The sequence below is a fragment of the Nocardia sp. bgisy134 genome (assembly GCF_965341865.1).
Classification (GTDB): domain Bacteria; phylum Actinomycetota; class Actinomycetes; order Mycobacteriales; family Mycobacteriaceae; genus Nocardia.
On sequence record NZ_CBDQZP010000002.1, the window covers coordinates 170,496 to 228,166 of the forward strand.

Annotated in this window: 38 protein-coding genes, 1 tRNA gene and 1 pseudogene (2 of these 40 cut by a window edge); 22 read left to right on the forward strand and 18 right to left on the reverse strand. The window is 69.8% G+C overall.

Annotated elements, in window-relative coordinates; genetic code table 11:
- Positions 1-1,009, forward strand: partial view of a lipase family protein gene (locus tag ACRWNM_RS04780; protein WP_431963876.1) — the 3' portion only. It extends 215 nt beyond the left edge of the window; the window shows 1,009 of its 1,224 coding nt (coding positions 216-1,224); its start codon lies beyond the left edge, outside the window; the stop codon is at positions 1,007-1,009.
- A 133-nt stretch (positions 1,010-1,142) separates the two neighbouring features.
- Here ACRWNM_RS04780 and ACRWNM_RS04785 read toward each other — a convergent pair whose 3' ends face one another.
- The 6 genes from ACRWNM_RS04785 to ACRWNM_RS04810 form a co-directional block, all read right to left on the reverse strand.
- Entirely contained in the window at positions 1,143-1,799 is a 657-nt protein-coding gene (locus tag ACRWNM_RS04785; protein WP_431963878.1) for an ammonium transporter, read from the reverse strand.
- A gap of 314 nt (positions 1,800-2,113) precedes the next feature.
- A complete protein-coding gene (locus tag ACRWNM_RS04790; RefSeq protein ID WP_431963880.1) occupies positions 2,114-2,437 on the reverse strand; it encodes a hypothetical protein in 324 nt (107 codons plus the stop codon).
- Positions 2,434-2,946 carry a YbaB/EbfC family nucleoid-associated protein gene (locus ACRWNM_RS04795; RefSeq protein ID WP_431963882.1) on the reverse strand — a complete coding sequence of 171 codons (513 nt, stop codon included), beginning with the start codon at positions 2,944-2,946 and terminating at the stop codon, positions 2,434-2,436. The genes ACRWNM_RS04790 and ACRWNM_RS04795 overlap by 4 nt, the downstream gene beginning before the upstream one ends.
- A 124-nt stretch (positions 2,947-3,070) precedes the next feature.
- Positions 3,071-3,808: a CbiQ family ECF transporter T component gene (locus tag ACRWNM_RS04800; RefSeq protein WP_431963884.1), complete on the reverse strand. Its 738-nt coding sequence runs from the start codon at positions 3,806-3,808 to the stop codon at positions 3,071-3,073.
- A complete protein-coding gene (locus ACRWNM_RS04805) occupies positions 3,805-5,931 on the reverse strand; it encodes an ATP-binding cassette domain-containing protein (protein ID WP_431964523.1) in 2,127 nt (708 codons plus the stop codon). Before ACRWNM_RS04805 ends, ACRWNM_RS04800 begins: the two co-directional genes overlap by 4 nt.
- A 60-nt stretch (positions 5,932-5,991) precedes the next feature.
- Positions 5,992-7,458 (reverse strand): flavin-containing monooxygenase, encoded by a 1,467-nt coding sequence (locus tag ACRWNM_RS04810; protein WP_431963886.1) that lies wholly within the window; start codon positions 7,456-7,458, stop codon positions 5,992-5,994.
- 75 nt (positions 7,459-7,533) lie between these two features.
- Here ACRWNM_RS04810 and ACRWNM_RS04815 point away from each other — a divergent pair, with 75 nt between their 5' ends.
- Positions 7,534-8,598, forward strand: coding sequence for an AraC family transcriptional regulator (locus ACRWNM_RS04815; protein WP_431963888.1), 1,065 nt, complete (start codon positions 7,534-7,536; stop codon positions 8,596-8,598).
- On the opposite strand, the gene ACRWNM_RS04820 is transcribed toward ACRWNM_RS04815, so the two are convergent.
- Both ACRWNM_RS04820 and ACRWNM_RS04825 read right to left on the reverse strand, forming a co-directional pair.
- Positions 8,599-9,375: a metallophosphoesterase gene (locus tag ACRWNM_RS04820; protein WP_431963890.1), complete on the reverse strand. Its 777-nt coding sequence runs from the start codon at positions 9,373-9,375 to the stop codon at positions 8,599-8,601.
- A gap of 182 nt (positions 9,376-9,557) precedes the next feature.
- Complete coding sequence (locus ACRWNM_RS04825) at positions 9,558-9,998, reverse strand: MarR family winged helix-turn-helix transcriptional regulator (RefSeq protein WP_431963892.1); 441 nt, start codon at positions 9,996-9,998, stop codon at positions 9,558-9,560.
- A 51-nt stretch (positions 9,999-10,049) separates the two neighbouring features.
- Between ACRWNM_RS04825 and ACRWNM_RS04830 the strand changes: the two genes are divergently transcribed.
- Positions 10,050-10,688, forward strand: coding sequence for a TIGR03086 family metal-binding protein (locus tag ACRWNM_RS04830; RefSeq protein WP_431963894.1), 639 nt, complete (start codon positions 10,050-10,052; stop codon positions 10,686-10,688).
- Positions 10,689-10,741: 53 nt separating this feature from the next.
- Here the strand turns inward: ACRWNM_RS04830 and ACRWNM_RS04835 are convergent, their stop codons facing one another.
- From ACRWNM_RS04835 to ACRWNM_RS04845, 3 genes are all read right to left on the reverse strand, one after another.
- Positions 10,742-11,509, reverse strand: coding sequence for an RluA family pseudouridine synthase (locus tag ACRWNM_RS04835; protein ID WP_431963896.1), 768 nt, complete (start codon positions 11,507-11,509; stop codon positions 10,742-10,744).
- A 104-nt stretch (positions 11,510-11,613) separates the two neighbouring features.
- Positions 11,614-12,615, reverse strand: a complete 1,002-nt coding sequence (locus ACRWNM_RS04840; protein ID WP_431964525.1) for an adenylate/guanylate cyclase domain-containing protein — start codon at positions 12,613-12,615, stop codon at positions 11,614-11,616.
- 193 nt (positions 12,616-12,808) lie between these two features.
- Positions 12,809-14,269 carry an aminotransferase class I/II-fold pyridoxal phosphate-dependent enzyme gene (locus ACRWNM_RS04845; protein ID WP_431963898.1) on the reverse strand — a complete coding sequence of 487 codons (1,461 nt, stop codon included), beginning with the start codon at positions 14,267-14,269 and terminating at the stop codon, positions 12,809-12,811.
- 499 nt (positions 14,270-14,768) lie between these two features.
- Between ACRWNM_RS04845 and ACRWNM_RS04850 the strand changes: the two genes are divergently transcribed.
- The 8 genes from ACRWNM_RS04850 to ACRWNM_RS04885 all read left to right on the forward strand — a co-directional run bounded on the left by ACRWNM_RS04850 (position 14,769) and on the right by ACRWNM_RS04885 (position 21,488).
- Positions 14,769-15,335, forward strand: coding sequence for an isochorismatase family protein (locus ACRWNM_RS04850; RefSeq protein ID WP_431963900.1), 567 nt, complete (start codon positions 14,769-14,771; stop codon positions 15,333-15,335).
- A gap of 141 nt (positions 15,336-15,476) precedes the next feature.
- The gene (locus ACRWNM_RS04855) at positions 15,477-16,202 is read left to right on the forward strand and encodes a ParA family protein (protein WP_431963902.1); all 726 of its coding nucleotides are present in this window, start codon (positions 15,477-15,479) and stop codon (positions 16,200-16,202) included.
- A gap of 344 nt (positions 16,203-16,546) precedes the next feature.
- The gene (locus tag ACRWNM_RS04860; protein WP_431963904.1) at positions 16,547-17,278 is read left to right on the forward strand and encodes a hypothetical protein; all 732 of its coding nucleotides are present in this window, start codon (positions 16,547-16,549) and stop codon (positions 17,276-17,278) included.
- 293 nt (positions 17,279-17,571) lie between these two features.
- On the forward strand, positions 17,572-18,714 hold the full coding sequence (locus ACRWNM_RS04865; protein ID WP_431963906.1) for an NlpC/P60 family protein: 1,143 nt from the start codon (positions 17,572-17,574) through the stop codon (positions 18,712-18,714).
- A 117-nt stretch (positions 18,715-18,831) separates the two neighbouring features.
- Entirely contained in the window at positions 18,832-19,665 is an 834-nt protein-coding gene (locus ACRWNM_RS04870; protein ID WP_431963908.1) for a DUF1542 domain-containing protein, read from the forward strand.
- Positions 19,666-19,776: 111 nt separating this feature from the next.
- Positions 19,777-19,849: transfer RNA gene (locus tag ACRWNM_RS04875), tRNA-Arg, on the forward strand.
- Between the two features lie 434 nt (positions 19,850-20,283).
- Entirely contained in the window at positions 20,284-20,919 is a 636-nt protein-coding gene (locus ACRWNM_RS04880) for a family 20 glycosylhydrolase (RefSeq protein ID WP_431963910.1), read from the forward strand.
- Positions 20,811-21,488 (forward strand): hypothetical protein, encoded by a 678-nt coding sequence (locus ACRWNM_RS04885; protein WP_431963912.1) that lies wholly within the window; start codon positions 20,811-20,813, stop codon positions 21,486-21,488. Before ACRWNM_RS04880 ends, ACRWNM_RS04885 begins: the two co-directional genes overlap by 109 nt.
- A 148-nt stretch (positions 21,489-21,636) precedes the next feature.
- Here the strand turns inward: ACRWNM_RS04885 and ACRWNM_RS04890 are convergent, their stop codons facing one another.
- Positions 21,637-22,236, reverse strand: a complete 600-nt coding sequence (locus ACRWNM_RS04890) for a TetR/AcrR family transcriptional regulator (RefSeq protein ID WP_431963914.1) — start codon at positions 22,234-22,236, stop codon at positions 21,637-21,639.
- Between the two features lie 65 nt (positions 22,237-22,301).
- Here ACRWNM_RS04890 and ACRWNM_RS04895 point away from each other — a divergent pair, with 65 nt between their 5' ends.
- Both ACRWNM_RS04895 and ACRWNM_RS04900 read left to right on the forward strand, forming a co-directional pair.
- The gene (locus ACRWNM_RS04895; RefSeq protein ID WP_431963916.1) at positions 22,302-23,147 is read left to right on the forward strand and encodes an alpha/beta fold hydrolase; all 846 of its coding nucleotides are present in this window, start codon (positions 22,302-22,304) and stop codon (positions 23,145-23,147) included.
- A 62-nt stretch (positions 23,148-23,209) separates the two neighbouring features.
- On the forward strand, positions 23,210-24,415 hold the full coding sequence (locus tag ACRWNM_RS04900) for an AI-2E family transporter (RefSeq protein ID WP_431963918.1): 1,206 nt from the start codon (positions 23,210-23,212) through the stop codon (positions 24,413-24,415).
- Between the two features lie 149 nt (positions 24,416-24,564).
- Here the strand turns inward: ACRWNM_RS04900 and ACRWNM_RS04905 are convergent, their stop codons facing one another.
- The 3 genes from ACRWNM_RS04905 to ACRWNM_RS04915 all read right to left on the reverse strand — a co-directional run bounded on the left by ACRWNM_RS04905 (position 24,565) and on the right by ACRWNM_RS04915 (position 27,923).
- Positions 24,565-26,202 carry a long-chain fatty acid--CoA ligase gene (locus tag ACRWNM_RS04905; RefSeq protein ID WP_431963920.1) on the reverse strand — a complete coding sequence of 546 codons (1,638 nt, stop codon included), beginning with the start codon at positions 26,200-26,202 and terminating at the stop codon, positions 24,565-24,567.
- A 159-nt stretch (positions 26,203-26,361) separates the two neighbouring features.
- Positions 26,362-27,534, reverse strand: a complete 1,173-nt coding sequence (locus ACRWNM_RS04910) for a cation diffusion facilitator family transporter (protein ID WP_431963922.1) — start codon at positions 27,532-27,534, stop codon at positions 26,362-26,364.
- On the reverse strand, positions 27,531-27,923 hold the full coding sequence (locus tag ACRWNM_RS04915; RefSeq protein WP_431963924.1) for an ArsR/SmtB family transcription factor: 393 nt from the start codon (positions 27,921-27,923) through the stop codon (positions 27,531-27,533). Before ACRWNM_RS04915 ends, ACRWNM_RS04910 begins: the two co-directional genes overlap by 4 nt.
- A gap of 116 nt (positions 27,924-28,039) precedes the next feature.
- On the opposite strand from ACRWNM_RS04915, the gene ACRWNM_RS04920 reads away from it, so the two are divergent.
- Complete coding sequence (locus ACRWNM_RS04920; protein ID WP_431963927.1) at positions 28,040-29,503, forward strand: flavin-containing monooxygenase; 1,464 nt, start codon at positions 28,040-28,042, stop codon at positions 29,501-29,503.
- A 66-nt stretch (positions 29,504-29,569) separates the two neighbouring features.
- On the opposite strand, the gene ACRWNM_RS04925 is transcribed toward ACRWNM_RS04920, so the two are convergent.
- Entirely contained in the window at positions 29,570-29,962 is a 393-nt protein-coding gene (locus tag ACRWNM_RS04925; protein ID WP_431963929.1) for an SCO5389 family protein, read from the reverse strand.
- 67 nt (positions 29,963-30,029) lie between these two features.
- The gene (locus ACRWNM_RS04930) at positions 30,030-31,076 is read right to left on the reverse strand and encodes a nitronate monooxygenase (protein WP_431963931.1); all 1,047 of its coding nucleotides are present in this window, start codon (positions 31,074-31,076) and stop codon (positions 30,030-30,032) included.
- Between the two features lie 288 nt (positions 31,077-31,364).
- Between ACRWNM_RS04930 and ACRWNM_RS04935 the strand changes: the two genes are divergently transcribed.
- The 8 genes and pseudogenes from ACRWNM_RS04935 to ACRWNM_RS04970 all read left to right on the forward strand — a co-directional run bounded on the left by ACRWNM_RS04935 (position 31,365) and on the right by ACRWNM_RS04970 (position 56,644).
- Entirely contained in the window at positions 31,365-32,177 is an 813-nt protein-coding gene (locus ACRWNM_RS04935) for a M23 family metallopeptidase (protein WP_431963933.1), read from the forward strand.
- A 280-nt stretch (positions 32,178-32,457) separates the two neighbouring features.
- Positions 32,458-33,441 carry a DNA-binding response regulator gene (locus ACRWNM_RS04940; protein WP_431963936.1) on the forward strand — a complete coding sequence of 328 codons (984 nt, stop codon included), beginning with the start codon at positions 32,458-32,460 and terminating at the stop codon, positions 33,439-33,441.
- Positions 33,442-34,029: 588 nt separating this feature from the next.
- Positions 34,030-35,678: pseudogene (locus ACRWNM_RS04945) on the forward strand (AMP-binding protein); the annotation flags it as partial.
- Between the two features lie 199 nt (positions 35,679-35,877).
- Positions 35,878-36,285, forward strand: coding sequence for an AMP-binding enzyme (locus ACRWNM_RS04950; RefSeq protein ID WP_431963938.1), 408 nt, complete (start codon positions 35,878-35,880; stop codon positions 36,283-36,285).
- Positions 36,286-37,041 carry a hypothetical protein gene (locus tag ACRWNM_RS04955; RefSeq protein WP_431963940.1) on the forward strand — a complete coding sequence of 252 codons (756 nt, stop codon included), beginning with the start codon at positions 36,286-36,288 and terminating at the stop codon, positions 37,039-37,041.
- Between the two features lie 237 nt (positions 37,042-37,278).
- The gene (locus tag ACRWNM_RS04960) at positions 37,279-54,078 is read left to right on the forward strand and encodes an amino acid adenylation domain-containing protein (RefSeq protein WP_431963942.1); all 16,800 of its coding nucleotides are present in this window, start codon (positions 37,279-37,281) and stop codon (positions 54,076-54,078) included.
- 184 nt (positions 54,079-54,262) lie between these two features.
- Positions 54,263-55,285: an alpha/beta hydrolase gene (locus ACRWNM_RS04965; RefSeq protein ID WP_431963944.1), complete on the forward strand. Its 1,023-nt coding sequence runs from the start codon at positions 54,263-54,265 to the stop codon at positions 55,283-55,285.
- A gap of 114 nt (positions 55,286-55,399) precedes the next feature.
- Positions 55,400-56,644, forward strand: a complete 1,245-nt coding sequence (locus ACRWNM_RS04970) for an Nramp family divalent metal transporter (RefSeq protein WP_431963946.1) — start codon at positions 55,400-55,402, stop codon at positions 56,642-56,644.
- A gap of 106 nt (positions 56,645-56,750) precedes the next feature.
- On the opposite strand, the gene ACRWNM_RS04975 is transcribed toward ACRWNM_RS04970, so the two are convergent.
- Positions 56,751-57,671: the 3' portion of an SDR family oxidoreductase gene (locus ACRWNM_RS04975; protein WP_431963948.1), read on the reverse strand. It continues 105 nt past the right edge of the window; only the last 921 of its 1,026 coding nucleotides appear in the window; its start codon lies off the right edge, out of view; the stop codon is at positions 56,751-56,753.

Genomic DNA, 57,671 nt, shown 5'->3' on the forward strand with positions numbered 1-57,671 from the left:
GTGGCAGGTGCAGTACCGGACGAACGACGCGGGCGGCGCGCCGACGCCGGGCATCGCCACCGTGATGGTGCCGAACCTGCCGTGGTGGGGCGCGGGGGAGCGGCCGCTGCTGTCCTACCAGGTGCCCGAGGACAGCCTCGGCACCCAGTGCGCGCCCTCCTATGCGCTGCGCGGTGGCTGGGAGTTGAGCGGCATCACGACCTACCTCGACACACCGTTCATGGCGGACGCGCTGCGTCGCGGCTGGGCGCTGGTGGTCAGCGACCACCAGGGGCCGTGGTCCCGCTTCCTGGACGGAGTGAATGCCGGGCACGCCGTGCTGGACGGCATCCGGGCCGCTCGAGCCTTCGCTCCGGGCGGCGTCGGGCCCGCGAGCCCAGTGGGCGCGTACGGGTATTCGGGCGGTGCGTTCGCGACGCTGTGGGCAGCGCAGCTGCAACCGGGCTACGCCCCCGATGTCGAGTTCGCGGGCATCACCTCGGGCGGGGTGCCTGCCGACTGGCCCGCGATCGCCCGCGGCGTGGACGGCGGCGTGCAGGCCGGGTTGGCGCTACTGATCGTGCTGTCGGTCGCCCGCGACTACCCGGAGTACGGCGTCGCCGAGCTGTTGAACGAGCGCGGGCGCGCGATGCTGGCCGAGAACGGGTCGGCCTGCGGGTCGGAACTGGTGGTGAAGTACATCGATGCGCGCGTCGACGATTTCGCGATCGAGCCGAACCTGCTGGCGCATCCGGCCTTCCTCGCGGCGACGGCTGCGCAGGAGTTGGGCGGGACCGCGCCGCGAGTCCCGGCCTACCTCTATCACAGCACCACCGACGACGTGATTCCCGTCGCGGGCTTCACCGCGCTGGTGGACCGCTACTGCGCACTCGGCGCGGACCTGACCGTCACGCATTCGACATTGCCCGGCCACAATCCGACCGCGGTGGTCGAGGCGTTCGGAGCGATGAACTATCTCGGGGACCGCTTCGCGGGCGTGCCGGTGGCGGCGGGGTGTCACCCGCGCTGAGCCGCGTGTTCGGCTAGGTGTCGCCGTGCTCGGGCATGGGCGATCGCACAACCGGGATCAGGCCGGGACGACAAGCGGCGCGCACCGACTCGAGGGGGAAGCCGGTGCGCGCCGCGTTTCGGAAAGGGGCGGTTCAGTTCACCGGAGTCCCGGTCTGATCCGTCCACTTGGTGGTACCCGGCGCCGCGGTCAAGGTGCTGAGCAGATCGATACCGGCGACCACCAGCGTCGGGCCTCCCACGATGATGGTGCCGATGATGCCCCCGATCGAGGCGCCCGTGATGACGCTGGCGATCACGCCGGGGCCGGTGATGATTCCGGTCAGGCCGATGAGGGCGCCGAGCGCGGTGCCGATGAATCCGCCGACCGCGGTCGCGATTCCGAACTGCGAGGCGAACGCATTCATCGCCTGCTGGTTCTCCATCAGTGACGCGACAGGGGTGGCCTGCACGGGTCGCGCCTGTGCGGCGTTCTTGACCGCCGTCAATTCCAGCACCCGGCCGTCGTCGCGGACCTTGTGCGGCAGCGGGTATTCCAGTCCGTCCTGCCGGACCGAGAGCGGCAGGGTGACGACCGCGTTCCCGGCCGAGTCCTCGATGGCTACCGAGTTGCCGGTCAGCTCGAAGGAACCGTTCGTCAGTGTGGTGATGATCGTGTCGCCGATCAGCTTCGCCTCGTACCCGATGTCGGGAACGGGCGCGGCAGCCGGTTGTGCGTGCACAGTGCCCGCGCCGACGGCGACGGCGGCGACGAGCGGTACGACGGCCGCGGTGATCTTGCGAAGAATCATTTTGCGGTGTTCCAATCTTCGTCAGGATTTCATGCCCTACGAACACCCCACACGCCGAAAAACCTTCCCCCTCAACGCGCGCGGAGCCTTGATGTGATTCAGAGAACAGCAACGCTGGGTGTCACATTACTGGGCGATCGCGGGTTTGGAACGCAAAATTGCGGGTAAGCCCGACTCTTGTCGGCAGCGGTCGTCGCACCGGTGCCAAAGGTCTTATGTCTCTTGGCTATATGTGCACGTCAAACCGCTTTCGGTTGACTAACCGAAGATTTGCTACAAGGCGCGATACGCGACGCGCCGAAGGGTGACACGCCCTATTCGATGGAACTCTTGATCTTGTCGATCGCCTTGGAGTTGAGCTCGTCCTGCTGCTGGAACGCCGACGCGATGGCGTCGACGCCGCCGCTGAGCGCCTCGATCGACTTGCCGAGCCCCTCGATGCCCTTCATGCCGTCCTCGGCGCCCGGCGTGTACTCCTTGGCGAAATTCTGGCCGATCTCGTCGTCGCCCCAGCATTCGCCCTCGGCCGCGACCGTGGTCTGGACGTTCTTCACCGCCTTAAGCACCTTGTCGGCGGCCGCGGCGAAGCCGGGCTTGGTGGCGCGCAGCGCATCCGGGTCGACCTGCAAGCTACTCATCGACCCTCCAGATATCCCCGGTTGCGGTAGTACTCGTCCTCGGCTTTCTCGTCCAGCTCGGCGGGCTGGGACGCGGCATCGGTCGAGGCCGGTTCGGGGAACAGGGAATTCACCAGGTTCTTGATGCTCGGCGCGCCGGGCACCAGATCGGGTAGATCCGGGATGTCGTGGCCTACTTGTTCGAACGCGCCGAAGGCCCGCTGGGCCTCTTCGCTGGCCAGGCGGGCGGCCACCTGGGTCGCCTCGGTCATGGCCGCGCCGAGCTTCTGCGGCGTCGAGCGTTTGAAGGCGTCCGGCTCGAGGTGCACCTCGACCGGCACGCCCGCGGAATTGCTGGTGACCCGGACCAGGTTGTCCGAGGACCACGCGGTGACCGTCGTCGCGGCCAGCCTGGCCTGCGTCTCGGCGAGTTCCCTTCGCTGCCGCTCGAATATCTCCAGCAGGTCGTCGACCTCGCCGCGCAGCGCCTCGTTGCGCGCCAGCTGCGCCGCGCGTTCACTGTCGGCCATCGGCCACCCCTCGCTCTTCCCGAATTCCGGCCCGTCATGGATTTCGACGCGCCGCGCCGACGATCGGTTCCCCTCAGTCTGCCGTCCACCGGACCGCGCCGTCGTCTCGGCGGGTCGGTCCGGATCAGAGCAGCACGTCGAGCAGCACCGAACCCGTGCACACGAGGCCGACGAGGCCGAGCGCGACCGCGTCGCGGCGACCCGGCGCGCTGGGCCGGGCGGTGAGCTGGCCGGTGCCGCCGCGGGCGGTGATGGCTTCGCCGAGCTCGCCGGCTCGGCGGGTGGCCACGGCCATGGCCGCGGTGAGGATGTCGATGATCGGGCTGTCGGACGCCCGGTCCAGCAGCCGGTCCTTGGGCCGGAGCCGTCGGGCCGCGCGCAGCACCCGGATCTCCTCCAGCAGCAGCGGCAGTCCGCGCAGCGTCAGCGCCACCACCACGGCCCACTCGTCCACCGGCACTTTGAGTTTGCGCAGCGGTGCGCCCAATCTGGCCAAGGCGGGGGCGATCTCGCTCATCGGCGTGGTCCACGCGATGAGGAAGGAGGCGGCCACCAGGATCAGGCCGAAGGTCACCGTCTGGGTGTAGCGCAGCAGCGCCGCGCCGCCCACCGGCACGTTGATCAGCGCGCCCGCGCCGAGCATCGCCCAGAACCACCACGGCAGCCTGGGCAGCGTGCCGAGCGGAAGCCGGGCGATCAGTCCGATCGCCAGCAGAAAGACGACCATCGCGCCGAGCACCGGCCAGGACGGCCAGAACATCAGCAGCAGGCTGATCAGGAACGCGGCGATCATCTTGGTGCCCGCCCAGAGGTTGTGCACCGGGCTGGACACCGGTACCTGGCGAAACAGGACCGTGCTCATTTCGCGCCTCCGTGTCCGAAGCGCCACGCCGCGTCGCCGGAATGCGGCGGTGGCGCGGCCGATCGCAGGTCGCGGTGCGGGTCGATGCGATGCGCCGCGGGCGCGGCGTCGGAGACCGGCTGGGTCTCCAGGATGCGGCCCGAGCTCAGGTGCACGGTGCGGTCGCACACGGCGGCCATGTCCTCGACGTCGTGTGAGATGACGATCAGCGTCAGCCCGGAATCCCGCAGCTGCGCAAGCAGTTCCACGATGTCGGCGCGGCCCTCGGGATCCAGTCCGGCCAGCGGTTCGTCGAGCACGACCACCTGCGGGCGGCTGGCCACGATGGCGGCGAGCACCACGCGCTTGGCCTGCCCGCCGCTGAGCTCCTCGATGGAGCGCGCGGCCAGTGCGCGATCCAGGCCGACGGCGTCCAGCGCCTTGCCCACCGCGCCGGATCCGGTGGCGCGTCCGCCCCAGTCGGCGATCTCCGCGCCGACCGTCTGTTTCTGCAATTGCAGCCGGGAATGCTGGAACGCCAGCTCCACCCGGCCGATCTGCCGCGTCACCGGGCGGCCACCGAGTTCGCAGCGCCCGGAGCTCGGTTCGATCAGGCCCGCGATGATCCAGGCGAGGGTCGACTTGCCGGAACCGTTGCCGCCGACCACGAGCAGCGCCTCACCGCGGCGCACCATCAGGTCGACGCCGTGCAAGGCGGGCGCCTCCCACGGCGTGCCCCGGTTGTAGGTGTGTCGGACGTCGCGCAGTTCCAGGACGCTCTGGCCCATGGGGCGGCGGCGCGCGTCGCGCACCGGCTGCGGCCAGGCGGGTAGCCGGTCGACGGTCCGGCCCGCCGCCAGATGCACCACCCGGTCCGCGGCCGCGGCGTCGGCCTCGTGGTGGGTCACCAGCACCACCGCCATCGGGTGGCGGCGCGGCAGCTCGGCGAGCAGGGCGACCAGTTCGCCGCGACCTTCGGGATCGATCATCGAGGTGGCCTCGTCGGCGATGAGCAGCGCCGGGCGGCGGGCCAGTGCCGCCGCCACCGCGAGGCGTTGCTGCTGGCCGCCGGAGAGTGTGGTGGTCTCGCGTTCGCCCATGCCCGCCAGGCCGACCTCGCCGAGCAGCGCTTCCACGTCTACTTCGGCGGCGAGCACCTGGGGAAGTCCCCAGACGACGTCGTCGGCGACCAGGACGCCAAGGGTCTGGCTTTCCGGCCGTTGCAGCACCAGCGCCGTGCCGCCGAGGTGGCCGAGGCCCGCGGAGCCCGGTCGCCGCACCTCGCCCGAGGTGGGCGGCAGCCCGGCCAGCAGCCGGGTGAGCGTGGACTTGCCCGAGCCGTTGTGGCCGACGATCGCGACGAACTCCCCGACCCGCACGCCGAGGTCGATATCGCGCAGTGCGTCGGTGCGCGCGCCCGGGTAGCGGAAGCCCGCAGCGTGCAGCGTCACCGGCAGCGGGGCGATCGGCCGCTCGTCCACCGGCGCGTCGAGGCGATCCCGGGCGGGCAGCCAGGCCAGCCGGTCCAGCACCGAACCGAGCACGAACCAGGAGAACACCGCGCTCACCACCACGCCGAGCGCGACGCCGCCGCCGATCCACACCCACCACCAGGTGAGCGCGACGTCGGTGAGATCCGACGCGGCCCGCCCGAGCGGCTCCAGGGCGGACTGTCTCTCGGCGAGTCGCTGCACGCCGTCGGCGGTGTTGCGGACGGTGTCGAACAACAGCTCCCTGGTCTGTCCGGCGACCAGCAGCGATCCGATGGTGAACGCGGCCCACAGCACGCCCGCCAGCATCGCGAGGAAGAGCACCGAGAACAGCCCACCGCCGCGGCGCTTGACCCCGCCGATGATGCCGCCGATGGTCGCCGACGCGACCACGCCGAGCGCGGGCATGACGCCTGCGGCGACGAAAGTGACCAGGGTGGCCGAGGCGGTCGCGGTCATCAGCGCGCGCGGCCGGTAGCGATGCGCCAGCATGCCCATCGGAACGGCCGCGACGATTTGCAGCGCGGCGGCCAGCGGAACCACGGACCCGACGGTGACCAGCCCGACCGTCACCCCGCCCAGCACCGCGCCGGTGGCCAGCTCGATCGGGCGCAGCGGGCCGCGCTCCGCGGAACCGGTGCGGCCGTCGGCCATCGGCAGATCACTCACGCAACAAGTCTGCCAGCAGGCGCGGCGGGCGGCCGGTTCGCCGGATCAGGCGACCCTGGTCATGGTGTAGTCGTCGCGGTTCAACTTGCGGGTGCGGCGGCGGTAACTGGACACGGTGCCCGGCCAGTTGTTGGTGATGCGGCCCGAGGCGGTGCGGTACCAGCTGGTGCAGAAGTTCCACGGGGTGCGGGTCAGCCGTCGCTGGAGCGCGTCATTGAATTCGCGCTCGAGTTCGTCGCGGACCTCGAGACAGTGGCCTGGCCGGTCGGCGAGCAGCCGCACGGCCTGCCGGATGTAGCGAGCCTGCGATTCGATCATGTAGATGATCGAGCCCGCGGCGAGGTTGGTGTTCGGCCCGTAGACCAGGAAGAGGTTCGGGAAATCGGGCACGGCGATGCCGAGGAAGGCGTGCGCGCCGTCGGCCCACGCGTCGGCGAGTTTGCGACCGCCGCGCCCGTAGATCCGCATCGGCCAGAGGAATTCGGTGCCTTTGAAGCCGGTGCCGTAGATGATCACGTCGGCCTCGTGCAGCCTGCCGTCCGCGGTGCGCACGCCCTCGGGGACGATCTCGCTGATCGCGGTGGTCTCGACCGCGACGTTGGGCTGGGTGAGCGCGGGGTAGTAATCGTTGGAGAACAGCCCGCGCTTGCAGCCGATGGGGTAGTCGGGGGTGAGTTTGGCGCGCAGTTCCGGATCGGCGACCTGTTTCTGCAGGTGCTTTTCGGCGATGCGGCCGACCATCCGTGCGATCGCGGGGAATTCGACGAGACCCAGCGAGACGAATTCTCCCGCCGACCACCAGCCGAACCGCTCCACCAGCAGCGCGCCGGGCAGCTTCGCGAACAGCTTGTGCTGAATCGGTGAGTAGTCGGTGTCGAACTTGGGGATGACCCAGGCCGCGGTGCGCTGGAACAGCGTCAGGTGCTCGACCTTCGGCTGGATTTCGGGGATGAACTGGATGGCGCTGGCCCCGGTGCCGATGCAGAGGACGCGCTTTCCCGTCAGGTCCACGTCGTGGTCCCACTCGGCGGAATGAAAGGACGCGCCCGCGAAGGTGTCGAGGCCGGGAAGGTCCGGCAGCTTGGGCCGGGAGAGCTGGCCGACCGCGGAGATCAGCACATCGGCGGTCCGCGCCGTGCCATCGGCGGTCCGGACGGTCCATCGGCCGGTCTGCTCGTCGAATTCGGCGTCGGTCACGTCCGCGCCGAAGACGATGGCCTCCAGCAGCTCGTGTCGCCGCGCGACCCCGCGCAGGTAGTCGTGGATGGCGTCGCGGCCGGAGTAGCGCTGTGGCCAGTCCGGCTTCGGTTCGTAGGAGTAGGAGTAGAGCGGTGACGGCACGTCACAGGCCGCGCCGGGGTAGGTGTTCTCCCGCCACACCCCGCCGAGGTCGGCGGCCCGCTCCAGGATCGTGATGTCGCGGATACCGCTGCGTCGCAGCTCGATCGCGGTGCCGATGCCGCCGAAACCCGCGCCGATGATCAGAACCGATGGCCGGTCGCCAGCTGTCATGTGACACTCCTCACAACATCCGATGTCTCCACTCTAGAACCGGCCCGGTCGGGCGCATCGAGACTTTCGGCCATAATGTGGGCTGTGGAGCGGGTGCTGGCTACTGGAATCCGCGACTGGAACTTTCCGCGCGGGATCGCCAGCGTGGCCCTGATGGTGGGCTACGCGGGCGAGCACGAGGTGCCAGCGGCGCGCATGCTGGCCGGGACCGGACTGACCGACGCCATGCTGCGCGACCCCGACGCCCAGATCGACGCGCACACCGAGCTCGCGGTGATCCGCAATCTGGTGCGTGAGGTCGACGAGCCCGCGCTTGGTGTCGAGCTGGGCAGGCGATACCGGATCACCACCTTCGGCATCTTCGGCTTCGCGTGCGTCAGCAGCCCGACCCTCGGCGAGGCGATCTCCTTCGCGCTGCGGTTCCTCGATCTGAGTTTCGCCTTCTGCCTGCCGGCCGCGCACTGGGAGACGGGGGAGTTCGTCGCGCAGGTGCACGACGAGTCGGTGCCCGCCGACGTGCGCCAATTCCTCGTCGAACGCGACGTGACGGCCATGTACCAGGTGATGAGCGATCTGCTCGGACGGCCGGTGCCGCTGCTGCGCGCCGAATTCCGCTTCGCGGAACCGGAATACGCCGACCGGGTGACCGAGGTGCTCGGCGTCCGCCCGGCCTACGGCCGCGCGCACAATGTGTTCACCATCGATCCCGCGATGCTGGAACAGCCGCTGCCGCAGGCCAACGAACACACCTGGGCCATGTGTCTGGCCCAGTGCCGCCAGCTGGTGGATCGCCGCAGGGCCCGCACCGGCATCGCCGCGGAGGTGCGTGAGCTGCTGGTGCCGGGCGGCGCGGACGGTTTCGCCGCGCCGCTGGGTATCGACCTGGTGGCGCGCGAGCTGAACATGAGCACCAGGACGCTGCGCAGACATCTCGACGCGGCAGGCACCAGCTACCGCGCACTGCTGGACGAGGTGCGCCGCGCCCTCGCCGAGGAAATGCTCACCGCCACACCGCTTTCGGTGAGCGATGTGGCGATCCGCCTCGGCTACGCCGAGTCCTCGACCTTCATCTACGCCTTCAAGCGCTGGACCGGCGTGACACCGGCCGCGTACCGGCGCGAGCGAGTGGCGGTGCGCTGATCAGCCCGGCTGCCCGAGATAGCCGTCCATCGGGACCGTCCGGAAATGTGTTGTCAGGCTGCGGTTGTCGTCGATGATGTGCAGCGCGACGGCGGGGTCCGGCGCGTAATCCATCACGTGGTCCGGCAATTCGAGCTCCCATTCGCCGCCGAGCACCGAGGCCGTGCTCGGCGCGACCAGCAGCGGGCGACCGCCGAAGGTCGTCGTCGCCGCGGAGTGGGCGTGTCCGGTGAGCACGCCGAGGATGCGCTCGTCTGCGGCCACCAGGGCTGCCAGGCGCTCGGGGTCGGCGAGGGTGATGCCGTCGATGATCGGGCTGTGCAGGTGCACCGGCGGGTGGTGCATGGCGAGCAGGATGGGTCCGTCGGCGGGCGCGTCGGCCAGTACACCGTGCAGCCAGTCGTAGGTCTCCTCGCCGAGCGCGCCGCCCGCCTCGCCGGGAATGCTCGAATCCAGCAGGGCCACGGTCAATTCGCCGATCCGGTGCGCGTGATTGATCGGGGTGGTCGCGGCGGGCTCGCCGAGCAGCGCGGTGCGGAAGTGGGCGCGGTCGTCGTGATTGCCGGGGATGGGATAGACCGGAATGTCGGCGGTCAGCGCGACGCGGGCCTCGGCGTACTGTTCGGCCTTGCCGGAATCGGTGATGTCGCCGGTCACCAGGATGGCGTCGGGCTTGCGGCGTAGGTCGGCGAGAAAGGCCATCACTCGTTCGACGCGTTCGGCGTTACGAGAGCCGAGATCGAAGTGTGTATCGCTGACCTGTGCCACCAGGATCATCGGCGTTCGCTTTCTCTGAGGGATCGCTCCGTTGCGTCAGAGTGTGCCCACATTGTGTGCTCGGCACTTTCCCAGGCTAGATGACCTGCGCATTGTCCGTCTGCATGAGGCTCGCCACCGCGCGGGGCATGCTCGTTCGAAAGTGACGACGGTCACATTCGCGGGTCGGCGGCGAGACGGGCCTAGGGGTGACGTTCGGTGGTGGCGTTCGACCAGAGCGTGCGCAGAGCGCGGAGAAACGCCTGGCGATCGGCGCGGGAAAGGGCGGCGAGCGTCTCGTCCTCTCGCTCGCGGATCTCCCGCTGGGCGCGGTCGCGGAGCGCCTTGCCTTCCTCGGTGAGCGAGACCAGGTTGACGCGCCGGTCGGTGGGGTCGGGTGCGCGTTCGATGAGACCGCGCCGTTGCAGGTCGTCCAGGACGCCGATGATGCGGGTCTTGTCCGCGCCGATGGCCTTGGCCAGTGCGGCCTGCGTGTACACCGGCTCCGATTCCAGGCCGAGCAGCACTCCGTAGGCCCACATGGTGAGCCCGTTGCGTTCCAGGACGGGCAGTTCGGCCGCGACGAGGGCGCGGCCGAGCGGCACGACCATCGCGGCGAGATCGGGTCGGTCGGGGTCTGGCATGTCTAGAAAATACTTCTTGGCAGATAGTATGCCTATGCTTACGATAAGCGCATGAGTATTGATTCCGAGAGAAAAGCGAACGAATCGAACGAGCGGCTGCGGGAACTGCACGCACGGGCCGTGCGGCTGAGCGCGGGGGTCGTCGCGCGCGTCGAAGCGGGCCAGCTGTCGGCCGAGACACCTTGTGCGGGATGGGATTTGCGCGCACTGCTGGCGCACATGGCCACTCAGGACCGGGGGTTCGCGGGCGCGGCGCGTGGATCCGAGGACCCCGGTGCTTGGGAGGTGCGGCCCGCGGTGGATCCGGTGGCCGATTACCTTGCCGCTGCGGACGACGTCGTCGCGGCCTTCGCCGAGCCCGACGTCTTCGAACGCACCGTGCTCCTGCCCGAGGTCTCCAGCCATCATCGGTTTCCCGCCGCGACCGTCATCGGGTTCCACCTCGTCGACAGCGTCGTGCACGCGTGGGACGTGGCGCGTTCGATCGGCGAGACCGTCGTGCCCGACCCGGAATTGGCGCTGATGGCGCTCGAGGTCGCGGCGGCGGTCCCGGACGGTCCGGAGCGTTCCGCGCCCGGCGCCGCGTTCGCCCCGGCGCTGGCGGCGGACGATGCGGCTTCGACCATGGACCGGGTGCTGCGGCAGCTCGGGCGCGCGCCCGAGTGGACGCCGGCTTCGTTGCGCGCGTAGGTCGTTCGTTCGAGCGGATCCGCGCGGTCGTTGCCGTAGTCGGCGCGTGAACGTCAGGAGACCGTGCCGAGGAGTTCGGTCGCGCGGTCGAGGAGCTCGGCGGAATCGGGCGGGGCGACCGGCGCCCAGAAATCCGCGCCCGGCGGGGCCGCCAGGTTCAGTTCGGGCGGGGTGCGCCAGGACGCGGCGAGGCCGAGCCGCCACGAATGCAGGTGGGCGCGCGGATAGGCGCCGGACTTGTCGAAGAGCGGGTCGCCGAGGATCGGGTGCCCGATCCAGGCCAGGTGCACCCGGATCTGGTGGCGACGGCCGGTCACCGGTCGCAGCGCGAGCACCGTGTGTCGCTCGGTGCGCAACACGGTCGCGAAGCGTGTCAGCGACGGATAGTTCTTGGTGTCGAGCAGATCGGCTTCGTTCACGAACCAGCGCCCGCCCTCGGTGCGGATGCTCTCGCGTGGCGCCGCGATCCGCACCCGGTTCTTGCGGCCCACGCTCAACGGCAGATCGATGACGCCGCGCTCGGGCAGCCCGGTGGAATCGACGATCGCCAGATACGCCTTGTCCGCGGTCTGCTTGTTGAACTGCCTGGTCAGCTGGCCGTGCGCGCCCAAGTCCTTGGCCAGCAGCACCAATCCGGACGTCACCTTGTCGATCCGGTGCACCGGATACAACGTCTCACCCGCCGCCGCGGCCAGCTCCACGATGTCGGTGTCGTGCCGCTCCCCGGTAACCGAAATCCCCGCGGGCTTGTTCAACGCGAGAACCGCCTCGTCCTCGGCGATCAGGCAGCTCTCCCGCAACTGCGCCCACTCGATACCCATCCGCACGACCTTACGGACGCACCGCGATCGCGCGCCGAGCCGCTCCCACAGTCGGTCCATACGCCGCACACAGGTGTCGGCCGTGTGCGAAGTACGGCTGGGAGTCAGGCGCGGCGCAGGGCGTGGGGGCGCAGCCGGTTGAAGCCACGGACTCGAACGCTGCGCAGGTGGCGCACGTCGAATTCGGGATCGCCGCCCAGTGCCGCCGCGGCGGAGTCGTCGATCAGGACCGTGCCGGGGCGGGCCACGCCGGTCAGGCGGGAGGCGATGTTGACCACCGAGCCGTACAGATCGCCGAAGCGTTGCAGCACCGGGCCGTAGGCGAGCGCGACTCGCAGGTCCGGCGTGCCGCCGACCATCATGGTCGACTCCTGGATGGCCAGCGCGATGCGCGCGGCGGCCTGGGCGGTCTCCGCCGCGAACATCACTTCGTCGCCGACGTGCTTGATCACCCAGCCGCCGTTCTCGGTGATGGCCGCGTTCGTCGTCGACTCGAACGCCTCCAGCAGCGTCGACAGCTCGTCCGGGTGCAGGTGCCTGGTCAACCGGGTGTAGCCGACCATGTCGGCGAAGCCCACCGCCAGCTCCCGCGTGGAGTCCTCGGCGGGGGCCTCGTTGTCGAAGGAGCGGGCGAGCGCGGCGGCCAGATGGCGGCGCCACGCGTAGGTCTGCAATTCCTCGAGCACCGAGACCGTCTCCTCGGTGGCGATCCTGGCGATCTCCGCCGCGTCCGCCCTGTTCTCGCGGGTGGCGGCGGCGACTTTGGTCGAGATCTCGGCGATGACGAGATCGGCTTGCCATTCCGCCAGCCGCGCCATGGACTGACCGAGCGTGCGCGCGGCCGCGGCCTGCTGGCGCAGATCTGAGGCGGCGACCACCTTCAGGCCGCGGAAGTGCTGGACCGCGTCGACGTCGGCGTCGGTGTAGTCGACGGCGTCCGCGGGATTCTCGGGGAAGCCGAGCGCGGTCCACAGCCGCCGGGAGATCGCGGGTGACACCCCCGACCGCTCGGCCACCTCGGCGCGGTTGTACCTGCGCTCGCCCGCGAGCAGATACGACTCCACGACCGACTGGACGAGCTCGGAGATCTCGGGCTTCGACATGATCGCCACATTACGGCCAGGGCGCGCGCGAGTGGAGTCCGTCGATGCCCTGTTGGGGTACGTCGATGCCCTGTTGGGGTACGTCACAGCATCGCGCGGGGCGGGTCGTGCCGGTGCTGCGAAGATCGCCGCGACGACGCTCGCCGGTGCGGCCGGACGACGTCCGACCGGGTCGGCGGCTGCGGCGACGGCGAAATTACTCGCGTACGACGCGCACCGTCCGCAGGCTGGAATCGGCGGCGTCCGGCACGTTCATGCCCTCCTCGTGACCGGACCGCAAGTACTCCGCCACCGCTTCGTTGAGCCGCTCGCCGGGCACCACCACCGGAATGCCCGGCGGGTACGGGGTGAGCTGCTCGGCCGCGATCCGTCCCGGCGCCCTGCCGATCGGGACGATCTCGACGTCACCGAAGAACGCCTCGCGCGGCAGCTCCACCGTCTCGAGCTGGAGCTCGTCGGGCGAGGGCAATCGGATCCGCGACGGCCGGGGGTCTTTCAGCTGGTCGCGCCATGCGGCGATGCCCTCGACCAGAGCGGCGACGGTGTCCTTGTCGTCGGCCATCGACACCGTCGCGAGAACGCGGCGGTGATCGACCAGCCCCATGTCGATGCCGCGATGTTCGCGCAGCCAGTCGGCCGCGTCGTAACCCGTCGATCCCGTCGCCGAGACGTCCATCAGCACCTGGAGTCGATCCAGATCGTGCGATGCCTCGACGCCGAGCAGTTCGTCCGCCATCACGTCGATGCCCGGTATCCGGGCCAGGTCGGCGCGGGCCTGGTCCGCGACGCGCAGCGCCGCGTCGAGCAACTCGCGCCCGTGCTGCACCATCTGCCTGCGCCAGCCGTCGAGCGCGGTGTAGACCAGCACGTTCGGGCTGGTGGTCATGAGCAGGTCGGCGCACGCGCTCAGCCGCGCCGGGTCGACCAGATCCCCTTGGAGGTGGAACACCGAGCCCTGCTCGAACCCCGCGCCCATCTTGTGCACGCTCACCACGCACAGGTCGGCACCCACATCCATGGCCCAGGTGGGCAGTTCGGGATGGAACGGCAGGTGGGCGCCCCACGCCTCGTCGACGATCAACGGCTTGCCGCGCTCGTGGCAGATGCCCGCGATCCCCGCGATATCGGCGCAGGTGCCGTACGGGCTCGGGCTGACGATCAACGCGCCCGCCGCGTCGGGATTGCGCTCCCATGCTTCGCGCACCTGTTGCGGTGAGGGCGGATGCGAGAAATGCCGCTCGGCGTCCCAGCGCGGGGTGATCCAGTGCGGCCTGACGCCGGCGAAGATCAGCCCGGCGACGATCGACTTGTGGCTGTCGCGGGCCACCAGCAAACCACCGCCCTGCCCGCCTGCCACCGCCATCATCGCGGCCTTCACCGACAGCGAGCTCCCGCACGTGGAGAAGAAGGCCTTCTCGGCGCCCACCGCGTCGGCCATCAGTTTCTCGGCCTCGGCCAGGTAGCCGCCTCGGGAAAGGCGGTCGTCGAGACCGGGTCCGACCAGCACATCGGAGCGGAACGCGTCCCGCCCGATCACGTCCAGCACGCGCTCGTCGACACCGCGACCCTGTCGATGACCCGGCGGAGTGAACCCGTACCGGCCCGAACGGTGATACGCGGCGAGTGCGTCCACCAGGGGAGCTCGTGAGTGGTCCATGGTCGGGAGCTACCCGCTGCCCAGTCGGCTAATCTCCGGCTGACCTGGGGGAGCGCGTGCCCCGACGGGGTATATGACCCCTCGTGCGCTGCTCGGCCTGCCGACGTTGGGCGCTGGTGGTGCCCAGCAATGGTCGCAGAGTCGGTGCGGTCGTCGGTGTCGCACACGTCCTCGCACCGCAGGCCGCGAAAAGGGGGCAGCGGACGTTGAGCGCAGGTGGCGCCCGACGACAGCGATCGGAGCTGCGACTGCCGTTCAGGCAGCGGCGCTGACTTCCTTGGTTTCTAAATATAAAGTGGCACAACATATTTCATGAGAATCTCGGCGCAGATTCGTGGTCGCCGACCTGCTCCTCGCGTTCGTCGCGGAGCGTCACGCCCGGCGTGCCGATGGCGGAAAGTCGACGTATGAGGGGACTTGACCCATGCGATAGGGTTGAAAAAATTGTGAGTTTTGCTAACTAGATGGCTTCTCGCGGAAGTCGCCGAGAGGATTCGCAGTGCCGGTCGTCAGCTTCGACAACACCGCGTTGGTTCTGATCGATCTCCAGCGCGGCGTGCTCGAGCGGCCGACGGTACGTCCCGTGCGCGACGTGCTGCGACAGAGCGTCCGCCTCGCCGAGGCATTCCGCGCCAACCGGTTGCCGGTCGTGGTGGTGCGCGTGGAGTGGTCCGAGGACAGCGGCGATCTGCCGCCCGCCGCCTGCGATCGGCCCGGCCCGGCCGCCGCCCCTCGCCCGCCCTTCGCGGAGATCCCGGCCGAGCTGGTCGACCTTGCCGACCTGTTCATCACCAAACGGCACTGGGGCGCGTTCACCGGCACCGAGCTCGATCTCCAGCTGCGCCGCCGCCGCATCGACCGGCTGGTGCTCGCGGGCATCGCCACCAGCATCGGCGTGGAGTCGACCGCGCGCTCGGCGTGGGAGCACAACTACGAGCTGGTGTTCGCCGAGGATGCGACCACCGACACCGACGAGGCCTCGCACCTGCATTCCTTCACGAAGATTTTCCCGCGCCTCGGGCGTGTCAGTTCGACCGAGCAGATTCTCACCGCACTGGGCGCCTGACCGGCCGTCCGGCCGCTGTGTCCAATTGGACACGGTCGCGGCGCCGAAAAAGACGCGTCGCAATCAACGGTAATTCGCTTGCGCTGTGCAAGACTCGTTCCGCCAGAGTTTCTTGCACTCCTCACACTCGGAGGACTGTCCATGACGAATTCTGTTGCGCCTCTCGAACTGCCCAAACCCTTGGTGATCACGTTGGGGAATCTGAAGGGCGGTGTCGGAAAAACAACTTCGGCCTTCTTCCTGGCCTCTTATTTCGCCAGAGTGCACGAGCTGCGGGTGCTGGTCATCGACGCGGACCCGCTCAGCCAGACGGGATATTCCTGGTATCGCAGGCTGCTCAAAGGGCAGGTCGCGGTGCCGTTCGAATTGATCGCCTTTCCGTCCCGGCACGTCGACGACTGCATCCACGACAATGCCCACAAATTCGACGTCGTCATCGTGGATGCCGGCGGCGAGTCGGCCGAGATATTCAAGGCGGCCATTCCGGTCAGTGACGAACTCCTGTTGCTGACCAGCGTGAGTCCCTCGGAGGTCAAGCGCGTCCCGAGTACCTATCAGGCCGCCGCGGAGGCCGCCGCCGGACACGACCGGGAAATCCGGGTGCGCGTGCTGATGACCAAGGTGCCGGTCACCATGAAGAACGGCGTGAACGTCTCCACCGAATACCGTACGCAGCGCGGCAATTTGGAAGACGCCGGATACGACGTGTTCGGCGCGTATCTGAGCGCGTGGAAGTGGTATCGCGAGGCCGCGGACGGTGAGGTCGGCGAGGGCGCCGAGAACCCGATCGCGGATCTCGGCGAATATCAGCAGGTCGGCGATGAATTGGTCGCCCCGTACCGACTAGCGGTGGAGGTGTCGGCCTGATGCCTCCGCAGCGTAGAAAAGGGTCCATCGGCGGGGCCGCGAATCCGTTGTCCGACAGCGCCGAACACACGCCGCCGGTCTCGCCGTTGCGAGACGCCGAATGGCGGTCCGAGCGGGCACGGCCGGTCACGGAGGAGTTCCCGCAGGGTACCGAGCCGTCCCGGCCGGCTGTCGCGGATCCGCAGCCACTCCGCCAGTCCGCGCCTGCACAGGTGGAGACGCAAGCGACGCGTTCGGCCGCGTCGGCCCCGGTCGAGACACAAGCGACGCGGCCGGTCGCGCCGGCCCCGGCAGAGGCGCGAGTGACGCCGCCGGTCGCGCCCGTCCCGGCGGGAGCGCAAGCGATGCCGCCGGGGACGCAGGCGGTGCGCCAGGTTGTCGCGAATCCGAGCCCGAGCGGGACGGAACAGCTGGCTGACGTGCTCACCATGCCGCTGCCCACGGCGGGCGAAGGTCCGCTGAACCGGCGCGAACAAGAGCAGCTCAGCGCGTGCGAGTCCTCGATCGACTCGCTGCGCATCGCGTTCTGGGCCGCGGGTCGCGCGTTGCAGATCGTCCGGGACGGCCGCCTCTATCGTGACAGCCACCCCACCTTCGACGACTACGTCGAGCAGCGCTGGGACATGCAGCGCTCTTACGCGCACAAGCTGATTCGCGCGTGGCCGCTTGCCGCCCGGCTGTACCCCGTCGCGCCGACGATCAACGAGGGGCAGGTGCGCGAACTGCTCCCGGTGGCCGCGGAACACGGCGAGGACGCGGCGGTGACCGTGTACACCACCGTCGCGGGCGGTCCCGGCGGCAAAGTCACGGCGGGCAAGCTGCGCGAGGCGATCGCGCTGCTGCCCGATCGCTACGACGAGGCCCTGGTGATCGCGCGGTTGCAGGCGTGGCTGCGCGGGGAACTGACCGCGGGCGGTCATCGGCCCGCCGATCTGTTCTCCACCATGGAATCGCGGCTGGTCGCGCTGAGCAGGCGGGTCGTCAAGGGTTCCAGCGGCGATCCGGCCGCGGCCCGCGAATTCGCGGCTCGATTGCGCACGCTCGCCGAACAAATCGAGGAGCAGATCACCGCCTGACTTCCTCGCGAAAACGGCGCCCCGCTACGGAGAAATTCCGGGCGGGGCGCCATCGTATTTTCGAAAAGTAGAATTCGTGGAATTTGGTTATTATTTTGTTATCATAAAATGTCGTGTTGGTGCTTGCGGCCTTTGTTCTCCGGCGCAAGATGGATTCTCGGATCCGCTGGACTGAACACCGTGATGTTTTTCGAATCGAATTCGAAGGTCTAGGTGACGTCCTGCCCGCCAGTAATTGCGGCGCCGCATGGCAGAGCCGAGAGCCTTCGATATGAGCATCGGAGGACCGCATCATGGCATCAACCGCTGAGGGTCGATATTCGCGCTTCCTACGTCGCGCGATTTTCTGGGGCCTGGCCGCCGCGGCGGCAATCGGCGCCCTGCTCGTGGGCGCCGGACAGGCTTCGGCCAAGCCGGTCGCAATTCCCGGCATCGGCGTTTTCGAAGTTCCGGACGCGATTCCGGTACCGCCCGCTTTCACCGAATTCGATTATCCCGATATTCGAGTACGCCCATCCCAGGTTGTCCCCGCTGTCATCGACGAGCCCGCTGCCGTCGACATGCCGGTCGTGGTGGACGTTCCGGCTGCTATCGATGTTCCGGCCGTCGTGAGCGTTCCGGCTGCTATCGATGTTCCGGCCGTCGTGAACGTTCCGGCCGCGGTCGATGTTGCGACCGCCGTGGAGATTCCGGCCGGGATGGATGTCTCGGCCGCCGTGAGTGTTCCGGTCGCCACGGATGTTTCAGCGGCTGTGGACCATCCGGCCGTCGTGGATCTTCCGGCGATCTTCGGTATTTCCCTTGTCGACATCGCGCGCATGACGCAGATGGCAGAGTCGTTGCTGCCGGTGACACATGCTCCCGCGATCGCGGGTCCCCCCGAGGTGGTGTACACGGCCCCGCTGGCGGTGATCGAATTCGCGGCGACTCCACCGGCTCCGCAGACCGCGGCGGCTCCGCAGGCTCCGGCGAGCACGACGCCGTCGACGCCCATCGATCTGCTGCGCGCCCATCTCCCGTTCCTGGCCGGACTGCTCGAACCGGTGCTGCCCGCACCGTTCGCGGTTCCCAAGCCTCCGGTCGTCGAGCATCCGTCCCCCGGCGCCATCGCGGTCGAGGCCGCGCGCGCCAAGATCGGCTCCGACTACAGCATGGGCGCGACGGGACCTGACGTCTTCGACTGCTCCGGTTTGGTGCAGTGGTCCTACGAGCAGGCGGGTGTGGACGTGCCGCGCACGAGCTACCAGCAGTTGTCCTCGGGTATGCCGATCTCCCAGGAGGAACTCGAGCCGGGTGATGTCGTGTCCTTCTACGGTGGCGGCCACTCCGGTCTGTACGCCGGGGACGGTCAGGTGATCCACGCCTCGACGTACGGTACGGGCGTCGTGATGTCGCCGATGTCCTCGATGCCCTACGCGGGCGCCCGCCGATACTGATGGTCGCCTGGTGGCTCGGCTTGTGGGCACTGCGGAGTTTGGACGCTCAGCCCGGCAGCAGCAAGCCGTCAGTAAACTCGGAATCGGGGCCTACCGTGTACGGAAGGCGGACGGACAATGGAGTGGCTGCTGGTTTTGATCGTGGTCGTGGCCGTGGCGATCTTGCTGCTCATGCGTGGTCGAGAGGGCAAGCAGCGGACGCAGACCGAGCTGGCCGACGCGCTCGCCGACGCCCGTCAGGTGAACGAGCGGCTCGCGGGTCAGATCTACCACCTGAGCGCCAGCAACGATGCGGCGAAACAAGCCCTCGTGGACGCCTCGGAGCGGTACGCCGCCGCGGGGTCGCAGCTCGACCAGGCCGCCACGCCCGCCCAGGCCCGGCTGGCGAAACAGACTGCGCTAGAAGGTCTCTACTACATCCGCGCCGCACGTTCCGCGATGGGCATGGATCCGGGCCCCTCGATCCCCGAGCTCGACGGCCAGGCCGTGTCCGGACGAGTGAGCGAGGATCGGGTGATCGCCTTCGAGGGCAGAGAGATCGCCGCGTCACCCAACCCGTCCTCGGCCACGCCGAACTACTATCCCGGCGGACGCGTCGCCGGACGGCCGGTGCCCGCGGGCTGGTATTCCGAACCCTGGTGGAAGCCGGCGCTCATCGGCGGCGCGTGGGGGCTCGGCTCCGCGCTCTTGTTCACCTCGCTGTTCGCGGGAATGTCGGGCGTGGGGTACGGAGCGCAAGGGTTCGAGAGTGGTTACGGCGAGGGATATCAGGACGGAGTCGCGGCGGGCGAGGGTGACGCGGGCGGCGACTGGGGTTCGGATACCGCTCCGTACGACGGCGGTGGCTACGACGGTGGTTACGACGGGGGCGGCTACGGCGGTGGCTACGACGGCGGCGGTTACGACGGCGGTGGGGGCTTCGATGGGGGAGGTTTCGACGGCGGGTTCTGAGCGCGGAGCCCGGCGTGCGGGTGGGCCGATCACCACCCGACATCCGCACGATCGGCACGATGCTGTCCCTGAGCGCCTCACCCGGTAGACTGCGACAGTCCCACCAAACCGGCCTTCGTAGCTCAGGGGATAGAGCACCGCTCTCCTAAAGCGGGTGTCGCAGGTTCGAATCCTGCCGAGGGCACTTCATTCGCTCGGCGAGCCGTGCTCGCGGGGTGCGTTTGCCGGGGGCTCATTTCGTCTGTTTTGTGGGGGTGCAACCCCCACGCCCCGCCCGGCGGGCTTCGCCCCCGGACCCCCTTGTGTTGGTCGGGTTTGGTTCTATGTGAGCAGCTGCGTTGGGTTTGGGTTTCCGAGGGTTTCTCGAAACGGTGCTGGGGGCGGTGGTTCGTTGGGAGACGCTGTTCGACAGGTGAACCTTGCGGTGCACGGGTGCCTATGGATCGGGGTGGCGGGCGATGGTGTGGGGCGGGCGATACAGGTGGGGGTACGGAGGGGCTTCGGTGCGTTGGGGGTGTTGGGTTCGGTAATCCGCAGTACGCTGCTGGGCGTCTCGGGGGCGGCGTTCAATTGAGGCGGCGGGTGGGTTCGCGGGGTCGCTGTCGGAGGGTGATGCGCATGGTGAATCGCAGGGGGTTCTTCGGGTTCGGGCTGGGGGTTGCGGCGTTGCCGGTGGTCGGTGTTGCGCGGGCGGAGCCGGGTGGGGAAGCGTGGTCGGTGGGGCGGCGGGGGGTGTTGATCGATGTGGGGCGCAAGCACTTCGGGATGCCGTGGTTGCTGCGGTTCGTCGCGTATATGGCGAATCTCGGGCTCAACGAGTTGCACTTCCACTTCTCCGAGAACGAGTCCGTTCGGATCGTGAGTGATCGGTATCCGGAGATCAACGGTGGTGTGCAGTATTCGAAGGCCGAGATCGGCGAGTTCATGCGGTTTGCGGCGGGGCGGGGAGTCGCGGTGATTCCGGATTTCGATATGCCCGGTCATATGGGTGCGGCGTTGCGGCCGCATCCGGAGTTTCAGCTGCGCAACAGGTTCGGCGTGCCGCTGGCCAGCGCGCTCGACATCACCGGCGAGGCCGCGCTGAGATACGCGGAGGGGCTGGTCGAGGAGTATGCGGAGGTGTTCGCGGACGCGACGCGGTGGGGATGGGGTTCGACGAGTTTCTCGGCGTTGTCTCGATCGAGCAGTTGTATTCGAATCTGGACGACCGGGCGCGGGAGTTGTTCGGTCCCGACGCCACTCAGCACGATTTGACCACCAGCGTCGCGAATCGGTTCGGGCGCAAGCTGAAATCCCTTGGTTTCGACGTGAGCGTGTGGACTGACGGCATGCTGAAAAGCCATGTGGTGCAGTTGGATTCGGATATCGAAGTGCACTGTTGGACGCATTGGTCACCCGGGCACGCGCGCGTGCGGCAGTTCGTCGACGCCGGGCACCGACTGGTGAATTTCAACGACCGGCAGCTCTACTACGCGCTCGGCAACACGCTGGTCTACCCGTACCCGACAGCTCGCAGTATTCTCGAAAGTCGTTGGACCCCAGGAGAATTCAGTCCAATGCTACCGGTTTCGCAGCCCAGTCCGATCCCGCCCGCGCTGGCCGGGCGACAGGCGATCGAAGGTCCGCCCTATCCGGACTACCTGGAAGGCGCGGTGTTCTCCATCTGGTGCGACAACCCGACGGTGCAGACCGAGGACGAGGTCTTCCTCGGCGTGAAAGAGCCGCTCGCGGCATTCGCGCTGCGCTGCAAGGACCCGCACTACGACGGAACCGTGGCGGACGTCCGAACCGTCGCGGAGCATGCCAGCGCCCACCTGCCGTAGCCGCCACCCGCGCCGCGGGGCGCCGCCCGAGTAGCGACGCCGGACTGTCACAAAGGCTTCAGATGCGCCGCATAGGCACCGCGTATGTGGCGGGTATCGAACGTGTGTGAGGTGGAAGCTGCGGGCGGGCTGCGGCGGTCATGGTGGTCTACCGCGCCTGGGTTACGTCGCGAGCTCCGGCCAGCAACTCCACCACCCGCGCTCCCATTGCGCGAGCGGCGGAATGCAGTGGTTCTGCCGTGCGCAGCGTCCTGCTCAGCACGAATGCCCCCTCCAGTGCGCTGAGGATCGCCAGGATCAGATCGCGGGCCGCGGTGGGTTCGACGCCGCGGCGGACGAAGTAGTCCGTTCCTTGCTCGACCCAATCTCCGATGACCTCCGCCGCGACCTCGCGCAGGGCGGGCTCGCTGTCCGCGATCTCGCCTGCGACGGTGCCGACGGGGCACATGTTGATCCAGCCGGTCTGCTCGATCTGTTCGGCGGCGGCGGCGAAGGCCGCTGGCACCGCCGCGCGGAGGTCGTCGTGCGGATCCATGAGCAGGGGGAGCAGCTGGATGTAGGCGGCGCCGGAGGTGCGCAGGGCGGCGGCGGCGATCTGCGGCTTGCCCGCGGGGAAGTGGTGGTAGAGCGAGCCCATCGGCGCGCCCGCCGCCACGGTGACCTGTTTGACGCTGGTGCCGCTGTAGCCCCGGGTGCGCAGGAGTTCCGCCATGGCCGTGACGAGGCGATCGCGGGTACTTGTTGACATTTTCTCGGTCACCGTTCCAGACTAGAGCAAACACTCTAGAGCGAACGCTCGAATGGAGGAATTCGATGCCGATCGTCGACCTTCCCGCTGGTCAGGTGCACTATGTCGAACGTGGCGATGGGCCGCCGGTGGTGCTGCTGCACGGCTTGTTGATGAATCACACGGTGTGGGACACGGTGCTCGACCGGTTGCCCGCGGGTTTCCGGTACGTGCTGCCCGATCTGCCGCTCGGCGCGCATCCGATCCCGCTGAAACCGGGCGTCGACCTGAGCCTGCGCGGGCTGAATCAGCTCATCGCGGACTTTCTCGCCGCGCTCGATCTGCGCGATGTCACCCTGGTGCACAGCGACTGGGGCGGCGGGCTGTTCCTCACCGCCTACGGCCTCGACGAGCGCGTCGGCAGGCTGGTCGTGCTGCCGTGCGAGGCCTTCGACAACTTTCCGCCCGGCCTGCCCGGCAAGATGGCCGTGGTCGCGACCGCGATGCCGGGCGGGATATCGCTGGCGCTGCGGCAATTACGCGTGCGGTGGCTGCGCTCCTCGCCGCTGTTGTTCGGGTGGATGGCGCGCAGGCCGCTACCCGACGACCTGGTGCGCGGCTGGACCGAACCCGGCTTGCGCGACGAACTCATCCGCCGCGACCTGCTCGCCTACACCAAGTCCGGTTTCCCGAAAGCCGAGCTCATCGCCAACACCGCAGCGCTGCGCCGCTTCTCGGGTGACGCGCTGATCCTGTGGTCGGCCGCGGGCAAGGTGATGCCGCGCGAGCACGGCCGCAGGCTGGCCGAGTTGATCCCACGCGCCCGCCTGATCGAGATCGAGGACGCCTACGTGCTGTCCATGCTCGATCGACCCGACGCGGTCGGCGCGGCCATCTCGGAGTTTCTGACCGGCGACCGAGCGCAGCGGTAGCACCCCGATCCGGCCGCGGGTCGTAACCGCGAATTCGCGGCGGGATCGACCACACTGGGCTCGTGGCCGCCCACCCGCCCGACGCCGAGCCGGGTCCCGAGGCATCGGAGCCCACCGGCTCCGAGGTCGGGGCGCGCGAGGAGCAGCCCCAGGTCACCGACCGCAGGCGAATGCCACCGTGGGTGCCGAGGGCGCTGGTGCTGGCCTTCCTGCTGCTCGGCGCGTTCCAGTTGCTCGACTGGGCGGCGCACCGGCTGATCGGGTTGTTCGTCGTGCTGTTCGTGGCGTTCTTCGTCTCGCTGGCGATGGAACCGGCGGTGGACAGCCTGGCCGCGCGCGGCATGTCCCGCGGGCTCGGCACCGCGGTGGTCTTCGTGCTGGTGTTCTTGTTCGCCGCCGGCTTCGTCGTGGCGCTCGGCACGCTGCTGGTGGAGACCGTCCACGACCTGGTGATCGAACTGCCGCGGCTGGTGAACGACTCGGTCGACTGGGTGAATCGCACCTTCCACCAGGACTTCACCCTCGATCAACTGCGCGGCCAGCTGACCGAGGACACCGACACGCTCACGGGATACGCCGAGCACGCCGCGGGCCACGTGTGGGGTCTGTCCGCCACGATCGTCGGCGGACTGGCCAAGGTGCTGCTCATCGCGCTGTTCAGTATTTATCTCACCGCGGGCGGGCCGAAGCTGCGGCACTCGCTGTGCTCGCTGCTGCCGCCTGCCAAGCAGGACGCGGTGCTGCACGCCTGGGATCTCGCCATCCAGAAAACCGGCGGCTACCTCTACTCCCGCGCGCTGCTCGCGGTGATCTCCGCGGTCGCGCACGGCATCTTCCTCGCGGTGCTCGGCGTGCCCAACGCCATCGCCATGGGGGTCTGGTTCGGCGTGGTCGCCTCGTTCGTGCCGACCGTCGGAACGTATCTGGCAGGGGCGCTGCCGGTGCTGGTCGCGCTCACGATCCGGCCGCTGGACGCGGTCTGGGTGATTCTGTTCGTCATCGTCTACCAGCAGCTACAGGACTACGTCCTGCAACCGAAGCTGACCGCGCGCACCGTGGACGTCAATCCGGCCGTCGCGCTGCTCGCCGTGCTGGCGGGCGGTGCGTTGCTCGGAGCGGTGGGTGCGCTGCTCGCCATCCCGGCCATCGCCACGGTGCAGTCGTTCGTGAGCCTGTACCTGAAACGCTATGAGGTGACCGAGGATCCGCGCATCGACCGGGCGCAGGCCAAGCGGGCGCGCCGTGCGGGGACCGATCCCACCTCCTGACAGTGTGAGGCCCGATCGCGGTGGCGCGCAACGAGTCCGGCTCCGATCGGCGTGCGGATCGACCGCACTGGCGCGCACCGAGGCCGGGCTGCCCGACCGCACGAAGCCCAGCCGCGGCGCCGCGCACCGCGGCCGGGCTTCGCGGACGCTCAGGAGAGCGTGGTGACAGTCAGGTCGCCGTCGGCGTACTGGGCGCGCAGGCGCTTCTTGTCGAACTTGCCGACGCTGGTCTTGGGCACCTCGGCGATGAACGTCCACCGCTCGGGCAGCTGCCACTTGGCGAACTTGTCGGCGAGGAAGTCGCGCAGGTCCTCGGCCTTGGCCTCGGTGCCCTCCTTCAGCACGATCGCCACCAGCGGCCGCTCGTCCCACTTCTCGTCGGGCACGCCGATGACGGCGGCCTCGGCGACCGACGGGTGACCCATGACGGCGTTCTCCAGGTCCACCGAGGAGATCCACTCACCGCCGGACTTGATGACGTCCTTGGAGCGGTCGACCAGGGTGAGGTAGCCGTTGGGGCTGATCTTGCCGACGTCGCCGGTGCGCAGCCAGCCGTCGTCGAACTTGTCCGGGTCGATGACCGCGCCGTCGGGGGAGTAGTAGGAGCCGGTGATCCACGGACCGCGAACCTCCAGCTCGCCCAGCGATTCTCCGTCGTTGGGCACCACGCTGCCGTCGTCGCCGACCAGCCGCGCCTGCACGCTGGCGGGGAAACGGCCCTGGGTGTAGCGGTATTCCCATTCCTCCTCACCGGTGACGCCGGTGGGCGGGTGCGCGACGCTGCCCAGCGGCGAGGTCTCGGTCATGCCCCAGGCGTGCAGGATGCGCACGCCGTGCTGCTCCTGGAAGGCGCGCATCATCGAGGGCGGCACCGCCGAACCGCCGACGACCGCGGTGCGCAGGTGCGAGATGTCCTGCGGCTTGGCCGCCAGACCCGCGAGCACGCCGCCCCAGATGGTCGGCACGGCCGCGGCGAAGGTCGGCTGCTGGTCGGCCATCATCTCCAGCAGCGGGCCCGGCTGGAGGAAGCGGTCGGGCATCAGCACATTCGCGCCCGACATCAGCGCGGCGTAGGGCAGGCCCCAGGCGTTGGCGTGGAACAGCGGCACGATGGCCAGCACGTTGTCGGACCCGGTGAAGCCCATGCCCATCGGCGAGCAGACCTGCATGGCGTGCAGCCAGTTGGAGCGGTGCGAGTACACCACGCCCTTCGGGTCGCCGGTGGTGCCCGAGGTGTAACACATTGCCGCGGCGGACTGTTCGTCGATCACCGGGAAATCGAAGGTGTCCGGCTGGGCGGCGAGCAGCTCGGTGTAGGAGTGCACCTGCACGCCCTCGGGGGCCTGCAACGCGGACGCGTCGCCGTTGGCGACGATGACGTGGCGCACCGTCTTCAGGTTCGGCAGGTACTGCGCGAACATCGGCACCAGGGTGCCGTCCACGATGACCACCTGGTCCTCGGCGTGATTGGCCACGTAGACCAGCTGCTCGGGGAAGAGGCGGATGTTGAGCGCGTGCAGCACCGCGCCCATGGCGGGCACGGCGATGTAGGCGACCATGTGCTCGTTGTTGTTCCACATGAAGGTGCCGACCCGGTCGCCGACGCCGATGCCGAACCCGCGCAGCGCATTCGCCAGTCGAGCCGACTCGGCGCCCAGTTCGCGGTAGGTCATGGTCCGCACGCCGGTGCCGGTCCAGGTGGACACCGTGCTGTCGCCCTGGAAGGTCGCGGCGTACTTCAAGAGCGTCGCCAGCGAGAGCGGCTCGTCCTGCATGGTGCTCAACATCGGTAACTCCTTCATCCTCAGTGGCCGGCATGAGCCACGTCACAGCGGCGATGCTACCGAAAGGTAGTCACACCGCGACCGGCCAGAACCCAAATCGAAAACGGGGGCGTCCGCCCTCAGTTTCCCCAGGTCAGCGCGGCAACCGAAAAGCTAAAGCTGTCAATGGTTGTGGGCCGGATATGCGTGCACCAGGGCGGTGTCCAGCTTCGGTACGGCATGCGTGAGGGTGTGCTCGGCCTCGTGCGCGAGGCGGTGCGCGTCGGCCAGTGTGATGGTCGGCACAACATCGATCTCGACGTCCGCGTGCAGCCGGTGCCCGATCCAGCGCATGCGCAGACTGCGCACCCCCTCGACACCGGGCTCGGCCGCGAGCGCCCGCTCCGCGTCCGCCACCAGAGCCGGTTCGACCCCGTCCATCAGCCGGTGGAAGACATCGCGCGCCGCGGTGCGCAACACGGCCAGAATGGCCAGCGTGATCACCAGGCCGATGATCGGATCGGCCTGCGGGAAGCCCATCGCCACCCCGGCCGCGCCGAGCAGCACGGCGAGCGAGGTGAATCCGTCGGTGCGCGCGTGCAATCCGTCGGCGACCAGCGCCGCCGACCCGATGCGCCGCCCGACCCGGATTCGGTAGAGCGCCACGATCTCGTTGCCGAGGAAGCCGATCAGCCCGGCCAGCGCGACCCAGCCCAGGTGATCGATCGGCACCGGATGGATGAGTCTGCGCACCGCCTCGTACCCCGCGATCAGCGCCGAGAGCGCGATCATCGCGACGACGAAGAGCCCGGCGAGATCCTCGGCCCGGCCGAAACCGTAGGTGTAGCGACGCGTGGCCGCCCGGCGGCCGAGCGCGAACGCGATCCACAGCGGGACCGCGGTGAGCGCGTCGGAGAAGTTGTGGATGGTGTCGGCGGCCAGCGCCACCGATCCGGAGATCACGACGACGAGAACCTGGAGCGCGGCGGTGAGGCCGAGCACCGCGAGGCTGATCTTGACGGCTCGGATGCCGACCGCGCTGGCCTCGAGCGCGTCATCGATGCTGTCGGCGGCGTCGTGGCTGTGCGGAGCGAAGATCTCACGGAGGATGCCGCGCAGGCCGCCCGGGTGGTCGTGGTCGTGCGTATGCCCGTGCCCGTGCCCGTGCCCGTGCCCGTGCCCGTGCCCGTGCGCGTGGTCGTGCCCGTGCTCGTTCTCGTGGTTGTGGTTGTGGTCGTGCGTATGACCGTGGTCGTGGGTGTGCCCGTGGTCGTTCTCGGGCTCCCGATCGGAGCTGCGGCCGATCAGGTCGGAGGATGAATGCCGATGTCCCCCCGGTCGTTTCGTATGGCTCACGGCGTCGCTCGATTCCGCTCCGGCAGTTCGAGCACCGCGCCCGCGCCGCGGTGGTGCGCCGGGATGCCCGGTCCGGCGTGCTCGGCGTTGTAGACCGCGTCCACCACCAGCTGGCGGACGTGCTCGTTCTCCAGGCTGTAGAAGATCGTGGTGCCCGCCCTGCGCGTGCGCACCAGACGCGCCATGCGCAGCTTGGCCAGATGCTGGGAGACCGACGGTGCGGGTTTGCCCGCCTGTCCGGCCAGATCATTCACCGACAGTTCGCGATCCACCAGCGCCCACAGGATCTGCACCCGGGTCGGGTCGGCCAGCATGCGGAAGACCTCGACGACCAGCCGGACTTGGTCCTCGGCGATCGGAGGCCGCAGTGGCTGACTATCTGCATTCATACGCAGATAATAGAACATGGGAACGGCGGTGGGTATGGCTGCGGTATGGCCGGAAATGTGGATTAGGTGACCGCTGATGCCTCGGTGGTGGTCGCCGCCGACCTTAGTCTCGAAGCATGTCAACGCCGTCCATCATCATCATCGGAGCCGGATTCGCGGGGCTCGGCATGGCGCTCGAGCTGCGGCGCGCCGGGCTGGCGAACTTCACCATCCTGGAGCGGGCCGCCGATCTCGGTGGGGTCTGGCGGGAGAACACCTATCCCGGCGCCGCGTGCGATGTGCCCTCACCGCTGTACTCGTGGTCCTACGAGCCCAAATCCGATTGGCCGCGGCGCTTTTCCGAGCAGCGCGACATCCACGACTACATGCGCGGAGTCGCCGACAAGCACGACCTGGTCCGCTACATCCGCTTCGGCACCGAGGTCACCGACGCCGAATTCGACGAGCGCACCGGGCGCTGGCGGATCGACATCGCCGATGGAACGGAGTTGAGCGCGGACATTCTGATCCCCGCGGTCGGCCAGCTGTCCCGGCCCGCGCTGCCGAACCTGCCCGGCATCGACACCTTCACCGGAGCCGCCTTCCACTCCGCCGAGTGGAATCACGAGATCGACCTGACCGGCAAGCGGGTGGCCTGTATCGGCACCGGAGCCAGTGCGATCCAGTACATTCCGCGCATCCAGCCGAAGGTCGCGCACCTCACGCTGTTCCAGCGTTCGGCGGCCTGGGTGCTGCCCAAGCCCGACGTGGAGTACAGCGCGCTGCATCACGCGCTGTTCAAGCACTTTCCGCCGAGCCGGTGGGCCGAGCGGTTCGCGATCTGGTCGTTCTTCGAGGCGCTCGCGCTCGCGCTGACCGACATCCCGGCCATCAAGACTCCGGTGATCGCGCTGGCCGACCGGCATCGCGAAAAGCAGGTGCCCGACCCGGAATTGCGCGCGAAGCTGACCCCCGACTACGCCGCTGGGTGCAAGCGCGGCCTGTTCTCCAACGAGTACTTTCCCGCGCTCGCCCAGCCGAACGTCACCGTGGAGACGATGGCGATCGAGGCCGTCACGCCGACCGGCATCCGCACCGTCGACGGCGTCGAGCATCCGGTCGACGTGATCGTCTACGGCACGGGTTTCAAGGGCACCGAATTCCTCGCCCCGATGAACATCTACGGTGTCGGCGGCCGCAAGCTCGCCGATGTGTGGGGCGACGCGGGAGCTCGCGCCTACCTCGGCCTCTCGGTTCCGCACTTCCCGAATCTGTTCATGATGTACGGCCCCAACACCAATGTCGGCTCGGGATCGATCATCTACATGCTCGAATCCCAGGCCCGCTACATCCGGCAGGTGGTGGAGTACCTGACCGAGCGCCCCGGCCGCTACCTCGCCGCCCGCGCGAAGGTCGAACAGGACTGGGACGACTGGCTACAGCGCAGGCTGAAGGACACTCCGTGGAACTTCTGCTCCAGCTGGTACCGCAACGCGGCGGGCCGCATCACCAACAACTGGCCCGGCGCCACGGTCCTCTACCGCTGGAAGACAAGGACTTTCGACCCGTCCGATTACGACGTGGCCCGCGCCGCCGACTGACACACGACTCGCCCCCGTCCGGTCGGCCCCTGCACCGACCGGACGGAGGCGAGTCGTCGGCCGTGATCAGCAGTTGCGCAGCTCCGGGCTCTGGTTGAGCAGCTGAGCCCTGGTGCCGATGAAGGTGGTGTAGGTCTCTCCGCCGACCGCTGCCACCGGGAAGGCCGCCACCCGGTGGCAGTTCTGGAAGGCGAGCTTCACGCCGAAGTGCCGCTCCAAGCCGCCGCGGATCGCGTCCGAGGCGAGTGCGCGCAGCAGCTGGCCGCGGGCCACCTCGTCCGGCGGCGGCACCACGTTGTCGGCGAATTCGGCGGTGCCCGAATTCAATTCACCGACCACCCGGCTCACGACTTCCCAGGCGTAGGGCAGCGAGTTCCGGACGCATTCGACGAAATCGGCGTCGTCGATCTCGCCGCGTTCGGCGCGTTCCAACAGGGCGGCAGGTACGTCGAGGGACATGGCGCTCTCCTCCGTGAGATGGGGTGGATGGCGTGCGATGCCCCCGAAGTCTAATCGAAAGTGGTTGTCAACAATCCTGGATTCGTCGCGAAAGTGCCGACTCCAGAGCGGTTTTCGTCGCGGCGGCCAGCTCGGCGACCAGTTCGCGAGCCGGTAGCTCGGGCGTCAGCGCCTGGGTTTGGCCAGCCCACAGGTTCACTTCCTCCGGGTTGCCCGCGGCTCGCGCGGCGGCCCGCAATGGCGCTGTCGCGTAGTGGATTTCCGGGTACGCGGCAGGCGCTGTCGCGCTGTGCTCGGCCATGAACTCGTTGCGCAGGCCGCGGGCGCGGCGTCCGGTGAAGGCGCGGGTGAGCATGGTGGGCGCTTCGCTCGGCACGGCCGCGCGGTGCACCGGGTTGGTGCCTGCCTCCGGGCAGCGCAGGAACGCGGTGCCCAACTGCGCGGCGGACGCGCCCGCCGCGAGCGCGGCGGCGATGCCCGCGCCGGTGGCGATCCCACCCGCGGCGACGATCGGCCGGTCGACCGCGGCGGTGAGCAGTTGCAGCAGGGCGAGCAGGCCGAGCGGATCGACCGCGTCGTCGGCGACGCGATCGACGAAGGTGGCGCGATGGCCGCCCGCTTCGGCGCCCTGGGCGATCAGCATGTCGGCGCCCGCGGCCACCGCGATCTCGGCCTCCGCGACCGAGGTGACGGTCACCCAGACTTCGGTGCCCACCGCGTGCAGCCGGTTCACCTCGGCGGCGGTGGGACAGCCGAAGGTGGTGGTGACGACCGCGACCGGCGTCTCGACGAGCAGATCGAGCTTGGCGTCCCAGTCGTCGGTGTCGTGCTCGGCCGCGCCGAGCTGATGTCCGGCGCCGAGCTCGGTGAGGTAGTCCGTGTAGTCGGCGGGCGGGGTCGGCGGTCCCGGAGCGAAGAGGTTCACGCCGAGCGGCGCGTCGGTGAGTGCGCGGGTCGCGGCGATTCGGCCGGCGGTGTCGGCAGCGCTCAGGTAACCGGCGGCCAGGACGCCCAGTCCGCCCGCCTCGGCGACCGCGGCGGTCAGCTCTGGAGTGGAGGGGCCGCCCGCCATGGGAGCGAGCACGATCGGGACGCGCAATTCATCGATGATCACGGCCCAAGTCTCGCCCATCGAGACCAGTTATCCAGCTCTCACCTGCGATTTCACAATCGAAGGTTGCGAAATGGTCACGACGGGGTAGAGTTCCCGTCACAACGGATGCCGAAACGTTACAAAGTTCGGCCACCGGGAAATTCGAACCCTCGGACATCGCGGGATTCGGCCGGACCGGTAGCAACGCTCGCGACGCAGCGGCCTTCGTTCACCAATGTAGTCGGACGCTAGGACGAAGCTTTGTCGCAGCACCGGGTAGGCCCCAGTTCCATTACTGTCGAGAGCCTCATGGGCGATGGCGTGGCGGGTCGGCCGACGCGGCACCGCGCCGAGTCGTCCCAGGCCGAGCGGGTCCGGGCGGCCGCGGGCGCGGCTGTCGCCGCAGGCGCCCTGATCGGCGGCGTCGCCCAGATCGCTCCGGCCATCGCCAACGCCTCGCCGCTGGCGCCCTCGCGCGACGCCGACCACAACGCGGACGAGATCACCTTCCGGGGCACCGCCGACATCCAGAACGTCGCGGCGGCCAAGCAGGTCGCGGCGCCGGTCGCCGAGGCCGCCCCCGCGCCGCAGGCCGCCCCCGTGGCCGCGCCGGGCGCCGCCCCCTTCGGCTTCAACAACCTGCCGCCCGAGATCGCGGGCCCGCTGGCCCAGGTCGAGGACATCCTCAAGGGCGTGCACCAGCAGGTTGCCCCCGCACCCGCGGTGCGCCCGGTCGCAGGCGCGATCAGCTCCGGATACGGCAGCCGCTGGGGCGAGTTCCACTACGGCATCGACTTCGCCGATCAGCTCGGCGCGCCGATCCACTCCGTCAGCAACGGCACCGTGATCGAGGCGGGCCCCGCGTCCGGCTTCGGCCTGTGGGTGCGGGTGCTGCAGGACGACGGCACCACCGCCGTCTACGGCCATGTCAACGACATGTTCGTGAGCGAGGGCCAGCGGGTTCGCGCGGGCGACGTGATCGCCTCCGTCGGCAACCGCGGCCAGTCCACCGGCCCGCACCTGCACCTGGAGATCTGGGACCAGAACGGCGCCAAGATCGACCCGATGCCGTATCTCGCGGCCAAGGGCGTCCCGATGCACTGGGGCCCGTCCGCGCACTGATCCCGTTGCCCGGCTTGAAGTTTCCCCTTCACGCGACGGATTGCCTTCCGGCAGTGCCGGTTGGGCGTACCTTGGCATTCGCTCCAGCCATGCGCACGCTCTCGGCGGACATGCGTCCGACTGCGACCGTAAAGCGTACCACGGCCTGCACTTCGGCCATGTGCGGACTATTCCCGGACATCTGTCCGACGGCGCCAGTCAGGCGTACCTCCGCCTTCGCTCCGGCTATGCGCGGACTTTCGACGGACACCCCTCCGATTGCGCCGGTTAGGCTCGGGCCGTGACCGAGCTGGGCGATATCTTCGAGCCAGGATCACCGCACGGGCGCACCTACGCCGTGCTGGTGCACCATCCCCGATCCGGCCTGGCCGATATCGCGCGCTATCTCGACGTGTCGCCGGAAGAGGCCGCCGCCACGCTGGAGATCCTGTGCGCGATGCAGGCCGCCGTCCGGCTCGAGGATTCCGAGGGTGGACCGATCTGGGACGCGCACGCCCCGGAATCGTTGTCGGAGGCCGAGGCTCGGCGCCGCCAGCACGAGATCAACCAGATGCACGCCGCCGCCGCGCGGCTCAGCGAGACGTTCCGCTCGGTGCGACGGTCGCCGCGCGGCAACGGTTCGATGGTTCCGGTCTTCGAACGCTTGGAGATGCTGGCCGATTTCGAGGAGATGCAGAACTCGGCGCGCCACTCGGTCAAGATCATCGAACGCGGCCCCTATCTCAGCGACATCGAGCGCGAGAACCAGCAATACCTGTTGAAGCGGGCCAGGATCGGCGAGGGCATCCGCTACCAGACCCTCTACCAGGACACGATCTACCAGGACGCGGAGCGACTACGGCACGCGCTGTCCACCAATGCCAGCGGGGCGCAGGCGCGGACGCTGCCCGAACCGCCGTTCAAGCTGATCATCGTCGACGACGAGCGCGCCAACCTGGTGCTGCACGCCGACGAACGCCGCCCCGACCCGATGGGCTTGCGCTTCACCGCATCTCCCGCGCTGCGGCTGCTGGTGCGCACCTTCGACGTGCTGTGGTCGCTGGCCGCGCCGATCTCGGTGAACCCTTCCGCCGACGAACTCGACGACCGCGACAAGGCGATCCTCACCCTCATGGGCCTCGGCGCCACCGACGACACGATTGCCCGCAGACTCGGCATGTCCCGGCGGACGGTGGTGCGCCGCACCGCGCGCCTGCTGGAGCGACTCGGCGCGAGCACCCGATTCCAGGCGGGCGTGCAGGCCACCCGCCGCGGATGGCTGTGAGCTGAAACACTAATTGTTCAGCGGGACTCGTGGTTTCGCACCACGTCCACCCCGGGACCGATGGTTGCGGGCGGCTATCAGCATCGGCGCGGCGTCCACGCTCGCGAAGGCGGGCCGATCGGTCTGCGTAAATTGGTCTGCGGCACGGGGCCGCGGTTCAAGGGCCCAACTGTAGGGTTGGGGACGGTTCGACGGCGTGGTCGGACGGCCCTCGCGATGCGAGAGGTGAAAGTACTCGATGGATGGAGCCCGTCGCTCGGTCCGTGGCAGCCGTCGCCGGAGGGCGAGCAGCCCGCTGTTCGGACCGCTACTCACCGCGGCGGTGGAGTCGGCGGCCGATTCGGTTGCGGTGCGCTACAACTCGACGCCGAAGCCGAACGCGCACAGTTGCTCTCGGCGGTCACCGCCGGATCCGAAACCGGTGTGGCAGCAACTCGCGTCGCCCGGTCCGCTGAACTCGAACCGGCGCAGGCCGACCGAGTCGAGCGCGAGACGGGCGCGGCGGCAACTCGCGTCGCTCGCTCCACCGAACCCGAACCCGAACCGGCACCGGTCGACCAACTCGTGCCCGAGACACGACCGGTCGCCACGCTTGTCGACTTGTTCGGAGCGCAGGCGCGCCTGACACCGTTCACCACCGCGATCATCGATCGAGCCGCGACGGGCCAGCGCGAGTGGACCTACGCCGAATTCGCCACTCGCGTCTACCGTTTGGCGCGCAGGCTGGTCGACGCGGGCGTCGGTCCCGAGATGCTGGTCGCCCTCGGCATGCGTCGCTCGGTCGATCTGGTCGTCGCGATGTACGCCGTGCTGGAGGCGGGCGGCGGCTACCTGCCGCTCGATCTCGACCAGCCCGCCGAACGCCTCGGACACGTGCTCGACACCGCGAAACCGGTGTGCGTGCTGACCACCGCGCGCGACGATTTCGACACCGGGCTGCCGACGATCACCGTCGAGACCGAGGATCTGTCGGGTTACCCGGCCACGCCGCTGACCGACGCCGAGCGTCGCGCTCCGCTGCGTGGCGCGCACCCGGCGTACGTCATCTTCACCTCCGGTTCCACCGGACGACCGAAGGGCGTCGCGGTGTCGCACGCCGCAGTGGTGAACCAGATCCGTTGGCTCACCGCCGAATACCGCATCGGTCCCGCCGACACGGTGCTGTTCGAGCTTCACCCTCGAGGTCGTGACCGCCGTGCGGCGGGCCACCGACGCCGCGCTGCACAACCTGTACGGGCCCACCGAGTTCACCGTGCACGCCACCCTCGCCGTGGTCGCCGACGACGTCACCGGCGCGGTGCCGATCGGCGCGCCGGTGTGGAACGCACGCGCCTACGTGCTGGACGCGCGGCTGCACCCGGTGCCGGCAGGCGTCGCGGGCGAGCTGTACCTGGCGGGCGACCAGATCGCGCGCGGCTACCTCGGCCGACCCGATCTGACCGCTGATCGCTTCGTCGCCGACCCGCTCGGCGGGCCGGGCGCGCGCATGTACCGCACCGGCGATCTGGTGCGCCGCGGGCCGGACGGCGCGCTGATCTACCTGGGCCGCACCGACTTCCAGGTGAAGCTGCGCGGCCTGCGCATCGAGCTGCCGGAGATCGAATCCGCCTTGCGCGCCGACGATTCGGTGGCTCAGGCCGTCGTGGTGCTGCGCTCGGACCCGCACACCGGCGATCGCCTCGTCGGCTATGTCGTGCCCGCCGAAGGGCGGACGGTGGACGTGGCGGCGGTCCGCGAAGGCGCGGCAGCGCTGCTGCCCGCGTACATGGTGCCCGTCGCGTTGGTGGTGCTGGACGAGATGCCGCTGAACGCCAACAGCAAGCTCGACCAGGGCGCTGCCCGAGCCGGTGTTCGAACAGGCCGTGTTCCGCGCGCCGAGCACCCCGGTGGAGCAGGTCGTGGCGGGCGTGTTCGCCGACGTGCTCGGCGGCGGCGCGGCAGGCGACCGGCAGCTCGGCCTCGACGACGATTTCTTCGCACTCGGCGGCAATTCGCTGCTGGCCACCCAGGTCTCGGCCCGGCTCGGCGCGGCATTGGACACCGCGGTGCCGGTGCGGCTGCTGTTCGAGGCGTCCACGGTGGCGGCGCTGGCCGCCCGCGTCGAGCGGCACACGGGCGGGGGAGGGCGGCCCGCGCTCGTGGCCGGTCCACGCCCGGAGCGTATTCCGCTCTCGCTCGCCCAGCAGCGCATGTGGTTCCTCAACCGCTTCGACCCGTCCTCGCCCGTCTACGACATACGGCGGAACGGTTCGTGCCGAATCCGTGGGGTGAGCCCGGCGATCGCATGTATCGCACGGGCGATGTGGTGCGCTGGTTCGCCGAGCCCGGGCAGCGGGCGGGCGATGCAGCGGTCGGCACGGTGGACTGGCAGCTGGATTTCGCCGGGCGTTCGGACTTCCAGGTGAAGATCCGCGGGCTGCGCATCGAGCTCGGGCGGTGCTCGGCCGCCACGAGGACGTCGAGTTCGTCATCACCCTCGGCAGGGAAACGCCCGCCGGGACAACCGCCCTGGTGTCCTATGTGCTCGCCGCGCCCGGTCGCCGGATCGACCCGGCGGCGCTCACCGAATACGCGGCTCGCAGCTTGCCGGGGTACATGGTGCCCGCGGCCGTCGTGGTGCTCGATCAAGTGCCGTTGACGCCCGTCGGCAAGCTGGACCGGCGCGCGCTGCCGGAGCCGGTGTTCCAGCAGGCCGTCTTCCGCGCGCCGTCGACGCCGCTGGAGGAGGCGGTCGCCGCGGTGTTCGGGGAGGTGCTCGGCGCGGAGCGGATCGGCTTGGACGACGACTTGTTCTCCCTCGGCGGCACCTCGCTGCTGGCCACCCAGGTGGTCGAGCGGCTGTAGGTGCGCACCGGCGCCGAGCTGACGGTGGCGTCCTTCTTCACCGATCCCACCGTCGCCGGGATCGCGGCGCAGGTCGCCGCGGCGCTCGAGGCCGGGCACGACCACGACGCGAACGCCGAGAGCGCGCTGCGCGTGCTGCTGCCGATCCGGGCGGGCGGCGCCCGCCCGCCGGTGCTCTGCCTGCCGCCGATGTCGGGCATGCCGTGGACTTACGCGGGCCTGGCCCGGTTCCTGCCCGCCGACCAGCCGATCTACGGACTCCAGTCGCCCGAGCTGACCGAGCCCGACTACCGTCCGGTCACCGCGGCGGAGATCGTGCGCCGCTACGTGGACATCGCCGACTTCCACGCCGAGATCAGGGAGGGTTTCGAGGCGCTCGGCATCACCCTGCCCGTCGGACAGGACCTCGCCGAACTCGACGAGACGGCGCTCGCGACGCTGGGCGAGGCGCTCACCTGGGACTCGGCGGTGCTCACCGCGGAGCGCATCGGCGGCATCTACCGCGGCGCGCTGCGCACGGTGGAGATCGCGACGGCCGCCGAGCCCGGCGTGTTCGAGGGTCGGGTCGATTACTTCCGCGCCATGATTCCGGACCCGAACGGCCAGGGCCACGGCGGTGCCCCTGCGTGGGAGCCGCACGTGTCCGGCGTGATCGAGGTGCATCCGATCGTTTCGACGCACCGGGCGATGACCACCCCCGAACCGCTCGCCGAGCTGGGACCGCTGCTCGCGGCCCTGCTCGACGGAAAGGAGTGACTCCGTACCCGGCGGTGACGTGGCTGGCGGTAGCCTCTGCGGGAATGTAACGCCGCGGCGCGGCGTCCGCGATTGGGTTCATAACCGAGTCGATCAGACCGGTCGGCCTGTTGCGGCTGCCCGCCTACACTGATGTGATTGCTCGGACCGCGCCGACCCATGGCAGTTCAGTGGGGCGGGGGACTGATCTGCGTTCGGTCGTGCGGTGATAGCTCGACGAGAGGTGAATACGCTCGAATGGAAACTACCCGCCGTTCTACACGTGGTAGTCGTCGCCGCAGGCCAGGTAGTCCACTCTTCGGGCAGCTCCTCACTGCCGCGGTGGAGTCCGCGGCCGATGAGGTGGCGGTGCGCTTCGACCCCGCCAACGACCCCGAGACCGCCATCGAGCTGACCTACCGTCAGCTGGACGAGGACTCCTCGCGGCTGGCAAGGGAACTGATCGATCGGGGCATCGGCCCCGGCGACGTGGTGGCCATCGGCATCGCGCGGTCCGTCGCGTCGGTGCTCTCGGTGTGGGCGATCGCCAAGACCGGCGCGGCCTACGTGCCGGTGGATCCGGCCTATCCGCCGGACCGGATCGCGCACATCGTCTCCGACTCCGGAGCCGTGCTCGGCCTGACCACCGCGGCGCACCGGCGGGCCCTTGGCACCGGCGTCTACTGGATCGAGCTGGACGACCCTGTGGTGGCCGAGCGCATCCTGAACCGCGAAGAGTGGCCGATCACCTACGCCGACCGCGTGCGCGCCCTGAACGAGCACCACCCGGCTTACGTCATCTACACCTCCGGATCGACCGGCAAGCCGAAGGGCGTCGTCGTCACCCACACCGGCCTCGCCGGTCTGGTGGCCGCCGAACGCGACCACTACGGGGTCGACGGCGACTCACGGGTGCTGCACGTCTGCTCGCCGAACTTCGACGTGTCGGTGCTGGAACTGCTGCTGACCTTCTCCGCGGGCGCGACCCTGGTGATCGCGCCGCCGAAGGTGTTCGGCGGGTACGAGCTCGCGGATCTGCTGCGCCGCGAAGCCGTCACGCACATGCTGATCACGCCGGGCGCGCTGGAATCGGTCGACGCCACCGGACTCGACGACCTACGCGCCGTGGTGGTCGCGGGCGAGAAGTTCGGCCCGGAACTGGTCGCGCGCTGGGCCGACGGGACCCGCGAGTTCTACAACGGCTACGGCCCGACCGAGGCCACCATCCTCGCCACCAGCACCGCGCCGATGCACCCCGACGAGCCGATCACCATCGGCTCGGCCATCCCTGGCGTAGGCGCGTTCGTGCTGGACACCAGGCTGCGTCCGGTGCCGGCGGGCGTCGTCGGCGAGCTGTACCTGTCCGGCCCCGCGCTGGCCCAGGGCTACCTGAACCGACCCGGTCTCACCGCGGAACGCTTCGTCGCGAGTCCGTTCGGCGCGGAGACCGGACAGCTGGGCTCCCGGCTGTACCGCACCGGTGACCTGGTGCGCCGCAGCGAGATCGACGGCACCATCGAGTACCTCGGCCGCTCGGACTTCCAGGTGAAGATCCGCGGCCTGCGCATCGAGCTCGGCGAGATCGACAACGCGCTGACCTCGCACCCGGACGTCGACTTCGCCGCGACGCTCGGCCGGTCGCTACCCTCGGGCGCGACCGCGCTGGTGTCGTACGTGCTGCCGCGGCCCGGCGCGACCGTGGACACCGACGCGCTCTCGGCGTTCGTCGGCCAGTCGCTGCCCGCCTACATGGTGCCCGCGGTGATCATGGTGCTCGACGAGATCCCGCTGACGCCAGTGGGCAAGCTGGATCGCAATGCCCTGCCGGAGCCGGTCTTCGCGGTCAAGGAGTACCGCGCGCCCGAGACCAGGACCGAGGAGATCGTCGCCGAGGTGTTCGCGGCCCTGCTGCTGCCGGACGACCCGGAGGCCCGCGTCGGCGCGGACGACGACTTCTTCGACCTGGGCGGCAACTCGCTGCTCGCCGCGCAGGCCATCGCGCGGATCGGCACGGCGCTCGGTGCGCGGGTGCCGATGCAGCTGCTCTTCGACGGCTCCACGGTGGCCGGGCTGGCCGCGCAGCTGGAGCAGCACGCGGGGTCGGCGCTCGGCCGCGCCCTGGAGCCGCAGCCGCGTCCGGAGCGGATTCCGCTGTCGTTCGCGCAGCAGCGCATGTGGTTCCTGAACCGCTTCGATCCGGCCAGCGGGGTCAACAACATTCCCGTCGCCGTGCGGCTTTCCGGCGCGCTCGACGTGACCGCGCTCGGCGCGGCCGTGCGGGATCTGGTGCAGCGGCACGAGGTGCTGCGCACCGTCTACCCCGAATTCGACGGCGCCGGATACCAGCTCGTGCTGACCGCCGACGACCCGCGCGCGCTGCCCGAACTGGTCGCCGAACCCGCCACCGAGGCGGAGCTGTTCGGCCTGGTCGCGGCCGCGGTGACCGAGGGCTTCGACGTGACCGCGGCCGCGCCGATCCGCTTGCGCCTGCTCGCGGTGAGCGAGACCGAGCACGTGCTGGTGTGCGTGGTGCACCACATCGCGGGCGACGGCTTCTCGATGGGCCCGCTGACCCGCGACCTGATGACCGCCTACGCGGACCGCGCCGCAGGCCGCGCGCCGCAGCTGGCTCCGCTCGCCGTGCAGTACGCCGATTTCACGCTGTGGCAGCGTGAGGTGCTCGGCGACGAGGACGACCCGGAATCGGTGCTCGCGCAGCAGGTCGCCTTCTGGCGCGCGGAATTGGCCGGGCTGCCCGAACAATTGGAGCTGCCCGCCGACCGCCCGCGCCCCTCGGTCGCCTCGTACCGCGGCGACGTGCTGCGCTTCGAGATCGACGCCGAGGTGCACGCCGCGCTCGGCGGGGTGGCCAAGCGCCAGCATTCGACGCTGTTCATGGTGGTGCACACCGCGTTGGCGGTGCTGCTGGCCCGGCTGTCGGGCACCAGGGACATCGCCATCGGCACGCCGGTCGCCGGCCGCGGTGACGCCGCGCTCGACGATCTGATCGGCATGTTCGTCAACACGCTCGTGCTGCGCAACGACGTCGACCCGGCCGCCACCGTCGATCAGCTGCTCGACGCGGTCCGCCACGGCGACCTGGCCGCCTTCGGCCACGCCGACCTGCCGTTCGAGCGACTGGTCGAGCTGCTCGATCCGGTGCGTTCGGCGGCGCGTCATCCTCTGTTCCAGGTGATGCTGACCTTCCAGAACTTGGCGCGCACGGAGCTGGAGCTGCCGGGCTTGGCGGTGTCCGGCGTGGACATGACGGTGCCGCTGGCCAAGTTCGACCTGCAACTGGCGTTGGCGGAGCAGCTGGATCCCAGCGGCGCGCCCGCGGGTATCTCGGCCGAGATCACCTACGCCACCGACCTTTTCGACGCGGCGACGATCCGCGGATTCGCCGACCGCTTCGGGCTGATCCTGGCCGCGATCGCGGGCGAGCCCACCGCCGTGATCGGCGACATCGATCTGCTCACCGCCGACGAGCGCGCCGCGGTGCTCACCGGCTGGAACGACACCGCGCACCCGGTGCCCGCCGCCACGCTGGTCTCGCTGTTCGAGCGCCAGCGCGCCGCGACGTCGTACGCGACGGCGCTGGTGTACGAGGACGAACGGCTGACCTACGCGGAGTTCGGCGCGCGGGTGCACAGCCTGGCCCGGCGGCTGCTCGCCGACGGGGTCGGCCCCGGTTCGCTGGTGGCGCTGGCGATCCGGCGTTCGACCGAGTTGGTCGTCGCGATGTACGCGGTGCTGGAGGCGGGCGCGGGCTACGTTCCTCTCGACCCGGACCAGCCCGCCGAGCGGGTGGACTACGTCCTGGAAACGGCCAGGCCCGCGCTCGTGCTCACCACCGAGCGCGACGATTTCGCCACGGCCGCCGCGCCCGTGCTCGCGGTGGACACGCTCGACCTGAGCGGGTTCGAGTCGGCGCCGATCTCGGATTTCGAACGGGCGCGGCCGATTCGGCCGGGCGACACGGCCTACGTGATCTTCACGTCGGGCTCCACCGGCCGCCCCAAGGGCGTTGCCGTCACGCACGGCGCGATCGTGAACCGCCTGCTGTGGATGCAGCACGAGTACCCGCTCGGCGCGGACGACGTGGTGTTGCAGAAGACGCCCGCGACGTTCGACGTGTCGGTGTGGGAGTTCTTCTGGCCGTTGCAGGTCGGCGCGCGGTTGGTCGTGGCGAAGCCGGACGGTCATCGCGACCCGGTGTACCTGGCCACGGTGATGGCCGAACAGAACGTCACCACGGCGCATTTCGTACCGTCGATGCTGTCGGTGTTCGTCTCGACGCTCGGCGACGGCGCCGCGGCGCCCGCGTTGCGTCAGGTGTTCGCCTCGGGCGAGGCGTTGCCCGCGCCGACGGCGCACCGGTTGCGCGAGCTGACCGGTGCGCGTCTGCACAACCTCTACGGTCCGACCGAGGCCGCGGTCGACGTCACCTACCACGAGGTCGTCGACACCGACGAGGTGTCTGTGCCGATCGGGCGCCCAGTGTGGAACACCCAGCTCTACGTGCTGGATTCGCGGCTGCATCCGGTCGCACCCGGTATCGCGGGTGAGCTATATCTCGCGGGCGATCAGCTGGCGCTGGGCTACCTGAGCCGCAGTGACCTGACCTCCGACCGTTTCGTGGCGAATCCCTACGGCTCGGCCGGTTCTCGGATGTACCGCACCGGTGACCTGGTCAAATGGCTGCCTGCATCGCGAAGCGATTCGATGGGGGGCGGTGGCCGGGCGACGGGTGGGCCCTCCGCCGGTGAGCTGGAGTACTTGGGCCGCACCGACTTCCAGGTGAAGTTGCGTGGTCTGCGCATCGAGCTGGGCGAGATCGAGGCGGCGCTGTTGGCGCAGCCCGGTGTCGCGCAGTCGGTGGTGGTGTTGCGCTCGGACGCGCACGCCGGTGATCAGCTGGTGGGTTACGTCGTCCCCGAACCGGATTCGTCGCTCGAGACCGAGGCCGTGCGCAAGGAACTCGCGGCGGTGCTGCCCGGCTACATGGTGCCCGCGGCCCTGGTGGTGCTGGACGCCTTCCCGCTGAACCCCAGCGGCAAGCTGGACCGCAAGGCGCTGCCCGCGCCCGTGTTCGGCGGCGGCGCGGAGTTCCGCGCGCCGAGCACGCCCATCGAGCAGACGGTCGCCGAGGTGTTCGCGGCGCTGCTCGGCGCGAGCGAGGTCGGTCTGGACGACGACTTCTTCGCCCTCGGCGGCAACTCGCTGCTCGCCACCAGGGTGGTGGCCAGGCTGAACGCGGCGCTTGACTCGAACATCGAGGTCCGCGAGATCTTCGAGGCCCCGACCGTCGCCGCGCTCGCCGCGCGCGTCGTGCCTGGCGAGTCCGGTGACGCGAGGCCGCCGCTGGTGCCCGCCGTCCGCCCGGAGCTGGTGCCGCTCTCGCTGGCTCAGCAGCGCATCTGGGTGCTCAATCAGATCGATCCGGATTCGGCCGCCTACAACATCCCGTTCGCCATTCAGCTGGCGGGCAGGCTCGACGTGGCCGCGCTCCAGCAGGCCGTGCTCGACGTGCTGGAGCGGCACGAGGCGCTGCGCACCCGCTACCCGGCGGTGGCCGTCGGCGAGCTGCCGTACCAGGAGATCCTGACCGTCGCGGACGCGCTGCCCGGCGGGCTCGCCGTGGAGCAGCCTGCCGACATCATGGGCCGGGTCGTGGAACTGATGTCGGGTGGCTTCGACGTCACCGAACAGCCTCCGGTACGGATCGCGCTGCTCAACGGCGGCGTCCCGGACAAGCACCTGCTCGTCCTCGTGGCCCACCACATCGCCGCCGACGGCGCCTCGCTGGCGCCGCTGGCCCGCGACCTCATGACCGCCTACATCGCTCGCACCGAGGGCGAGGCGCCGGGCTGGGCGCCGCTGACCGTGCAGTACGCCGACTACGCGCTGTGGCAGCGCGAGGTCGTCGGCGTGGTGGACGACGCGGATTCGGTCGCCGCGCGCCAGCTGGCGTACTGGACCGAACAGCTTGCGGGCCTCACCGGCGCCGCGGCGCTGCCGCAGGACCGGCCGCACCCGCCCGTGCCGTCGATGCGCGGCGCTTCGGTCGGCTTCCGGCTGCCCGCCGAGGTACACGGCGAGCTCGCTCGCCTTGCGCGGGAACAGAACTCGTCGCTGTTCATGGTGCTGCACGCGGTGCTCGCCGTGCTGCTCGCGCGCCTCGTCGGCGACTCCGACGTCGCCATCGGCACCCCCATCGCGGGCCGCGGCGAGCGCGCGCTCGACGACCTGGTCGGCATGTTCGTCAACACACTGACGCTGCGAACGACCGTCGATCCCGACGCCACCTTCGCCGAGCTGGTCCACGCGGCGCGGGAGACGGACCTGACGGCGTTCGCCAACGCGGACATCCCGTTCGAGCGCGTCGTCGAGACCGTCGCGCCCGGCCGCGCCAGCGCGAACAATCCACTGTTCCAAGCGGTTCTGGCCTTCCAGAACCTGGAGCGCCCGACGCTGGAGCTGCCCGGTCTGACCGTCGGCGTGCTGGACTCGGAGTCCATCGCGGCGAAGTTCGACCTGCTGTTGAACGTCGAACCGCGCCACCGCGAGGACGGTTCGCCAGCCGAGCTCGCGGCCGTCTTCACCTACGCCACCGACATCTTCGACGAGGCGACCGTGCGCTCGTTCGCGCGCCGCCTCGCGATGGTGGCCAGCGCGGTCGCGGACGACCCGCAGCAGCGCGTCGGCGCGATCGACCTGCTCGAGCCCGCCGAGCGGGACCGGCTGCGCCCCAACCGCATTCCGGTCTCGCGTGACATCACGCTGCCGCAGCTGCTGCGCAACGCCGTGCAGACCAACCCGAACGGCGTCGCGGTCGTGGTGGCCGACGCCGCCGAGCGGTACGGCCAGCTCGGTTACGCCGAACTGGATCTGCGCTCGACGCTGCTGGCGCGGCTGCTCATCGACCGCGGCATCGGCCCGGACGACGTGGTGGCCGTCGGCATTCCGCGTTCCGTGGAATCGGTGCTCGCGGTCTGGGCGGTGGCCAAGACCGGCGCCGCGTTCGTGCCGGTGGACACCAACTACCCGGCCGAACGCATCGGCCACATGGTCAAGGACTCGGGCGCGGTGCTCGGCCTGACGGTCTCCGACGCCCAGCGCGCGCTGCCCGATCTCGTCGAATGGCTGCTGCTCGACGACATCGAGTTCGTCAGCGGGCTCGCGGTGTACTCGGCCAAGCCGATCACCGACGCGGACCGGGTGCGGCCGCTGCGGCCCGCGCACCCTGCCTACGTCATCTACACCTCCGGCTCGACCGGCACCCCGAAGGGCGTCGTCGTCACCCACGCCGGTCTCTCGGGCTTCTGCGATGAACAGCGGGAACGTTATCGGGTGACCCCCGGTTCGCGGACGCTGCACTTCGCGTCCCCGTCCTTCGACGCCTCGGTGCTCGAACTGCTGCTCGCGGTGGGCGGCGCCGCGACGATGGTCGTCGCCGCGCCGGACGTCTACGGCGGCGCGGGTCTGGCGGAGCTGTTGCGGCGCGAGCGGGTGACGCACGCCTTCGTGACGCCCGCGGCCCTCGCGTCCATGGACGCGACTGGTCTGGACGAACTGCGCGTGCTCATCACCGGTGGCGAGGCATGCCCGCCGGAGTTGGTGCGGCGCTGGGTGATTCCGGTCGGCCACGGCATGCGGCAGTTCTTCAACGCCTACGGTCCGACCGAGGCCACGGTCATGACCAACGTGACGAAGTCGATGACGCCGGACCTGCCGGTGACCATCGGCGCGCCGATCCGCGGCGTCGCCGCGTATGTGCTCGACGAGCGGATGCGTCCCGTGCCGACCGGGGTGGCCGGTGAGCTGTACGTCTCCGGCGCGCAGCTGGCACGCGGTTACGGCGCGCAGTCCGGCCTGACGGCGGGCCGCTTCGTCGCCGACCCGTTCACCGCCGACGGCGCGCGGATGTACCGCACCGGCGACCTGGTGCGTTGGACTCCGAAGGGTGACCTGGAGTACCTGGGCCGCAACGACTTCCAGGTCAAGGTGCGTGGCTTCCGTATCGAGCTCGGCGAGATCGACGCCGTGCTCGCGGCGCACGAGAGCGTGGACTTCGCGGTGACCGTCGGTCACGAACTCGACAGCGGCACCACGATTCTCGCCTCCTACGTGCACGCCGCTCCCGGCGCGCGGGTGGACGTCGCGTCGCTGACCGCGTTCGCCGAGGAGACGCTGCCGCGCCACATGGTGCCGACGGCGATCACCGTGCTCGACGAGATCCCGCTGACCCCGGCGGGCAAGCTGGACCGGCGCGCGCTGCCCGCACCGCAGTTGCAGGTCAGGGAATTCCGCGCGCCCAGCGGCCCGCTCGAGCAGCTCATCGCCGAATTGTTCGGTGAGGCACTCGGTTCCGAGGAGCCGATCGGCGCGGACGACGACTTCTTCGCCCTCGGCGGCAATTCGCTGATCGCCACCCAGGTGATGGCTCGCCTCGGCAGCGCGCTCGGCGGTCGTCTCGAGGTGCGCGAGCTGTTCAACGCCTCCACCGTGGCGGGCCTCGCCGCGCGGTTGGCGCAGAACACGGCGGCCCCGGCGCGGCCCGCGCTGGTCGCCGGTCCGCGACCGGGGATCATTCCGCTCTCGCCCGCGCAACGGCGCTACTGGTTCCTCAACCAGTTCGACACCGCCGCGTCCGCTGTCGACAACATCCCGCTCGCGGTGCGGCTCATCGGCGCGCTCGACGTCGACGCGCTGGGCCAGGCGATCGGCGACGTGGTCGCCAGGCACGAGGTGCTGCGCACCACCTACCCGGGATCGGACGAGGCGCCCCGCCAGCTGATCCATCCCGCGTCCGAGCTACCCGCCGAACTGGTCCCGGTCGACATCGCCGCGGGCGAGTTGCAGTCCGCGGTGGTCGATTTCGCGCTGACCACCTTCGACGTGACGGCCGAGGTCCCGTTCGCCGTGACGTTGTTCCGGCTGGCGCCCACCGAGCACGTGCTCGCGATCGTGGTGCACCACGTCGCGGCCGACGGCGCCTCGATGAACCCGCTGGCCCGCGACGTCATGACGGCGTACGCGGCCCGAGCCGCGGGCGCTGTCCCGGTGTTCGCGCCGCTGCCTGTGCAGTACGCCGATTACGCGCTGTGGCACGACGCGGTGCTCGGTTCCGAGGACGATCCGGAATCCATTGCCGCCCAGCAGATCTCCTACTGGCGCGCGGCGCTGGCCGGGCTGCCCGACCAGCTGGAGCTGCCCGCCGACCGTCCGCGTCCCCCGGTGCAGTCCTTCCGCGGCGCCGCGTTGCGCACCGTGATCTCGGCGGACCGGCACGCCGCGCTGCAGGAGCTGGCGCGGGCCAATCACGCCTCGCTGTTCATGGTGGTGCACGCGGCGCTCGCGGTGCTGCTCGCGCGGCTGTCCGGCACCGATGACATCGCCGTCGGCACCCCGCTCGCGGGTCGCGGCGAGCGCGAACTCGACGACCTGATCGGCATGTTCGTCAACACTGTGGTGTTCCGCACCAGGGTGCGCCCCGGCGAGCGCTTCGCCGACCTGCTCACCGAGGTGCGCGAACGCGACCTGGAGGCGTTCGCCAACGCGGACGTTCCGTTCGAGCGCCTCGTCGAGGTGCTCAACCCGGTGCGGTCGACGGCGCGCAACCCGCTGTTCCAGATCGGCCTGTCGTTCCAGAACCTCGCCGAAACCACCTTCGAGCTGCCCGGATTGACGGTCGGCGCGGTGGATTTCGACGCCAGTCTCGCCAAGACCGATCTGCAGCTGACGGTGACCGACCGCTACGCCCCCGACGGCGCCCCCGCCGAGCTGGTGGCCGACTTCAGCTACGCCACCGACCTGTTCGACGAGGACACGGTGCGTGGCTTCGCGGACCGCTTCGAGCGCGTGCTCGACGCCGTGATCGCCGACGCCGCCGTGTCGGTGGGCGAGATCGATCTGCTCTCCGACGAGGAGAACGAGCGAATCCTGCGGTCCTGGAACGACACCGCGCGCCCGGTGGACACCAGGGCGACCCTGGTGTCGCTGCTCGACGCCAGCGTGGCCGGTTGGCCGCAGGCGCCCGCGCTCGTCGCCGACACCGCCGCAGGACTGCTCGAGCTGACCTACGCCGAGCTGGATGCTCGGGTGAACCGGTTGGCGCGGTACCTGATCGGGCGTGGTGTGCGTCCGGAGGATCGGGTGGCGTTGGCGATTCGTCGTTCGGCGGATCTGGTGATCGCGATGTACGCGGTGGCCAAGGCCGGTGCGGCGTATGTGCCGATCGACCCGGATCAGCCCGCCGAGCGGGTGGACTACATCCTGAACACCGCGGCGCCGCGCTGCATGCTGACCACCGCGGCCGACGGCTTCGTCAGCGCCGCGGCGGAGACGGTGTCGCTCGGAGCGCTCGACTTGACCGCCTACTCGCCCGCGCCGATCGCGGCAAGTGAGCGCAATGGTGTTCTGACTGCGGCGAATACGGCGTATGTGATCTTCACGTCGGGTTCGACGGGTCAGCCCAAGGGTGTGGCGGTGCCGCACGGTGCGATCGTGAACCAGTTGTTGTGGAAGTCGGACGAGTTCGGTCTCGACAGTGAGAACGTGGTGCTGTTGAAGACGGCGGCGACGTTCGACCTGTCGGTGTGGGAGTTCTGGTCGGCGGCGGTCAGCGGTGGCCGGCTGGTGGTGGCGACCGCCGATGGTCATCGGGATCCGGCGTACCTGAACGGGTTGATGCGTTCGACGGGTGTGACGACGTTGCACGTGGTTCCGTCGATGCTGGACGCGCTGCTCACCGAATCCGAAGGGCGGCTTCCCGAATCGCTGCGCCGGGTGCTCGCGATCGGCGAGGCGCTGCCCGCCGCGCTGGCCCAGCGGGTCCGCGCGGGCGGCACCGAGCTGTTCAACCTGTACGGTCCGACCGAGGCGGCGGTGTCGATCACCAACCATCCGGTCACCGATGCCGACTCGGGTTCCGTCCCGATCGGCGTGCCGCAGTGGAACAGCCGTGTCTACGTGCTGGACGCCATGCTGCGTCCCGTCCCGGTCGGCGTGCCCGGCGAGTTGTACCTGGCCGGTGCGCAGTTGGCGCGCGGCTACTTCGCGCGGCCTGGTCTCACCGCCGACCGCTTCGTCGCCGACCCGATCGCCGCGGCGGCCTCCGGCGAGCCGGGTGCGCGCATGTACCGCACGGGCGACCTGGTGGTCTGGAACGCCGAGGGCGAACTGGAATACCGGGGCCGCACCGACTTCCAGGTGAAGGTGCGCGGCTTCCGCATCGAGCTCGGCGAGATCGACGCCGCGCTCACCGCGCAGCCCGGCGTCGACTTCGCGATCACGGTCGGCCGCGAATCAGGCGGGCGGGCAATGACTCTCGTCTCCTACGTTGTGCCGGTGAAGGGCGCGCGGGTCGACGCCGACGCGCTTGTCGCGCAACTCGGGCAGCAGCTGCCGGAGTACATGGTGCCCGCTGCCGTCGTCGTGCTCGACGAGCTGCCGCTCACCTCGGTCGGCAAGGTGGACCGGTCGGCGCTGCCCGAGCCGGTGCTGCCGACCCGCGAATACCGCGCGCCGCGCACGGCGCAGGAAGAGGTCGTCGCCTCGGTCATCGGCGAGGTGCTCGGCATCGAGCGCGTCGGCGCGGACGACGACTTCTTCGCCCTCGGCGGCGACAGCATCGTGTCCATCCAGGTGGTGGCCAGGGCACGCGCCAAGGGCGTGCTGTTCACCCCGCGCCACGTCTTCGAGGCGCGCACGGTGGCGGCGCTCGCCGCGATCGCCACCTCGGCGGCGACGGCCGCGGAGGAGCAGACCGGCGAGCTGCCGCTCACGCCGGAGGCCGCTCGACTGCTCGCGGCCAGGCCCGACGGCGTCGAGGTGCGCGCGATCGTGCTCGACGTGCCCGCCGACCGCCCGGTGCCGATGGTGCGCGCCGCGATCGACGCGGTGCTGCAACAGAACCCGATGCTGTGGGTGCGGCTGCGCCCGGCGGCCGACGGAGTCCCCGCGGCCTTCGACCTGCCCGCCGCGCCGATGCCGACCGACCAGCCGTTCTATCTGCTGGAGGACGCCGCCGTCCCGCTCGACGACGTGGTGCAGGCCGCCGCCGCGGCGCTGGACCCGACGCAGGGCCGCAACATCCGGTTCGTCCGCATGGGTCCCGACACGGCCGCGCAGCTGGTCGTCGTCGCCAACGGCCTCGTGGTGGACGACCTCTCGTGGCGCACGGTCATCGATCAGCTCACCGCGGGCTGGTCGCGACACCGCCACGCCGCGCCCGACGCGACCGAATCAGGTCTCGGCACGGTGCTGCGCGCACTGGCCGCAAGGGCCGAGGCGCCGGCGACCGTGGCCGAGCTGGCCTGGTGGCAGCGGGCATTGGCCGACGTGATCACGGAACCCCCTGCGGGAGCGGATCTTTCGATCCGTTCGCGGGTGTCGCTCACCATCACCTCCGAAGGCGCTGCCGCGGTGACGACGATGGCGCAGGCCTACCACGCCACCGTCGAGGAGGTGCTGCTCACCGCGCTGGCCATCGCCCTGCACACGGCCGAGAAGGAGAACTTCGCGCGTGCGGCGGGCTCGGTGGTCCGGCTCACCGCGGACGCGCGCGACCGAGCGCATTCGGATCTGGTCGGCGGTTTCACCACCGACTACCCGCTGCCGCTTCGGCTCTCGGGCGTCGATATCGCCGACGCGCTGGTCGGTGGCCCCGCCGCGGGCGCCGCGCTCGGCCGGGTCAAGGAGCTGCGCCGCGCGGTGCCTTCCGGCGGCGTCGGCTACGGCCTGCTGCGCTACCTGAACGGCGCGGCGGAACTGCCGGGAGCGGGCCTGATCCGGCTGCGCTACCGCGACCTGCGCCCGGCGAAGATGCACACCGACGCCGCCGCCGAGGACCTGCTGCTCGACATCGTGGTGGAGACCACCCGTGAGGGGCTGCGGGCCAGGTTCGACTTCGCCGCCGCCGCGTGCGGCGCCGACGACGTGAAAACCTTTGCCGAGCATTGGGTCCGGGCCCTCGGCGGTCTCGCCGAACACGCCCTCCGTCCCGGCGCGGGCGGATACACGCCGTCGGACTTCCCGCTGGTGCGGCTCACCCAGTCCGATCTGGACCGATTCGGCGGTGCGTACCCGGAACTGGGCGACGTCTGGCCGATGACGCCGCTGCAGTCGGGCATGCTCTTCCACGCGCAGCTCGCCGACGCTTCGATCGACGCGTACATGCTGCAGTTCGTGCTGGATCTGGACGGCACGGTGGACGCGGCGCGGTTGCACGCCGCGGCCCAGGCGCTGCTGAATCGGCACGCGAACCTGCGGGTCGCCTTCGCCGACACCGGCGACGGCCGCGCGGTGCAGGTGGTGCCGGATTCGGTCGTGGTGCCGTGGCGCCAGATCGCGCTCGACCACCTCGATCCGGCCGTCGCCGCGAGCGAGGCCGAGCGAATCAAGGCCGCCGACATGGCGCAGCATTTCGACATGCGGACCGCGCCGCTGCTGCGCTTCACGCTGCTGCGCACGGCCATCGATCGGTTCCACCTGATCGTGACCAGCCACCACATCCTGCTGGACGGCTGGTCGGTGCCGCTGCTGATGCGCGAGCTGCTGACCGTCTACGCGCTCGGCGTTCGCTCCCGCCATCTGCCGAAGATCCGGCCCTACCGCGACTACCTGGAGTGGCTGGTCGCGCAGGATCCGGATGCGGCGCGGCAGGCGTGGCGCGCGGCGCTGGCCGGCATCACCGAGCCGACGCCGCTGGCCGGTGCGGCCAACCGCGAGATCTCCGCGGGCATCGGCGAGGTCGACTTCGTCTTCTCGCCCGATCAGACCGCGGCGCTGACCGGTGCCGCGGCCCGCGCGGGCGTCACGGTGAACACGGTGGTGCAGGCCGCGTGGGCGCTGCTCATCGGACGCGTCACCGACCGCGACGACGTGGTCTTCGGCGCGACCGTGTCCGGCAGGCCCGCCGAGTTGGACGGCGTGGAGACCATGGTCGGTCTCTTCCTCAACGCCATTCCGGTGCGGGTGCGCCTCGGCGCTTCGCAGACGGTGGCCGAGCTGCTGCGCACGTTGCAGGGCGAGCAGGCCGCGCTGCTGGACTACCACTACTTGGGCCTGAGCGAAATCCAGGACGCCATCGGGGTGGACGGGCTGTTCGACTCGCTGGTGGTGTTCGAGTCCTACCCGGTGGACCGGGAGGGACTGCGGCGCGCCAGCGCGATCGACGGCATGAGCGTCAGCGGTGTGCACGTCGCCGACGGCACGCACTACCCGGTGTCGGTCATCGTGGCGCTCGGCGAGCAGTTGCACGTCGAGATCAAGTACCTGCGCGATCTGTTCGACGAGGCCGCGGCGCGGACGCTCGCCGACCGGCTGGCCATGCTGATCGGCGCGTTCGTCGCCGAGCCGCGCGCCAGGATCGGTGAGATCGACGCGCTGCTGGCCAAGGAGCGCAGCGCGCTCGCCGCGCACAACGCCACCGAAGTGCCCGAGCTGCTGGACGATTCGACGCTGCTCTCGCTGTTCGACGCCCAGGTCGCGCGCACACCGCACGCGACGGCGCTGATCTCCGGCAACGCCCGGCTGAGCTACGCCGAGCTCGACGCCAGGTCGCGGCGGCTCGCGCGGGAGCTGGCCGCGCGCGGCGTCGGCCCGGAATCGCTGGTGGCCGTGGCGATGCGGCGCAGCGTGGACCTGGTCGTCGCGATCTACGCCGTGCTGCGCGCGGGCGGCGCGTACGTGCCGGTCGATCCGGACCATCCGGTCGAGCGCAGCGAGTACGTGCTCGCAGGAGCCGCACCGGTGTGCGTATTGACCACGGCGCGGACCGGATTCGGCACGGCCACCGGCGTTCCGGTGGTCGCGGTCGACACGCTGGAGTTCTCCACGCCCGCAGGCGCGATCGCCGAGGCGGACGTGCGGGCCGACAACGTCGCCTATGTCATCTACACCTCCGGTTCGACCGGCCGTCCGAAGGGCGTGGCGATCACGCACCGGCAGATGGCCAACCAGTTCCGCTGGGCCCAGCGGACCTATCCGCACGACGGCTCCGACGTGGTGCTGCACAAGACGCCGATCACCTTCGACATCTCGACATGGGAGTTGTTCTGGCCCTTGCAGACCGGCGCCACCGTGCTGATCGCCGAGCCGGACGGTCATCGCGACCCGGCCTACCTGGCGCGCGCCATGGTCGAATACAGCGTCAGCACGGTGCATTTCGTGCCGTCCATGCTCGACGCCTTCCTCGACGGCCCGGACGAGCACACCGAGTACCCGGCGCTGCGGCGCGTGTTCGCGGCCGGTGAGGCGCTCTCGGCGGAAACGGCCGAGGCCTTCGCCGCCGCGCTGCCCTCGGCCGAGCTGGTGAACTGGTACGGCCCCGCCGAGGCGACGGTCGTCACCGCGCACCCCGGCCGGGTCGACCACGGTTCCGCGGTGCCGATCGGCACGCCGGTGGCCAACACCGAGGTGCTGGTGCTCGACCGCCAGCTGCGCCCGGTGCCGTTCGGCGCGGCGGGCGAACTGTACGTCGCGGGCGTGCAATTGGCCCGCGGCTATCACGGCGCCCCCGCGCTCACCGCGGAACGTTTCGTCGCGCACGAGGACGGCGGGCGGCTGTACCGCACCGGTGACGTGGTGCGCTGGCGGGCCGAGGGCGACGGCGCGGCGCTGGAATACCTGGGCCGCACCGACTTCCAGGTCAAGCTGCGCGGCCAGCGCGTCGAGCTCGGCGAGATCGAGGCCGTGCTCGCCGATCACGACGAGGTGCGCCACGTCGCGGTGTCGCTGGTGCGGCAGGCCGCGGGCGACCGGCTGGTGGCCTACGTGGTTCCGGTGCCCGGCTCCGCGGTGGACGTCGACGACCTGCTCGCGCACGCGCGCGCCGCGCTGCCCGCGTACATGGTCCCGTCGGCGATCGTGCCGCTCACGGCGATGCCGCTCAACGCGAGCGGCAAGCTGGACCGCAGGGCGCTGCCCGAGCCCGAGCTCGCGTCGCGCGACTACCGCGCCCCGGTGACGCCGATGGAGCAGGCCGTCGCCGCGGTCTTCGCGGAGGTGCTCGGCGTGGACACCGTCGGCGCCGACGACGATTTCTTCGATCTCGGCGGCAACTCGCTCGTCGCGACCCGCGTGGTCGGCAGGCTGCGCGCGCTCACCGACGCCGAGGTGCGGGTGCAGTGGTTCTTCACCGACTCCACCGTCGCCGCGCTGGCCGCCAAGATCAGCACCGCGCAGGAGAACGGCGTCGACTACGCGGCCGATTCGGCCGCCGCACTCGGCCCGCTGCTGCCGATCCGCGGCACGGGCGCGGCCGAGCCGCTGTTCTGCTTCTATCCGATGGCCGGATTGTCGTGGAGCTACGCGGGTCTGGTGCCGCACGTCGACCGGTCGCGTCCGATCATCGGACTCCAGTCGCCCGCGCTCTCCGAGGAGGACTACCTGCCCGAGTCGCTGGACGCGATGGCAGCGCGCTGCCTGGCCGAGATCCGCTCGGTCCAGCCGCAGGGTCCGTACCACCTGCTCGGCTGGTCGCTCGGCGGCATCCTGGCGCACGCGGTCGCGGTCCGGCTGCAGGCGGCGGGGGAGCGGGTCGCGTTGCTCGCCATGCTGGACAGCCACCACGACATCGGCGTCGCGGATTTCCGCACGGCGCTGCGCGGTGCGCTCGCCGAGATCGGCATCGGCGCCGACGATCTGCTCGGCGACGGCGATGTGCACGATCTCAGCGACGCTTCGCTCGCCGCGCTGCACGCGACCATCCCGCCGGAGCTGGCCGTGCTGACGCCGGAACGGCTGCGCCGCATCTATCGCAGCGCGGTGCGCTCATCGGAACTGATCGCCAGGCACCGGCCCGGCGTGTTCCGGGGCAGGCTGGAGTACTTCAGCGCGCGGATCCTCGGCGAGAACCTGGTGCACGGCATCGACCCGGAGACCTCGGCGAACAAGTGGCAACCGTTCGTCGACGGCGTCGTCGCCGATCACCCGATTCAGGCCACGCACGATCAGATGACCTCGCCGGAGGCGCTCGCGGAGATCGGACCGAGACTTTCGTCACGGCTCCCCGGGCCCGGTGAGGATCACAATTCGGCTGGTCGGGCATGATGAGGAAACGGCAAGGTAACAAAGACCCCTGGTCCGACGACTACACAAGCCGTAGGGTCGGGCGTGGCGCAAGCCGCGCGGACGTCCGGCGGCCAGGGGAAGCCCATCCGTGATCCCGATACGAAGTGAAGGTGCGAAATTGATACGTCGACACACCCGGCGCCGTGGCACGCGTGGCGCGGCGATGATCGCGACCGCTGCGGTGTTCGCGGGACTCGTGTCCGGACTCGGCGCATCCTCGGCTACGGCTGACCCGATCATCGAATCGAACGCGCTGCTGGCGAACCCGACCTCCTCCGACGGGTCGAAGATCGTCAAGGCGGAGGTCAAGGACTCCCGCACCATCCGGCTGCACGTGTACTCGGCCGCCATGGACGAGAACGTCCTCATCGACGTGCAGCGTCCGGCCGACGCGTCGGTGCCGCGGCCGACCCTGTACCTGCTCAACGGCGCGGGCGGCGGCGAGGACGACGCCTCGTGGGTGGCCCGCTCGGAAGCGCTGGAGTTCTTGAAAGACAAGAACGTCAACGTGATCCAGCCGATCGGCGGCAAGTGGAGCTACTACACCGACTGGATCGAGGACGACCCGACGCTGGGCCGCAACAAGTGGACGACGTTCTTCACCGAGGAGCTGCCGCCGCTGGTCGACGGCGCGCTCGGCACCAACGGCGTGAACGCCGTCGCGGGCCTGTCCACCTCGGGCACCACCGTGCTCGCGCTGCCGATCGCCAAGCCCGGCCTGTACAAGGCGGCGGCGGCCTACAGCGGCTGCGCGCAGACCAGTGACCCGGTGGGCTCGGAGTTCGTGAAGCTCACGGTCGAGACCTGGGGCGGCGGCGACACCGCGAACATGTGGGGCCCGCCGGGCTCGGAGGCGTGGGTCAAGAACGACCCGTACGTGAACGCCGAGGGTCTGCGCGGTCTCGAGCTCTACATCTCCACCGGCACCGGTCTTCCCGGTCAGTACGACACGCTGAACGGCGAGTACGCGCTGCCCGGCGCCTACGGTCTGGCCAACCAGATCCTGATCGGCGGCGTCATCGAGGCGGGCACCAACTACTGCACGCACAACCTGCAGAACCGCCTGAACGAGCTCGGCATCCCGGCGACCTTCAACTTCCGCCCGGACGGCACCCACTCGTGGGGCTACTGGAACGACGAGTTCCCGCGCTCGTGGCCGGTCCTGGCCAAGGGCCTCGGTCTCTGAGCCTGCCCGATTCTCCCTCGACCGCCCCGGTCACACGCTCGGTGTGACCGGGGCGGTCGATTTTTTGCAGGGCGAGCAAACGGGAAAGTTCGGTAACCCGTAAAATTCTGTTCCGTGAGCACCACCCTGGCGGATCCGCCCCGATCGACCGGTCGGGCGCGTTCGCTGGTCGCGCTGCTCGGCCCCGCCTTCGTCGCCGCCATCGCCTACGTCGACCCGGGCAATGTGGCGTCCAACGTCAGCGCGGGCGCGCAGTTCGGGTACCTGCTGGTGTGGGTGATCGTCATGGCGAACGTCATGGCCGGGCTGGTGCAGTTCCTCTCCGCCAAGCTCGGTTTGGTCACCGGGATGTCGCTGCCCGAGGCGGTGCGTGCGCGCGCGAGCCGTCCGGTGCGCCTCGCCTACTGGGGACAGGCCGAGACCGTCGCCATGGCGACCGATCTGGCCGAGGTGGTCGGCGGCGCGATCGCGCTGAACCTGTTGTTCGGGCTGCCGCTCGTGGTCGGCGGAGTGATCACCGGCGTGGTGTCCATGTGCCTGCTCGTGGTGCAGGACCGGCGCGGTCAGCGGCCCTTCGAACGGGTGATCATCGGCATGCTCGTGATCGTCGCGGTCGGCTTCCTCGCCTCCGTCGTGATCGCGCCGCCATCGGTGCCCGGAGCGATCGGCGGGCTGACCCCGCGCTTCGACGGCGCCGAGAGCGTGCTGCTCGCCGCCGCCATGATCGGCGCGACCGTGATGCCGCACGCGGTCTACCTGCACTCCGGCCTGGCCAGGGACCGCCACGGACACCCAGCGCCCGGACCACTCCGGGTTCGCCTGCTGCGGGCCACGCGGCTCGACGTCGTCCTGGCGATGCTGCTCGCGGGCACGGTGAACCTGGCCATGTTGCTGATGGCCGCGAATACGCTGCGCGGCAAGGAAGTCGACTCCATCGAGAGCGCGCACGCCGCGGTCGGCGACGCGCTCGGCCCGGCCGCGGCGCTGCTGCTCGCGGTCGGCCTGCTCGCCTCCGGGCTGGCCTCCACTTCGGTCGGCGCGTACGCGGGCGCGATGATCATGCAGGGTCTGCTGCGCCGCACGATTCCGCTGCTGCTGCGCCGGTCGATCACCCTCGTCCCGGCGATCGTCATCCTGGCCGCGGGCTTCGACCCGACCCGCGCGCTGATCGTCTCGCAGGTGGTGCTGTCCTTCGGCATTCCGTTCGCGCTGATCCCGTTGGTGCGTTTCACCAGTGACCGCGGGCTGATGGGCGCCGACGTCAACCATCGGGTGACGACCGGGCTGGCCTGGCTGGTCGCGCTGATCATCAGCTCGCTCAATGTCGCGCTGATCTACCTGACCGTGACGGGCGGGTAGCTCGGCGGTCTACCGCTCGAGGCGCGCCGACCGTCGGCGTGGTGATCGGCGCGACCGATGCGCAGGGGGCAGCGGTCGACCACGCCGACGATCGGGCGCGTGCCGATCACACCCAGTTCTCGATCCAGTACTTCCAGATCAGCGGGGCGTACGCGGCCAGCGGCGGCACCTTGATATCGGTGCCAGCGAGCGCGGCGCCGGCGCGGGCGGCGTCGAACCGGCAGGTGAACTCGCTGTGCTCGAGCACGTCCATCGGGACGCCGACGCGCGGCAACATCCACTTGGCGCCCGGCACCCGCAGCACCATGTTCATGGCGCGCTTGGGCATCACCTCCACCAGGTGCGGCGAGCCCGCCTCGTCGGCAAACAGATTCAGCGCCTCGACCGCGCTCATCCGGCGCGGATCGACCAGGTGGTAGGTGCTCGACGCCGGGCCGGGGCGGTGGGCGATGTGGTCGAGCGCCCGCGCCACGAAATCCACCGGGACCATGTTGGTTTCACCGAGCTTGGGCACCAGCACCGGAAGGATGCGCGGCAGCTGGGCCGCCATCCGCAGCAGCCGGAAGAAGTAGTAGGGACCGTCGATGCGGTCGATCTCGCCGGTCCGGGAATGGCCGATGACGATGGACGGGCGATAGATCCGCCAGTCGAGTCCCGAGTCCCTGACGATGCGTTCGGCCTCGAACTTGGCCTGCTGCAAGGGAGTTGTCAGCGTCTGTCCGTGGTCGAACATGTCCTCGGTGAACACGCCCTCGTAGGAGCCCGCCACCTCGACGGTCGACATGTGGTGCAGCAGACCGGCTTCCAGCGCCTCCGCGGCGTCCACGACGTTGCGGGTGCCCGCGCCGTGTTCGGTCAGGTCGTAGCTCGCGGCTAGGTGAAAGACATGGTCGATGGCGCCGCGCTGCTGTGCCAGCCAGTTGCTGTCGATGCCGAGGCCCGGCGCGCCGAGGTCGCCGCGGACCGGACGCACCCGGTCGCCCGCGTCCCATTCCCTGGCGCAGCAGGCGAACCGGTCGGCCGATTG

Coding starts and splice junctions, on each gene's coding strand:
- ACRWNM_RS04890 (WP_431963914.1), bottom strand. CDS start 22,236: ATGTCAACAAGTACCCGCGATCGCCTCGTCACGGCCATGGCGGAACTC.
- ACRWNM_RS04920 (WP_431963927.1), top strand. CDS start 28,040: ATGTCAACGCCGTCCATCATCATCATCGGAGCCGGATTCGCGGGGCTC.
- ACRWNM_RS04825 (WP_431963892.1), bottom strand. CDS start 9,998: ATGCCAGACCCCGACCGACCCGATCTCGCCGCGATGGTCGTGCCGCTC.
- ACRWNM_RS04860 (WP_431963904.1), top strand. CDS start 16,547: ATGCCGCCGGGGACGCAGGCGGTGCGCCAGGTTGTCGCGAATCCGAGC.
- ACRWNM_RS04915 (WP_431963924.1), bottom strand. CDS start 27,923: ATGAATGCAGATAGTCAGCCACTGCGGCCTCCGATCGCCGAGGACCAA.
- ACRWNM_RS04795 (WP_431963882.1), bottom strand. CDS start 2,946: ATGGCCGACAGTGAACGCGCGGCGCAGCTGGCGCGCAACGAGGCGCTG.
- ACRWNM_RS04885 (WP_431963912.1), top strand. CDS start 20,811: ATGGGGTTCGACGAGTTTCTCGGCGTTGTCTCGATCGAGCAGTTGTAT.
- ACRWNM_RS04880 (WP_431963910.1), top strand. CDS start 20,284: ATGGTGAATCGCAGGGGGTTCTTCGGGTTCGGGCTGGGGGTTGCGGCG.
- ACRWNM_RS04820 (WP_431963890.1), bottom strand. CDS start 9,375: ATGATCCTGGTGGCACAGGTCAGCGATACACACTTCGATCTCGGCTCT.
- ACRWNM_RS04870 (WP_431963908.1), top strand. CDS start 18,832: ATGGAGTGGCTGCTGGTTTTGATCGTGGTCGTGGCCGTGGCGATCTTG.
- ACRWNM_RS04845 (WP_431963898.1), bottom strand. CDS start 14,269: ATGGACCACTCACGAGCTCCCCTGGTGGACGCACTCGCCGCGTATCAC.
- ACRWNM_RS04960 (WP_431963942.1), top strand. CDS start 37,279: ATGGAAACTACCCGCCGTTCTACACGTGGTAGTCGTCGCCGCAGGCCA.
- ACRWNM_RS04830 (WP_431963894.1), top strand. CDS start 10,050: ATGAGTATTGATTCCGAGAGAAAAGCGAACGAATCGAACGAGCGGCTG.
- ACRWNM_RS04935 (WP_431963933.1), top strand. CDS start 31,365: ATGGGCGATGGCGTGGCGGGTCGGCCGACGCGGCACCGCGCCGAGTCG.
- ACRWNM_RS04785 (WP_431963878.1), bottom strand. CDS start 1,799: ATGATTCTTCGCAAGATCACCGCGGCCGTCGTACCGCTCGTCGCCGCC.
- ACRWNM_RS04895 (WP_431963916.1), top strand. CDS start 22,302: ATGCCGATCGTCGACCTTCCCGCTGGTCAGGTGCACTATGTCGAACGT.
- ACRWNM_RS04815 (WP_431963888.1), top strand. CDS start 7,534: ATGTGGGCTGTGGAGCGGGTGCTGGCTACTGGAATCCGCGACTGGAAC.
- ACRWNM_RS04790 (WP_431963880.1), bottom strand. CDS start 2,437: ATGAGTAGCTTGCAGGTCGACCCGGATGCGCTGCGCGCCACCAAGCCC.
- ACRWNM_RS04805 (WP_431964523.1), bottom strand. CDS start 5,931: ATGGCCGACGGCCGCACCGGTTCCGCGGAGCGCGGCCCGCTGCGCCCG.
- ACRWNM_RS04965 (WP_431963944.1), top strand. CDS start 54,263: ATGATCGCGACCGCTGCGGTGTTCGCGGGACTCGTGTCCGGACTCGGC.
- ACRWNM_RS04865 (WP_431963906.1), top strand. CDS start 17,572: ATGGCATCAACCGCTGAGGGTCGATATTCGCGCTTCCTACGTCGCGCG.
- ACRWNM_RS04925 (WP_431963929.1), bottom strand. CDS start 29,962: ATGTCCCTCGACGTACCTGCCGCCCTGTTGGAACGCGCCGAACGCGGC.
- ACRWNM_RS04855 (WP_431963902.1), top strand. CDS start 15,477: ATGACGAATTCTGTTGCGCCTCTCGAACTGCCCAAACCCTTGGTGATC.
- ACRWNM_RS04810 (WP_431963886.1), bottom strand. CDS start 7,458: ATGACAGCTGGCGACCGGCCATCGGTTCTGATCATCGGCGCGGGTTTC.
- ACRWNM_RS04905 (WP_431963920.1), bottom strand. CDS start 26,202: ATGTTGAGCACCATGCAGGACGAGCCGCTCTCGCTGGCGACGCTCTTG.
- ACRWNM_RS04800 (WP_431963884.1), bottom strand. CDS start 3,808: ATGAGCACGGTCCTGTTTCGCCAGGTACCGGTGTCCAGCCCGGTGCAC.
- ACRWNM_RS04835 (WP_431963896.1), bottom strand. CDS start 11,509: ATGGGTATCGAGTGGGCGCAGTTGCGGGAGAGCTGCCTGATCGCCGAG.